General features: G+C 54.1%; 51 protein-coding genes, 1 tRNA gene and 1 pseudogene (2 of these 53 cut by a window edge). 15 read left to right on the top strand and 38 right to left on the bottom strand.

The features are described 5' to 3' along the window. Nucleotides 1-531, bottom strand: partial view of a peptide antibiotic transporter SbmA gene (gene sbmA, locus BH714_RS00535; RefSeq protein ID WP_014168811.1) — the 5' portion only. Its footprint begins 690 nt before the window's first position; the window shows 531 of its 1,221 coding nt (coding positions 1-531); the start codon lies at nucleotides 529-531; its stop codon lies beyond the left edge, outside the window. 111 nt (nucleotides 532-642) lie between these two features. Next, nucleotides 643-1,176, bottom strand: a complete 534-nt coding sequence (locus tag BH714_RS00530; RefSeq protein WP_025205011.1) for an isochorismatase family protein — start codon at nucleotides 1,174-1,176, stop codon at nucleotides 643-645. 204 nt (nucleotides 1,177-1,380) lie between these two features. On the opposite strand from BH714_RS00530, the gene ampH reads away from it, so the two are divergent. Beyond that, nucleotides 1,381-2,547, top strand: coding sequence for a D-alanyl-D-alanine-carboxypeptidase/endopeptidase AmpH (gene ampH, locus BH714_RS00525; RefSeq protein WP_020885249.1), 1,167 nt, complete (start codon nucleotides 1,381-1,383; stop codon nucleotides 2,545-2,547). Here the strand turns inward: ampH and BH714_RS00520 are convergent. After that, nucleotides 2,544-3,167 (bottom strand): helix-turn-helix domain-containing protein, encoded by a 624-nt coding sequence (locus BH714_RS00520; RefSeq protein ID WP_014168808.1) that lies wholly within the window; start codon nucleotides 3,165-3,167, stop codon nucleotides 2,544-2,546. The two genes, ampH and BH714_RS00520, sit on opposite strands and share 4 nt — an antisense overlap. Nucleotides 3,168-3,258: 91 nt before the next feature. Next, nucleotides 3,259-6,039, bottom strand: coding sequence for an autotransporter outer membrane beta-barrel domain-containing protein (locus BH714_RS00515; RefSeq protein ID WP_040016775.1), 2,781 nt, complete (start codon nucleotides 6,037-6,039; stop codon nucleotides 3,259-3,261). Between the two features lie 449 nt (nucleotides 6,040-6,488). Here BH714_RS00515 and hemB point away from each other — a divergent pair, with 449 nt between their 5' ends. Beyond that, nucleotides 6,489-7,463: a porphobilinogen synthase gene (gene hemB / locus BH714_RS00510; RefSeq protein ID WP_020885251.1), complete on the top strand. Its 975-nt coding sequence runs from the start codon at nucleotides 6,489-6,491 to the stop codon at nucleotides 7,461-7,463. Between the two features lie 132 nt (nucleotides 7,464-7,595). Continuing rightward, on the top strand, nucleotides 7,596-9,296 hold the full coding sequence (gene olsF, locus BH714_RS00505) for a bifunctional ornithine lipid synthase OlsF (RefSeq protein WP_020885252.1): 1,701 nt from the start codon (nucleotides 7,596-7,598) through the stop codon (nucleotides 9,294-9,296). 44 nt (nucleotides 9,297-9,340) lie between these two features. Here the strand turns inward: olsF and tauD are convergent, their stop codons facing one another. The 6 genes from tauD to mmuP form a co-directional block, all read right to left on the bottom strand. After that, on the bottom strand, nucleotides 9,341-10,192 hold the full coding sequence (gene tauD, locus BH714_RS00500; protein WP_040016774.1) for a taurine dioxygenase: 852 nt from the start codon (nucleotides 10,190-10,192) through the stop codon (nucleotides 9,341-9,343). After that, nucleotides 10,189-11,016: a taurine ABC transporter permease TauC gene (gene tauC / locus BH714_RS00495; protein ID WP_014168802.1), complete on the bottom strand. Its 828-nt coding sequence runs from the start codon at nucleotides 11,014-11,016 to the stop codon at nucleotides 10,189-10,191. Before tauC ends, tauD begins: the two co-directional genes overlap by 4 nt. Further along, nucleotides 11,013-11,780: a taurine ABC transporter ATP-binding subunit gene (gene tauB, locus BH714_RS00490; RefSeq protein WP_014168801.1), complete on the bottom strand. Its 768-nt coding sequence runs from the start codon at nucleotides 11,778-11,780 to the stop codon at nucleotides 11,013-11,015. The genes tauC and tauB overlap by 4 nt, the downstream gene beginning before the upstream one ends. Before the next feature lie 10 nt (nucleotides 11,781-11,790). After that, a complete protein-coding gene (tauA, locus tag BH714_RS00485; RefSeq protein ID WP_040016773.1) occupies nucleotides 11,791-12,753 on the bottom strand; it encodes a taurine ABC transporter substrate-binding protein in 963 nt (320 codons plus the stop codon). Between the two features lie 196 nt (nucleotides 12,754-12,949). Beyond that, entirely contained in the window at nucleotides 12,950-13,882 is a 933-nt protein-coding gene (mmuM, locus tag BH714_RS00480) for a homocysteine S-methyltransferase (protein ID WP_040016772.1), read from the bottom strand. Next, nucleotides 13,869-15,269, bottom strand: coding sequence for an S-methylmethionine permease (gene mmuP / locus BH714_RS00475; RefSeq protein WP_025205021.1), 1,401 nt, complete (start codon nucleotides 15,267-15,269; stop codon nucleotides 13,869-13,871). Before mmuP ends, mmuM begins: the two co-directional genes overlap by 14 nt. A 336-nt stretch (nucleotides 15,270-15,605) precedes the next feature. Between mmuP and BH714_RS00470 the strand changes: the two genes are divergently transcribed. Continuing rightward, nucleotides 15,606-16,715, top strand: coding sequence for an AI-2E family transporter (locus BH714_RS00470; RefSeq protein WP_020885256.1), 1,110 nt, complete (start codon nucleotides 15,606-15,608; stop codon nucleotides 16,713-16,715). Nucleotides 16,716-16,835: 120 nt separating this feature from the next. Further along, nucleotides 16,836-18,620: a diguanylate cyclase gene (locus BH714_RS00465; RefSeq protein ID WP_040016771.1), complete on the top strand. Its 1,785-nt coding sequence runs from the start codon at nucleotides 16,836-16,838 to the stop codon at nucleotides 18,618-18,620. 33 nt (nucleotides 18,621-18,653) lie between these two features. On the opposite strand, the gene BH714_RS00460 is transcribed toward BH714_RS00465, so the two are convergent. Together BH714_RS00460 and BH714_RS00455 are read right to left on the bottom strand one after the other, a co-directional pair. Next, nucleotides 18,654-19,163 (bottom strand): hypothetical protein, encoded by a 510-nt coding sequence (locus BH714_RS00460; RefSeq protein WP_032677488.1) that lies wholly within the window; start codon nucleotides 19,161-19,163, stop codon nucleotides 18,654-18,656. A gap of 20 nt (nucleotides 19,164-19,183) precedes the next feature. Then, complete coding sequence (locus tag BH714_RS00455; protein WP_014168785.1) at nucleotides 19,184-20,080, bottom strand: LysR family transcriptional regulator; 897 nt, start codon at nucleotides 20,078-20,080, stop codon at nucleotides 19,184-19,186. 97 nt (nucleotides 20,081-20,177) lie between these two features. Here BH714_RS00455 and BH714_RS00450 point away from each other — a divergent pair, with 97 nt between their 5' ends. Together BH714_RS00450 and BH714_RS00445 are read left to right on the top strand one after the other, a co-directional pair. Then, the gene (locus tag BH714_RS00450; protein ID WP_040016770.1) at nucleotides 20,178-20,972 is read left to right on the top strand and encodes an SDR family NAD(P)-dependent oxidoreductase; all 795 of its coding nucleotides are present in this window, start codon (nucleotides 20,178-20,180) and stop codon (nucleotides 20,970-20,972) included. Between the two features lie 68 nt (nucleotides 20,973-21,040). Continuing rightward, complete coding sequence (locus BH714_RS00445; protein ID WP_040016769.1) at nucleotides 21,041-22,255, top strand: L-dopachrome tautomerase-related protein; 1,215 nt, start codon at nucleotides 21,041-21,043, stop codon at nucleotides 22,253-22,255. 402 nt (nucleotides 22,256-22,657) lie between these two features. Here BH714_RS00445 and BH714_RS00440 read toward each other — a convergent pair whose 3' ends face one another. Further along, nucleotides 22,658-23,017, bottom strand: coding sequence for a LecA/PA-IL family lectin (locus BH714_RS00440; protein WP_040016768.1), 360 nt, complete (start codon nucleotides 23,015-23,017; stop codon nucleotides 22,658-22,660). A gap of 779 nt (nucleotides 23,018-23,796) precedes the next feature. Here BH714_RS00440 and BH714_RS00435 point away from each other — a divergent pair. Continuing rightward, nucleotides 23,797-24,561 carry a LecA/PA-IL family lectin gene (locus BH714_RS00435; RefSeq protein ID WP_040016767.1) on the top strand — a complete coding sequence of 255 codons (765 nt, stop codon included), beginning with the start codon at nucleotides 23,797-23,799 and terminating at the stop codon, nucleotides 24,559-24,561. 87 nt (nucleotides 24,562-24,648) lie between these two features. Next, on the top strand, nucleotides 24,649-26,031 hold the full coding sequence (locus tag BH714_RS00430; protein ID WP_236918384.1) for a carbohydrate binding domain-containing protein: 1,383 nt from the start codon (nucleotides 24,649-24,651) through the stop codon (nucleotides 26,029-26,031). 184 nt (nucleotides 26,032-26,215) lie between these two features. Here the strand turns inward: BH714_RS00430 and BH714_RS00425 are convergent, their stop codons facing one another. Then, complete coding sequence (locus tag BH714_RS00425; RefSeq protein ID WP_040016765.1) at nucleotides 26,216-26,908, bottom strand: DAPG hydrolase family protein; 693 nt, start codon at nucleotides 26,906-26,908, stop codon at nucleotides 26,216-26,218. Nucleotides 26,909-27,016: 108 nt separating this feature from the next. Between BH714_RS00425 and BH714_RS00420 the strand changes: the two genes are divergently transcribed. Beyond that, entirely contained in the window at nucleotides 27,017-27,658 is a 642-nt protein-coding gene (locus tag BH714_RS00420) for a TetR/AcrR family transcriptional regulator (protein ID WP_040016764.1), read from the top strand. A gap of 452 nt (nucleotides 27,659-28,110) precedes the next feature. Here the strand turns inward: BH714_RS00420 and BH714_RS00415 are convergent, their stop codons facing one another. The 6 genes and pseudogenes from BH714_RS00415 to proB form a co-directional block, all read right to left on the bottom strand. After that, nucleotides 28,111-29,826 carry an AIPR family protein gene (locus BH714_RS00415; protein WP_040016763.1) on the bottom strand — a complete coding sequence of 572 codons (1,716 nt, stop codon included), beginning with the start codon at nucleotides 29,824-29,826 and terminating at the stop codon, nucleotides 28,111-28,113. A 194-nt stretch (nucleotides 29,827-30,020) separates the two neighbouring features. Then, nucleotides 30,021-30,404 (bottom strand): hypothetical protein, encoded by a 384-nt coding sequence (locus BH714_RS00410; protein WP_236918383.1) that lies wholly within the window; start codon nucleotides 30,402-30,404, stop codon nucleotides 30,021-30,023. 68 nt (nucleotides 30,405-30,472) lie between these two features. After that, a pseudogene (locus BH714_RS24245) lies at nucleotides 30,473-30,565 on the bottom strand (Arm DNA-binding domain-containing protein); the annotation flags it as partial. A gap of 192 nt (nucleotides 30,566-30,757) precedes the next feature. Then, nucleotides 30,758-30,833 (bottom strand) — tRNA-Thr (locus BH714_RS00405). 111 nt (nucleotides 30,834-30,944) lie between these two features. Beyond that, the gene (gene proA, locus BH714_RS00400) at nucleotides 30,945-32,198 is read right to left on the bottom strand and encodes a glutamate-5-semialdehyde dehydrogenase (protein ID WP_040016762.1); all 1,254 of its coding nucleotides are present in this window, start codon (nucleotides 32,196-32,198) and stop codon (nucleotides 30,945-30,947) included. A gap of 11 nt (nucleotides 32,199-32,209) precedes the next feature. Next, nucleotides 32,210-33,313, bottom strand: a complete 1,104-nt coding sequence (proB, locus tag BH714_RS00395; RefSeq protein ID WP_020882782.1) for a glutamate 5-kinase — start codon at nucleotides 33,311-33,313, stop codon at nucleotides 32,210-32,212. A 305-nt stretch (nucleotides 33,314-33,618) separates the two neighbouring features. Between proB and phoE the strand changes: the two genes are divergently transcribed. Beyond that, nucleotides 33,619-34,671 (top strand): phosphoporin PhoE, encoded by a 1,053-nt coding sequence (gene phoE / locus BH714_RS00390; RefSeq protein WP_014168769.1) that lies wholly within the window; start codon nucleotides 33,619-33,621, stop codon nucleotides 34,669-34,671. A gap of 112 nt (nucleotides 34,672-34,783) precedes the next feature. Here phoE and crl read toward each other — a convergent pair whose 3' ends face one another. The 3 genes from crl to gpt form a co-directional block, all read right to left on the bottom strand. Then, on the bottom strand, nucleotides 34,784-35,185 hold the full coding sequence (gene crl, locus BH714_RS00385; RefSeq protein ID WP_020882784.1) for a sigma factor-binding protein Crl: 402 nt from the start codon (nucleotides 35,183-35,185) through the stop codon (nucleotides 34,784-34,786). A gap of 57 nt (nucleotides 35,186-35,242) precedes the next feature. Next, the gene (gene frsA / locus BH714_RS00380) at nucleotides 35,243-36,487 is read right to left on the bottom strand and encodes an esterase FrsA (RefSeq protein ID WP_014168767.1); all 1,245 of its coding nucleotides are present in this window, start codon (nucleotides 36,485-36,487) and stop codon (nucleotides 35,243-35,245) included. A 105-nt stretch (nucleotides 36,488-36,592) separates the two neighbouring features. Beyond that, entirely contained in the window at nucleotides 36,593-37,051 is a 459-nt protein-coding gene (gpt, locus tag BH714_RS00375; protein WP_010427903.1) for a xanthine phosphoribosyltransferase, read from the bottom strand. 260 nt (nucleotides 37,052-37,311) lie between these two features. Between gpt and pepD the strand changes: the two genes are divergently transcribed. Further along, nucleotides 37,312-38,769, top strand: coding sequence for a cytosol nonspecific dipeptidase (gene pepD / locus BH714_RS00370; protein WP_025205094.1), 1,458 nt, complete (start codon nucleotides 37,312-37,314; stop codon nucleotides 38,767-38,769). Nucleotides 38,770-38,823: 54 nt separating this feature from the next. On the opposite strand, the gene dinB is transcribed toward pepD, so the two are convergent. From dinB to BH714_RS00330, 8 genes are all read right to left on the bottom strand, one after another. Next, nucleotides 38,824-39,882 carry a DNA polymerase IV gene (gene dinB / locus BH714_RS00365; protein WP_014168765.1) on the bottom strand — a complete coding sequence of 353 codons (1,059 nt, stop codon included), beginning with the start codon at nucleotides 39,880-39,882 and terminating at the stop codon, nucleotides 38,824-38,826. Nucleotides 39,883-39,983: 101 nt separating this feature from the next. Beyond that, nucleotides 39,984-40,187, bottom strand: coding sequence for a (Na+)-NQR maturation NqrM (gene nqrM / locus BH714_RS00360; protein WP_020882787.1), 204 nt, complete (start codon nucleotides 40,185-40,187; stop codon nucleotides 39,984-39,986). Beyond that, entirely contained in the window at nucleotides 40,187-41,410 is a 1,224-nt protein-coding gene (nqrF, locus tag BH714_RS00355; RefSeq protein ID WP_025205098.1) for an NADH:ubiquinone reductase (Na(+)-transporting) subunit F, read from the bottom strand. The genes nqrM and nqrF overlap by 1 nt, the downstream gene beginning before the upstream one ends. 10 nt (nucleotides 41,411-41,420) lie before the next feature. Beyond that, the gene (gene nqrE, locus BH714_RS00350; RefSeq protein WP_014168762.1) at nucleotides 41,421-42,017 is read right to left on the bottom strand and encodes an NADH:ubiquinone reductase (Na(+)-transporting) subunit E; all 597 of its coding nucleotides are present in this window, start codon (nucleotides 42,015-42,017) and stop codon (nucleotides 41,421-41,423) included. A 6-nt stretch (nucleotides 42,018-42,023) separates the two neighbouring features. Further along, the gene (locus tag BH714_RS00345; RefSeq protein ID WP_025205100.1) at nucleotides 42,024-42,662 is read right to left on the bottom strand and encodes an NADH:ubiquinone reductase (Na(+)-transporting) subunit D; all 639 of its coding nucleotides are present in this window, start codon (nucleotides 42,660-42,662) and stop codon (nucleotides 42,024-42,026) included. Then, nucleotides 42,655-43,449, bottom strand: a complete 795-nt coding sequence (locus tag BH714_RS00340; protein WP_020882789.1) for a Na(+)-translocating NADH-quinone reductase subunit C — start codon at nucleotides 43,447-43,449, stop codon at nucleotides 42,655-42,657. The genes BH714_RS00345 and BH714_RS00340 overlap by 8 nt, the downstream gene beginning before the upstream one ends. Then, nucleotides 43,442-44,677 carry an NADH:ubiquinone reductase (Na(+)-transporting) subunit B gene (locus tag BH714_RS00335; protein WP_020882790.1) on the bottom strand — a complete coding sequence of 412 codons (1,236 nt, stop codon included), beginning with the start codon at nucleotides 44,675-44,677 and terminating at the stop codon, nucleotides 43,442-43,444. Before BH714_RS00335 ends, BH714_RS00340 begins: the two co-directional genes overlap by 8 nt. A 3-nt stretch (nucleotides 44,678-44,680) precedes the next feature. Beyond that, on the bottom strand, nucleotides 44,681-46,024 hold the full coding sequence (locus BH714_RS00330) for a Na(+)-translocating NADH-quinone reductase subunit A (protein WP_040016761.1): 1,344 nt from the start codon (nucleotides 46,022-46,024) through the stop codon (nucleotides 44,681-44,683). Between the two features lie 298 nt (nucleotides 46,025-46,322). Here BH714_RS00330 and dpaA point away from each other — a divergent pair, with 298 nt between their 5' ends. Continuing rightward, the gene (dpaA, locus tag BH714_RS00325) at nucleotides 46,323-47,063 is read left to right on the top strand and encodes a peptidoglycan meso-diaminopimelic acid protein amidase (protein ID WP_014168757.1); all 741 of its coding nucleotides are present in this window, start codon (nucleotides 46,323-46,325) and stop codon (nucleotides 47,061-47,063) included. On the opposite strand, the gene BH714_RS00320 is transcribed toward dpaA, so the two are convergent. After that, nucleotides 47,034-47,801 carry a class II glutamine amidotransferase gene (locus BH714_RS00320; RefSeq protein ID WP_014168756.1) on the bottom strand — a complete coding sequence of 256 codons (768 nt, stop codon included), beginning with the start codon at nucleotides 47,799-47,801 and terminating at the stop codon, nucleotides 47,034-47,036. The genes dpaA and BH714_RS00320 overlap by 30 nt on opposite strands. A 46-nt stretch (nucleotides 47,802-47,847) precedes the next feature. After that, a complete protein-coding gene (gene lpcA / locus BH714_RS00315; protein WP_014168755.1) occupies nucleotides 47,848-48,426 on the bottom strand; it encodes a D-sedoheptulose 7-phosphate isomerase in 579 nt (192 codons plus the stop codon). 239 nt (nucleotides 48,427-48,665) lie between these two features. Here lpcA and fadE point away from each other — a divergent pair, with 239 nt between their 5' ends. Beyond that, nucleotides 48,666-51,110: an acyl-CoA dehydrogenase FadE gene (gene fadE / locus BH714_RS00310; RefSeq protein WP_040016760.1), complete on the top strand. Its 2,445-nt coding sequence runs from the start codon at nucleotides 48,666-48,668 to the stop codon at nucleotides 51,108-51,110. Between the two features lie 108 nt (nucleotides 51,111-51,218). After that, nucleotides 51,219-51,989 (top strand): amidohydrolase, encoded by a 771-nt coding sequence (locus BH714_RS00305; protein WP_014168753.1) that lies wholly within the window; start codon nucleotides 51,219-51,221, stop codon nucleotides 51,987-51,989. A gap of 41 nt (nucleotides 51,990-52,030) precedes the next feature. On the opposite strand, the gene BH714_RS00300 is transcribed toward BH714_RS00305, so the two are convergent. The 5 genes in view from BH714_RS00300 to BH714_RS00280 are tightly spaced (at most 18 nt apart) and all read right to left on the bottom strand, a layout consistent with a single transcriptional unit that may run on beyond the window. Beyond that, nucleotides 52,031-53,632, bottom strand: coding sequence for a gamma-glutamyltransferase family protein (locus BH714_RS00300; protein ID WP_020882793.1), 1,602 nt, complete (start codon nucleotides 53,630-53,632; stop codon nucleotides 52,031-52,033). A gap of 9 nt (nucleotides 53,633-53,641) precedes the next feature. Beyond that, nucleotides 53,642-54,517: an ABC transporter permease gene (locus BH714_RS00295; RefSeq protein ID WP_014168751.1), complete on the bottom strand. Its 876-nt coding sequence runs from the start codon at nucleotides 54,515-54,517 to the stop codon at nucleotides 53,642-53,644. A 2-nt stretch (nucleotides 54,518-54,519) separates the two neighbouring features. Further along, nucleotides 54,520-55,461, bottom strand: coding sequence for an ABC transporter permease (locus BH714_RS00290; RefSeq protein ID WP_020882795.1), 942 nt, complete (start codon nucleotides 55,459-55,461; stop codon nucleotides 54,520-54,522). A gap of 18 nt (nucleotides 55,462-55,479) precedes the next feature. Further along, nucleotides 55,480-56,994, bottom strand: a complete 1,515-nt coding sequence (locus BH714_RS00285) for an ABC transporter substrate-binding protein (protein WP_025205116.1) — start codon at nucleotides 56,992-56,994, stop codon at nucleotides 55,480-55,482. A 2-nt stretch (nucleotides 56,995-56,996) separates the two neighbouring features. Beyond that, nucleotides 56,997-57,671, bottom strand: partial view of an ABC transporter ATP-binding protein gene (locus BH714_RS00280; RefSeq protein ID WP_040016759.1) — the 3' portion only. 408 nt of this gene lie beyond the right edge of the window; only the last 675 of its 1,083 coding nucleotides appear in the window; its start codon lies beyond the right edge, outside the window — the gene reads right to left on this strand; the stop codon is at nucleotides 56,997-56,999.

Genomic DNA, 57,671 nt, shown 5'->3' with positions numbered 1-57,671 from the left:
GTGCGCCATATAGTGTTCGTTCATCGCGGTACGCCAGCGGAAAACGTAGTGGCTTACGAAGAAGTTGTTCATCACCCCGATCACCACCGCAATCAACGCGATACCGAGGAAAATGCCCACCTCATGGTAAAACTGGTTAATGGTTACCTTATGCGGCGAACTCAGCGCGGTCTGGATAAGGTCGTAGAACGGGGCATACCAGGCGTTTACTGCCACCCCCACTTCCACCAGGAACCAGGTCACAAAGATAATCAGCGAGGTTCCCAGAATCGACCAGTATTGCCAGCGGTGCGGCGCATAGACAAACCAGAACAGGGCAAACAGGCCAACGCATACCATGTAGTAGGCGTAAAACAGCAAATAGCTAAGCGACCAGAAGCGAGCGGCGCTGATCGGGACGTCACCCGTTGCGCCCGTAATGCGGGCCAGCCACGCCCCGCCGCCAGCCTGCCAGAAAATGACAGCGATCAGTGCCCAAATAAATGCCGACAGGAAAAAAGGCCCCGGCTTTGGGAAAAAAGACTTAAACATAATGCATCCTTCTTGTTGTTATGGCTGTTGCTGTGCTCAACACATCACCACACGAAAATCTCGCCTGAGCCAGACGGCGCAGGCAAAAAGGTCAGACCCGAGGGTTAATTATTAGTTCGCTTTCCAGTTTTCGAGAATTGTTTCGGTGCGTTTCACCGCGAGAGGATTGGCCGGCGCAATAAAGTCACGCCAGACGTCGTTGTAATGGTTAATCAGAATGGGCGCGTCGGCTGCCGGACGATTAGCCGTGGTATGGGCATCTTCCGCCACGGTAATGTGATAGCCACGGCTGACCCCATTCTTGATGGTCGCGTCGACACAGTAATCGGTGGCACAGCCGCAGATGACAAACTCGCGAATACCTTGCTCGCGCAACACCGCTTCAAGTGCGGTGTTATAAAATGCATCGCAGGCAGTCTTGGTGACGTAAAGCGCGTCAGCGGGCTGATGGAGTTCAGGCAGCAGCGCAAACCCTTCGCTCCCCTCTTCCAGACCGCCTTCACCGGTATGCTGAATAAAAATCACCCGTTCGGCGGCCTGCGTGAGCTGATTGATAAGCGAAACACATTTTTCGCGTTGGTAACGCGGCGTTGCAAACACCCCTTGCTGCATATCGACAACCATAACTACACGCTTCACTGACATATCGTTCTCCGCAAGATTGAGTGACACTGGCCTCTATCATACGGCCGATGTCACAAAATGGGAGACTGGTCGCCAGGAAATTATGCTTATTTACCCATGGTTACGTTTTTCTCGCTATCGTTATGCAATTCGGGGCATTGCACCGTGCGGTTTAGTAGTATAAATACCCATTACTTTTCTCATTCAATTCATGGATGCTTTTCGTTGAAACGTTGTCTGCTCTCTTTTGCCGCGCTGTGTGCGGTGAGCTTCTCCACCGCCCAGGCAGCTCAGCCGCTGACGGCCCCCGTTTTGGCTTCAGATATTGCCGATCGCTACGCGAACCTTATCTATTACGGCAGTGGCGCGACCGGGATGGCGATGGTGGTCATCGACGGCAACCAGCGCGTGTTTCGCAGCTTTGGCGAAACGCGACCGGGAAATAACGTTCACCCGCAGCTGGATTCCGTGATCCGCATTGCGTCCTTAACCAAGCTGATGACCAGCGAAATGCTGGTGAAATTACTCGATCAGGGCGTGGTCAAGCTCGACGATCCGCTCAGCAAATATGCGCCGCCAGGCGCACGCGTTCCAACCTATCAGGGCACGCCCATCACGCTGGTAAACCTTGCCACCCATACCAGCGCGCTGCCTCGCGAACAACCCGGCGGCGCGGCGCACCGTGACGTTTTTGTCTGGCCAACGCGCGAACAGCGCTGGAACTACCTGAGCACCGCCACGCTGAAATCGGCCCCGGGTTCACAGGCATCTTACTCAAACCTGGCGTTTGACCTGCTGGCAGATGCGCTCTCGACGGCAGCAGGCAAACCTTACCCGCAGCTCTTTGAAGAGCAGATAACGCGCCCGCTCGGCATGAAGGACACCACCTTTACCCCTTCTCCGGATCAGTGCCGACGCCTGATGGTGGCAGAGAAAGGCGCTAGTCCGTGTAATAACACCCTGGCAGCCATCGGCAGTGGCGGGGTCTATTCAACGCCAGGCGACATGATGCGCTGGATGCAGCAGTTCCTCTCATCAGATTTCTATGCGCGCAGTCACCAGGCCGATCGCATGCAGACCCTGATTTACCAGCGTAGCCAGTTGCACCGCGTGATCGGCATGGACGTACCGGGTAAAGCCGACGCGCTGGGCATGGGCTGGGTCTATATGGCACCCAAAAATGGCCGACCGGGCATTATTCAGAAAACCGGTGGCGGCGGTGGATTCATCACCTATATGGCGATGATCCCGCAGTCCAACGTGGGCGCGTTTGTGGTCGTCACCCGCTCTCCAAATACGCGTTTCGTCAATATGAGCGATGGCATCAATAACTTAGTGGCTGAGCTGAGCGCCAATAAAGCCCAGGTGCTCACCGCCTCCATCCAGCCTTAATATTCCGTGGGCAAACGGTTGATGCTGACCAGTTTGCCCCGGCTCATATTGATGTAGTTGCCTTGTCGCAAAGCAGCGAGCACTTCGGCAACGACAGAGCGTGAAATACGCGTGCTTTGTTGTATATGATTCATCACACCAATTTTTGAACGCAGCGTTTCATCCCACTCGGCCATATTCAGCAGCATTGCGCGGATCTGGTGATAGGAGTTATTTCCCACCAGCTGCCTGTCGCGTTTGCCCAGAATGTAATTTATCCAGGATAACCAGCAAAACGCGTCTTTCCAGAGCGAATGCTGTTGAATGAGTTGACGGGTGGTCGCCGCGGGCAAATAAAAACCGGTACAGGCCGTTTTGGCAGTGACTCTGTATTCCTGGCTGTGATTGATCACTACGGCAGACAGGCCAAAAATAAAAGGGGCTGACGCAATGCCAACCAGCAGATCGTCTGAATGACGATAAACTTCAATAACGCCGGTCTGGAATACGTAGGTACAAGGCTCACTCCCCTTGCCCGAGGTAATTAATTGCTGTGGAGCAGATTTAAACGGGGTACTGGCTGCTATCAAACATGCTTCGAGCCGGCTTAATTCAGAAAGTGGTTTCGCATTAACGTTCATGCAGACCTCAAGACATCCGTATTTGTCGGTTCACTATTATTTTTTATTGTCATCTATAAAAAAGCGGGGGCTTATCCCCCGCTTTTATTCATTACCAGGTATATTTCACACCCAGATTTGCGCCCCAGTTCTGGTCAACGTCACCGCCGCCCAGATAAGTGGCATCAGTGTAAGCACTGAAGTTCTTCGTAAAGCTAAACTGGGTACCCAGACCAACCCGCACTGCGGAGCCTTTCACACCATTATCAATGCTGTCACCGTTAACATCGGCATCGTTACCAGCGTCGTCATAGACATAAGCGAGTTTGAAGTAAGGCGTAAGCGCCTGGTCACCGCCGTAGTTAAAGGTGTAACCGGCATCCACACCCGCTTCGTAACGCAGGCTGTCATAGGATTGACTATCCATGCGCATGTCGTTGCTGAGGCGATAGTCATCACCGGACTGGAACAGACCCGACACGGCTGCGTATGGCGTCACATAACCAGAGAGGTTTGGTTTCCAGTCATAGCCCAGTTTCAACCCAAAACCAACGGCGTCGGTGGTGGTGTTACCGTCAACATACTGACCATTGCTCATGGTCGCGGAGAGATCGTTGTTGAATCGGGTGTAGCTCAGGGAACTGTCGATGAACAGATCGTTCGCAAATTTCGCGGACGCGTACATCATTGCCGTCTGGCTGTCCTGATCCACCTGACCGGTGCGATCGCTGATATCGCCTTTGGCGAAACCTGCCGCACCACCGACGATCCACTTCGCATTATTACCGTCAATCAGGGTATCCAGACCAACCATGATACCGCTCACGTCCTGATCGTAGCTGATAACGCCATTATCGCCGTCGAAGTTGCCGCCAACGTAGCTTACCCATGCCCCGCCGTTATCCGCCAGGCCATGACGGCTGTTGGTCAGACGCGCGCTAACTGCATCCTGCTGCAGATTCCAGATGTTGGTGTTAGCAGACGGGATGCTCAGCGCCATGTTGGCATAATCGGTCAGCGCTTGCTGTTGCAGAACAACAGTGTCGCCTTTCTGCTGCGCCTGATAAGTATATGCCCCTAAATCGGCTTTATTTGCCGCAGTGAAGCTAGCGCGGGTCTCCGTGTTGTTGTCATAAACACGGATAATCTCCTGGCCTTTATAGTCAGCAACAGAGCCGGCGCCGGTGGCGTTGTCGATACGCACGGCGTAATTCCCTGCCACGTCACCATTCACGGCCAAATGGCCGTCAGCGTTAAGTGCCACAACGCCGTAATCGTAATCGGCGTTGCTCATATCATTGGTGATATAGCGGGCGTTGTTCAGATCGCTGTTCAACACGTAATCACGGCTGGCCACGTTCAGCACGCCGCCATCCGTTAACACCATATTGTGCGTATCCACCTGGCCGAGGCCGAGAGACAGCTCCGCACCGTTGTCCACGGTAATGGTATTGGCATACAGCTCCGCGGTTTCCTCTGTCAGGGCCGCACGGCTGTCGCTGTCCAGATAGAGGCTGTCGGTTGCCACGGCACCCTTGTCACCGATGTTCAGAGATGAAGCATTGGACAGGGTGATGGAATCAGCCAGCAGGCCCGAGTTTTCAACATTGACCTGCGAATGATTATTCACCGTCAGCGTGTCGATGTTAGAGAGCTTACGGGTATCCCACTCAGAGCCGTTATCCAGCGTGACGTTGAACAGACCGCTCTGATAGACCGCTTCACCCGCGACATGTCCATTATTGTCGAACGTGGAATCCGGCCAGATGCTATCTGGAGAGAGGGTGCGCCAGTCAACGTCACTGTAGCCCTGGCCATACATCTGCGCGGTGCCGATAGCCTCAACGCTGGACTGCGCTGCGCCGACCCATTTGCTGCCATTGGTCAGCGTGACGTCCAGCTTATCGGTGTCATCCCAGCCGTTGGTGGTTGGGTTGTATATACCGTCAGCCGTCGTATCGGTTGCCGGATCGCCGTTCGGGTAGAAGTTGTTATCGAAGGTACTGGAGAACAGGATATCGCCGGTGATCGTGGAGTGATCAAACGTGGCGGTGGTCTGCATCGCGTTGTCAGACGCACTGGCAGCAACAATCAGCGCCGCGTCGTCAGCCGCAGTGGCATTGGCATTGGTTTCACCGTAATCACTCGGCTTCGCGGTTTGACCATAGAACCCGCTGGTGCCCAGGTCACTGTATGCGCCAGAGGTCAGCACCGAGTCTTTCACCAGCAGCGTGTCGGTAAAGACATTGCTGCTGTTCGCCACACCTTCCACACCGTCATACGGGGTATTATCCCGTTCCTGATACCCCTGAGTCAGGGTAATGCCGGCGATGTGAGAGTTATTCTGAATAACAATATCCGATTCCACATCCAGGGTAATTGCATTGCCCAGCGCATAGGTGTCCAGATAGTGCGTTTCCGTATTTTCCCCGTTCACAACGTCATACGCATAATGCTCGTAAGTATCATTGATCGTGGAGTTATCGACGGTCAGGCTAAAACGGTCGTATTGAGAATGGGTTGTGCCGTCTGTATCCACGCCATCAGCACATGACGCGGTCATGCATTCTGAGGTGATCATGCCATTAATGGTGCTGTTGGAAATGCTCAGCGCATTCGCCCGCCCATTGATACCATCATCCAAATAATAGGTTGATATAACACCATTCACGGTGGATTTATTAATCACCGGATAAATATCACCATCGTGCGTCGCATCAGAGTAATCCCAGTCAGCGTAACCATAATACCAGGGTGCAGCTGCCGTATTATCATATCCGAAGGTATTATATGTCGTACCAGAAATATCCTTCGCATTGGCCTGAGAAGCGATAGCCAGGGTGCAGGCTAATGCAAGTTGTGATACAACCAGTTTCTTTTTCCATGTTTGCATTGGGTCATCCCTCCTCAGGGACGTAAGCAAGTTTGTCCATCTAACGATTTTGCAATACTTAATTGCGGAGGGAATTATGCATTTTCAATCTGAAAAGGTTCAATGAATCATTCCATTAAGTCCGCATTCAGACAAACAACATGAAAATAATGAAGAAGCGATGCAATGCCATCAATAATCATTATAAAACAGGCAGTTAAAACACCCTCTTATAAAGATAAAAAATATAATAAAAATAAATAGATCATTTTCAATGATATATTTACTTCATCATAGAAATAAAACCAATATTTCGAGAACAATTAACGCCAGTGGAAAGGCGTATATTATTGATCGCGTGACGCGTTGGCATCGGGATTCCCCCTCGACAAAATGCCCACTTTGGTAAAACACCTTCTTTCACTTTGAGGTACACTAACCCTCTTTGTTCCACAAACCTCAGGCATACCATGACCGATTTAATTGCTCGTCCCCGTCGCCTGCGCAAGTCACCCGCACTACGCGCTATGTTTGAAGAGACAACACTGACCTTAAACGATCTGGTGTTGCCGATTTTTGTTGAAGAAGAGATTGACGACTACAAGGCCATCGAAGCCATGCCTGGCGTGATGCGCATTCCTGAAAAGCATCTGGCGCGTGAAATCGAACGTATCGCCAATGCAGGGATCCGCTCGGTGATGACCTTCGGCATCTCCCATCATACTGACGCCACCGGCAGCGATGCCTGGAAAGAGGACGGTCTGGTCGCCCGTATGTCGCGCATTTGCAAAGAGACCGTGCCGGAAATGGTCGTGATGTCCGACACCTGTTTCTGCGAATACACCTCTCACGGCCACTGCGGCGTGCTGTGCGATCACGGTGTGGATAACGATGCTACCCTGCTGAATTTAGGTAAGCAGGCGGTGGTTGCTGCCGCAGCGGGTGCTGATTTCATCGCGCCATCAGCTGCGATGGACGGGCAGGTGCAGGCTATCCGCCAGGCGCTGGATGCTGCCGGTTTTACCGACACGGCCATCATGTCCTACTCCACCAAATTTGCCTCCTCTTTCTACGGCCCGTTCCGTGAAGCAGCCGGTACGGCGCTGAAAGGCGATCGTAAAACGTATCAGATGAACCCGCTCAACCGTCGGGAAGCTATCCGTGAATCCCTGCTCGATGAAGCCCAGGGCGCAGACGCCCTGATGGTGAAACCGGCGGGAGCCTATCTCGATATCCTGCGTGATATTCGCGAACGCACCTCGCTGCCGCTGGGCGCGTACCAGGTCAGCGGCGAGTACGCGATGATCAAATTCGCCGCCATGGCGGGTGCGATCGATGAAGAGAAAGTGATCCTGGAAAGCCTGGGTGCGATCAAACGCGCGGGTGCGGATCTGATCTTCAGCTACTTTGCGCTGGATCTGGCTGAGAAGAAAATTCTGCGCTAAGGCGCAACGGTGCCGGGGGGCGGTTTCGCCTGACCCGGCCTGCTCTCCCTGCCTCACGAAACTTCACCAAACTGCAATACAACCGACATCTCCCCCTTCTACTGTCATCGCAAGACGGCAGGAGGAGTGATCATGTTTAGTCTCGATAGCGTTCTCGATGACCTTTGGCCTCAGGCGAGGCCGGCACCCTGGCAAAAAAGTCTGTTAAAAAGGCTGTTTTACGAAGAAGAATTCCAGCAATTTGCCGCAGCACACCGCCACCTGAAAGGACTGGATATGGTGGAGCAAGTTCTGGAGCACCTTGATATTCTCTGCACCGTTTCCGCCCGCGATCTCGAACAAATCCCCGAACATGGCCCTCTGGTTATCATTGCCAACCACCCGACAGGTACTCTGGACGGGCTGGCGCTGATGTACGCCGTCTCGCGCGTGCGACGCGATGTCAAAGTCGTGACCAACCGGATGCTGACCCACCTGGAGCCGCTAAGCTCGCTGTTTATCCCGGTCGATAATATGGGCGGCAGGACGGCAAAAACGTCGCTGGTACAGATGGAACAACATCTGCAAAACGCGGGCGTGCTGATCTTCTTCCCGGCGGGTGAAGTTTCCCGGCCGACGCGAAAAGGCATTCGCGATAAAAAATGGCACTCGGGATTTATCAAACTCGCCACCAAACTGCGCGCCCCGCTGCTGCCGGTACATATTCAGGCGCACAACAGCCTCCTCTTTTATGCCAGCACGCTGGTATCGCCGACGTTATCCATGCTGCTGCTGATGCAGCAGATGTTCCGCCGTCGCCATAGCCAGCTGCCGATTACAATCGGTCAGCAGATTGCCTGGAGTGACTGGTATAGCGCCACCCTTTCGTCGCGTGAAATGGCCGAAAAGTGCCGTCAGCACGTGATACGTCTTGGCAAGGGAGTGCCTGGCGTCTTTAAAACCCAGTGCGCCATTGCCCGTCCGGAAGACCGGGCTACGCTAAAACGCGAGCTGGCGCAGGCTGAATGTCTGGGCAAAACCGGCGATGGAAAATCCATCTATCTCTGGCAGCGTAACGGCCAGGAAGAGGCGCCACTGCTACGCGAACTGGGCCGCCTGCGTGAGATTGCGTTTCGCGCGGTGGAAGAAGGGAGCGGTAAGCGCCGGGACACTGACAGCTACGATGATGATTATCTGCATCTGATCTTATGGGACGATGAGGATCTGGAGATTGTCGGTGCGTATCGCTTTATGCCCACCGCCAGACAAGTGGAGCGTCGGGGGCCGGAAGGACTGTACAGCTACAGCCTGTTCCACTACGACGACAAAATGCAGGATGTGCTGGAGCACGGCATTGAGCTCGGGCGCAGCTTTATTCAGCCGCGCTACTGGGGACGCCGCGGTCTGGACTATCTGTGGTCAGGCATTGGTGCCTATCTGGCGCGTTATCCCCACTACCGCTATCTGTTTGGTCCGGTCTCGATATCCGGCGGCTTACCGCCTGCCGCGCGGGATCTGCTGGTGGCGTTCTACCGCCTCTGGTTCCCGGCAAGCCATCCGCTCGCGGCGTCACGCCAGCCCTACCCGGCATCGCTTCCGGACGTGCTGGCGCAGTTTGGCGGCGTGGATTATGTCGACGATCTGACGAAGCTGAAATCCCTGCTCGGCAATCTGGGCTGCGGCATTCCGCCGCTCTACAAGCAGTATTCCGAGCTGTGCGAACCGGGTGGCGTACAGTTTATTGATTTCGGAAGCGACCCGGCATTCAACAACTGCGTTGACGGCCTGGTGCTGGTGGATTTGTGTTATCTGAAGGCGAACCGCTATCAGCGCTATATTGAGGCGCATTTGTAACCCTGCTTTCCCCTCTCCCGTCGGGAGAGGGTCAGGTGAAGGCATCAGCCCGCACGGTAAAACGGTTTATCCCCTAAAATCGTCGCCCGCTGCATAATCCGACGCTGCGGCAGATAATCCGCGTTCGCATAGTGTTGCGTCACGCGATTGTCCCAGATCGCCAGATCGTTCTCCTGCCAGCGCCAGCGCACCTGAAATTCCGGCCTGGTGATATGGGCAAACAGGAAGCTTAACAGCGCATCGCTCTCTTTTTCCGTCACGTCTACGATCCGCGTCGTAAAGCCTTCGTTCACAAATAACGCCTGCTTACCGGTCACCGGGTGCGTACGCACCACCGGATGCAGCAGCGGCGGATGTTTCGCGACCGCGTCCTGCCAGCGCAGATGTTCCTCTTCGCTTTTCCGGTACTTGTACTCCTGGAAGGATTTTTTGAAGTCATGTTCGGCCCGCAACCCGCTCAGCAGTGTCTGGAACGGTACGGACAGCGCCTCGAAGGCGGCGATACCGCTGGCCCACAGCGTATCTCCACCGGTGTCCGGCAACAGTTTCGCCGCCAGTATCGCCCCGGCAGGTGGCGTTTCGATAAACGTCACGTCGGTATGCCAGTTGTCGTTGTCCGGCGGATTATCGTTATGGGTATCCAGCACGATGATCTCCTCCACGCCTTCCGCATGGGGATAGACCGGGTGAATATGCAGATCGCCGAAGCGCAGGGCCAGCGCACGCTGCTGCTGCGGGGTGATCGCCTGTTCGCGCAGGAACACCACCTGATGGCGCAGCACCGCGTGGTACAACTGCTCGAACTGGTTATCGCTCAGTGGACGGGTCACGTCCAGGCCGGAGACCTGCGCACCAATATATGGCCCCAGCGGGGTGATGGTCAGACGTTCACTCATTGTATTTCTCCATGCCAGGGCGTCAGACGTCGCTGTAGCGCGCGCAGCCCCAGTTCTAATCCAAAGGCGATCACGGCGATCACCGCGATCCCTGCCAGCACGACGTCAGTCGCCAGAAACTCTCCCGCCGACTGCACCATAAACCCTAATCCGCGCGTGGCGGCGATCAGCTCAGCCGCCACCAGCGTTGACCAGCCCACCCCGAGGCCAATGCGCAATCCGGTTAAAATCTCCGGCAGTGCGCCCGGTAAAATCACAAACAGCAGCACCTGAAGACGGCTGGCACCCAGCGACTGCGCCGCGCGGATCCGCACCTGCTGCGCACTCTTCACCCCAGCTAATGCCGACATAGCAACCGGGGCAAAAATCGCCAGATATATCAGCAAGATTTTCGAGGTTTCCCCGATGCCAAACCAGATAACCATCAGCGGCAGGTAGGCCAGCGGTGGGACCGGACGGTATAGCTCAATCAGCGGATCGAGAATGCCGCGCACCGTCGGGCTCAGCCCCATCGCGATACCCACCGGGATGCCAATCACTACCGCCGCCAGCAGCGCCACCAGAATACGCGCCAGACTGGCACCTAAATGCTGCCAGAGCGTGGCATCCATAAAACCCTGCGGCCCGGCGATGGTGATGAGTTTCGCCAGCACCTGTCCCGGTGGCGGAAGGAACAACGGGCTAACCCACTGTTGCGCTGCCACCGCCCACCAGACCGCGAGCAATACCAGCAACGTGCCCGCACTCAGCGTGATCTGGCGAGAGAACGGCCAGCGTAACGCGAGACGAGGACGGCGCGTTTTTTCACTGAAGACAATGCTCATGAGAATGCCTCCCGTTGTTCAAATACGCGGCTTAAAACATATTCGCGCTGTTCAATAAACAGCGGATCGGATTTGATACTGCGGACCGGTTCACCGGCCACATAGCGACGGGCAAAGCTGAGCGGCAACCGCTCCAGCACACGACCCGGCCCCGGCGAAAGCAACACCAGTTCGGTCGCCATAAACACCGCCTCTTCGATATCGTGGGTAATCAGCAGTACCTGCTTGCCCGTTTCGTGCCACAGGCGCAAAAGCAGCGTTTGCATCTGCTCACGGGTGAAGGCGTCCAGCGCACCAAACGGCTCATCCAGCAGCAACAGCTGTGGGTTTGCCGCCAGCGCGCGGGCAATCCCGACCCGTTGACGCTGGCCACCGGAAAGCTGCCAGATAAAACGTTTTTCAGCGCCCTCCAGCCCCACCTTTTTTAGCATCTCACGCGCGGTCGCCAGCCGTTGTTCACGGTGAATCCCCGCAAGCTGCAGGCCGAAGGCGACGTTTTCCTGCACGTTGCGCCACGGAAGCAGCCCTTCACTCTGAAAGACCACGCCGCGCTCTGCACCCGGGCCCTCGACCCGTTTCCCTTCCAGCTGGATGGAACCATGCTGATACGGTACAAACCCGGCGATCAGATTCAGCAGCGTGGTTTTGCCGCACCCGGACGGACCCAGCACGACCAGCAATTCACCGCTGTCCAGCGTCAGGTTGATCTCCTCCAGCACAGGTTTACCGCCGTAATCAGCAGACAGATTTGTAATATTCAGCATCGCTTCCCCCTTATTTCACAAAGCGATCGGTCACGTACTGGCTGTAATCTGTCGCCACCGCAGGCACTTTGCCCTGCTCTTTCAGAAACGTAGCGGTATCGACAATCGCTTTATTGACCGGTCCATTGAGCTGCTGGACCTGTTGTGCAGGCGTGAGATAGGTATTGCCTTTCACCAGCCCCGGCACGTCCGCTTCCGGAACGCCGCTCAGGCGCGACAGTTTTTCCAGATTGCCCGTCTCTTTCAGCCACGCATCGGGGTTGCTGAGATAAGGCTGCTGGGCGTCAATGGCGCTTTTAGCAAACGCCTTCACCACGTCAGGGTGTTTCTCCGCGAAGTCTTTACGCACGACCCATACGTCGAGCGTCGGCGAGCCCCACTGCCCCACCTGTTCGGAATCGGTCAGCACGGTGCCGTCTTTTTCCAGCTCATTCACGGCAGGTGCCCAGACGTAAGCGCCGTCGATATCCCCACGCTGCCAGGCGGCAATAATTGCGGGTGGCTGCAGGTTGATGATCTGCACCTGACCCGGCTTGATGCCCCAGTGTTTGAGCGCCGCCAGCAGGCTGTAATGGGTGGTGGAGATAAACGGCACGGCGATGCGTTTGCCAATCAGATCTTCCGGCCGGGTGATGTTTTTCTTCACGACCAGGGCTTCAGAGTTCCCGAGCTGTGACGCCAGCAGGAAAACCTCAACAGGCACCTGCTGGCTGGCAGCCACTGCCAGCGGGCTGGAACCAATATTGCCAATCTGCACATCGCCGGACGCTAATGCGCGCACGACGGCTGCCCCGCTGTCGAATTTACGCCAGTCCACCTTCGCGCCGCTTTCTTTGGCGAAGGTGTTATCCGCCTGCGCAACTTTTGCCGGTTCCGCAGAGGTTTGATACGCGACGGTAACGTCTACCGCCTGTGCCTGAAATGCCCACAGCGCCAGCGCGCCGAGAAGTGTAATTCGCGATGAAATTGCCATTGTGACTGCTCCCCTTGTTGTTATGAGGGCAGTATTTCCGGCGCAGGAATTTTGATAAAGGAATAAAAAAGAATCGTTAATTCCGATTCGTTTTTAGAAAAAAAGTGGCAAAGGATAGTGAATTTTGTGGGGTTTATTCTGGCTCCCTCTCCCGACGGGAGAGGGATGAAGTGAATGCATCAGACGACACACAGCATCAGCGCTGCGCCTTTAGCTCCGCAATGTCTTTGGGCGTGGTCCGGCAACATCCTCCAATCAACTTCGCCCCGGCCGCCAGCCACTGGGGTAAATAGCCCGCCAGCGTTTCGCAGGCTTCGCCATGGTGATGCCAGGTTTTGGTCACGGCGTCATAATGCTCCCCCGAATTCGGGTAGACCACCAGCGGCAGTGCGGTGAGGCTGTGAAGATGTTTCAGTGCCGCGGTGGTATTTTCCAGCGCGATACAGTTGATCCCCAGCGCCACAATTTGCGGATAGCGTTCCAGCGCAGAAATCACATCGCGCAGCGGCGTGCCGTCGCTGAGGTGCTCGCTGTCACGCAGGGTAAACGAGAACCATCCCCGGGCCCGGGGATACTCGGCCAGAAGCGCCGCCAGCGCCTTGATTTCAGCAAAGGATGGCAGCGTTTCGCAGGCCAGCAGATCTGCCCCGGCATCCAGCAGCGCTTCCACGCGCGGGCGATGGAAATCGGTAAACGCTTCTGCGCTTCGCACGTAGTCACCGCGATACTCAGATCCATCCGCCAGGTATGCACCATAGGGCCCAACCGATCCCGCGACCAGCAGCGTGCCTGCACGAGGGTTTTCCGCGAGATACGCTTCGCGCGCCTTACGCGCCAGCTCCACGCTTTTGCCAATCAGCGCACGGGATTGCGCCTCATCCAGGCCTCGTGCGGCAAACCCTGCAGGCGTGGCCTGATAGCTGGCGGTGATCGCCACCTGCGCTCCCGCCCGGTAGTAGTCCAGATGAACGTCGCGGATAAGATCCGGGTTTTCAACCAGCACTTTGGCAGACCACAGGCTGTCTGCAAGATTACAACCGCGCGCTTCCAGTTCCGTCGCCATCGCGCCATCCAGCACCACAAATGGCTGTTTTTCAAGGATGGCGGTAAGCGGATTATTCTGCGACATGTTCAGGCTCCTGCGATGTCATGTTTCGGGTCAGGTAGTAGGCACCATAACACAGGGCAACAAACGGAAGCCCGCAATAAAGGGCAATACGCTGACTCGGGTCAAATGCCAGACCAACACAGGCCACCACGCAGAGGATAAAGCCAAGCACCGGCACCAGCGGATACCACGGCGCGCGATACTGCAGAGCGGAAAGCGGCTGACCAGACTGAAGATGGCGACGACGGAAGACAAAATGCGACGCGCAGATGCTGATCCAGACCGCCACCACAGCAAAGCCTGAGATGGCGGACAGTGCGACAAACACCGTGTCCGGTGCCACCACGCTTGAGAACAGCGCCAGTACGCCGCCAAGCATTGAAACAGAAATCGCCGTCATGGGTACGCCGTTTTTATTAACGCGCGCAAAGCAACGCGGCAGCGTTTTTTCATTCGAGAGCGACCAGAGCATGCGGCCAGAAGCGTACAGGCCCGAGTTCGCCGCCGACAGGATGGCCGTCAGGATCACGAAGTTAAAAATATCAGCCGCGTACGGAATACCGACCTTTTCGAACACCAGTACAAACGGACTTTTTTCCACGCCCGCCTGATGCATCGGGATCAGCGCGGCCAGCACAAACACGGTACCAATAAAGAAGATGATCAGCCGGGCAATGGTGGTACGAATGGCAACCGGAATCACCTTGTGCGGGTTTTCCGTCTCACCCGCCGCGATACCGATAAGCTCTGTCCCGGAGAAGGCGAAGTTCACCGCGACCATGGTCATCAGAATGGGCAGGCCGCCGTGCGGGAACCAGCCTTCGGCGGTAAGGTTGGTTAAGCCCGGCGCGGGAGAACCGTCCTGCATCGGGATAAAGCCAAACACCGCAGCACCGCCAAGAATAATAAAGGCAATAATGGTGATGACTTTCACCAGCGAGAACCAGAACTCGCCTTCGGCAAAGAAGCGCGTGGAGATGACGTTAAGGCCGAAGATCACCACGCAGAACACCACGCACCACGTCCAGACGGGCACCTGCGGGAACCAGTACTGCATACAGAACCCGGCGGCGGTAAAGCTCGACCCGAGCGCCACCGTCCAGGTAAGCCAGTAAAGCCACGCCACGGTATAGCCTGTTGCCGGGCCAAGATAGCGGGCGGCATAGACGTGAAACGCGCCGGTTTCCGGCATCGCAACGGAAAGTTCGCCCAGACACTGCATCACCAGCCAGACCACCAGCGCGCCAATCAGGTACGCCAGCAGCGTTCCCGCCGCCCCGGTCGTTGAAATGATATAACCAGTATTGAAGAATAGCCCTGTCCCAATGACCCCACCCAGCGAGAGCATAATCAGGTGGCGTGTTTTCATGGTGCGCTTAAGCTGCCCATTTTCTTGTTGTGTTTGCATATTACCTTCTATACGTATGGACATCTAAACATCCAAAGAAGGTGTGTTATACCGCGATTGTTAAGAAAAAGCTAGACGACCAGACGTAATCGGGCGCGCCGCGCGCTGAGTCTGGGGTGGGTTGTGAGGATCACATACAGGAACGGACGCCAGGCCATAAGCACCTCCGCAAGCAGATACTTACAGCATGGCGCGGACCCTGGCGTTCTTCGGTCAGTCGAAAGTGGTATCCGTAAGGAGCGGGTTCATACGCGGGATTTTACAGCGGCGCAATTCTTGGTAAATCCCTCAATCAGTTCTATAGTCGACACAGTTTCATCGTTACAGGATCAACTGATGCGCTTTAACGGACTGACCAAAGGTTTCTTTATCTTCATACTCGCCCTTGTCACCTGGGCTTTCTTCGACGTGCTCTCCCCCTACTTCTCCGCGATTTTATGGGCCGCCATTCTTACCGTTATCTTTAACCCGGTAAAAAACAAGCTGCGCGCGGCGATGGGCGATCGCAACGGACTGGCTTCGCTGTTAACCATCGGCATTATCTGCCTCATCGTCTTTATCCCGTTGATGGTGATCTTTTCATCGCTCGCCATTGAACTGAACGTGGTGTACACCAAGCTGCAAGCGAACAACACCCAATTCCCGGAAGTGGTGGCGAGCATCTTTAACCACCTGCCAGGCTGGGCCAGCGGCTTCCTTGCGGACCACAACCTGACGAACGCGGCACAGATCCAGAAAAAACTCTCCGATGTAGCACTACAGGGCGGACAGTATCTGGCCGGCAGCGCGTTTCTGATTGGTAAAGGGACGTTTGGCTTTGCGATCAGCTTCGGCATCATGCTTTATCTGCTGTTCTTCCTGCTGAAAGATGGTCCGTATCTGGTACGCCAGATCCTTGATTCGCTTCCTCTGTCTGATTTTGCCAAACAGCATCTGTTCGCCAAATTCGTCGGCGTCTCGCGGGCAACGGTAAAAGGTACGGCGGTAGTGGCGGTGGTTCAGGGCACGCTCGGCGGGATTGCATTTGCCATCGCTGGCATTGACGGTAGCGTACTCTGGGGCGCGCTGATGGCGTTCCTTTCGCTGGTTCCGGCCGTCGGCTCGGCCATTGTCTGGGTGCCGGCCGCCATCTTCCTGTTCGCCACGCATCAGCTCTGGCAGGGTCTCTTTATCGTTGGCTTCTTCGTCATCATTGTCGGGCTGGTGGACAACATCCTGCGTCCATTGCTGGTGGGGAAAGACACCAAAATGCCGGACTACCTGATCCTCATCTCAACCCTTGGCGGGATGGAGCTGTACGGCATTAATGGCTTTGTTATTGGGCCGCTGATCGCCGCGCTGTTCATCGCCTGCTGGAACCTGTTCTCCGGTCGCGATCACGCGGGTAACGCCGAAGAGCTGGATGCGGATTTCATCGAGGAAGGAAAAAACCCTCCAGATTTGTGATGATATGACGATAAAGACCACACCAGGCGGCACTGTGCCGCCTTTTTTTTCGCCTTAAATCAAACGTTTTCTATAATTTGAAAGAACGCCATCCTTCTCATGTCGTAAAAGGATCCACAGGTGCGAATCGCAACGATAACTAACTGGGCCTATGGTGCCACGGTCTGCCTGACCCTTGTCTCAGGCATCATCATGCTGATGGCATCCAATGCCGACACCGTGGAACGTCATGCCGTGGAACAGCGGCAGCGCTTTGATGAGCTGACGGAGGATATTGAAACCGACGCCTGGGCGCAGTCCGATTTAGCCCGCCTGTACGTAATAAAAAAAGATCCGCAAACCCTCAGACAATACAGCCAGTCAGAGAACAACCTGAAAAATGTCGAGCTGAGGCTGGATAAACTGCGCGATAACGGCGCGTCCGATGAGGAGCTGGCCCTGCTGCGGGAAGGTCTCAAGATTATCGATGAGCTACAGGATGAACAGCAGACGGCCCTCACCAGTACAGAACGGGGAGAAGATGCCCAGGCCATTGCCCTGCTTTATGGTGCCCCCTATGAGCAGGCGCTGGAACGCGCACAAAACCAGATTGATCACTTTCGCCAGATCCTCGACAAGCGGGTGATTGCGTCCGTGCAGGATGCCACCAAAAAATCGAAAGCGCTGCGTACGGCCTCTGAACTGATGGTTGGCCTGACCGCCCTGCTGTTTCTGTTTGTCCTGGGCTTTATCCTGAAACGTCGCGTGCTGCGCCCCGTGGTGCGTCTGAGCGACGTGGTACACCGTCTGGCGTCGCAGGATTACGCCGTCGAAACGCCGAATTTTAATCAGATTGATGAGATTGGCGATATGGCGCAGGCGATCCGTATTTTTCGTGAAAACGGCCTTGCCCGGCAACGGCTGGAAAAAGAGCGCGACGCCGACTGGGCTGTCCGCGAACTGCTGGCCCGCATGACGCAGCGGCTGCAAGGGTGTGAGAACTTTACCGATGTTATCAACGTGGCGGAGCTGTTTGCCCCCAATATCGCCCCGGGGGTCCCTGGCCGGCTCTATGTCCTTGACCGCGATCCCTGGCAGATGCGCTGCGTTGCCCAGTGGCTCTCCCCCACGGGAGAGGAGATGATGTTTCATCCTGACGAATGCTGGGCAGTAAGGCGTGGTCAGAGCCATCCCCCGTTCAGCGGTAAGCCGGATATCGCCTGCTATCATCTGCCGGAATCACTGGTGTATCGTTCGCTGTGCGTGCCGCTTATTGCCCAGGGCGAGGCCATTGGTCTACTCTCATTCCAGAATATCACCGCGGAAAATGCCCCTGCCCGTGCTTATCTCGAACTGATGGCCGAAGCGCTCGGTCTGGCGCTGGCAAACCAGCGGCTACGCGATGCGTTGCTGGAAAAAGCATTGTTCGACCCGCTGACCGGCTTGCGTAATCGCCATCATCTGGAAGATACGCTTCATACCCAAATGACACAGGCCATTCGTAACGGCGAACCACTGAGTTGCATGATGATCGATATCGATCACTTCAAGAGCATTAATGACCGGTTTGGCCATGAAGCGGGTGATCAGGTTATTAAAAGCGTAGCGACGATTGTTCAGCGGGCTACCCATGACAACGGAATGGCTTTCCGCTACGGCGGGGAGGAGTTTTTAGTACTGCTTTCCGGTGCTGATGAAGAAGAAGCGCATGACTGTGCTCAACAGATTTACAACGGCGTACAAGGGTTGTCGCTACGTTATGGACTCACGGAGATTGGGCCAGTCGATGTTTCGATTGGTATCGCCAGCTATCCGCAGCACGCCCAGAGTGACAACCTGCTGCGTGCAGCCGATGTGGCGTTGTACCGGGCTAAAGAACTGGGTCGATCGCGGATTGTAAGTTTTGGGATGCTGGAGGCGGGCTAGACGTCATGTTGCGCCACTGAGGCTTTCCCCTGTTCATGAGCGCGTGATAGCCCAAAGCACCACGATACCCAGCGCATTACTGCGTTTTTCAACATATAAGGTATTATCGAGTTGATAGTCGCCCATTGGGTGACAAATACGTATCTTCTCTTTCAGTTCAGGTTCATATACTTCAGCCCCTTCACAATTATATCTGCCTACAGATTTATATTTGTAAGGAGCACTCCAGGACGACACTTTCCCATCCAGTAAATAAACCGCCGTAAAGACGACGAAAATGGCGAGAGGCATGCTGATAATAAAGGTGCCAATGAACACTTTTAGACGCTCAGAAAACGGCCAACCTTTCAACCGTCCCTTCCAGATAAAAATGACCATCAAAACCAGCGACAAGAGCAATGAGCCGGTCGCGATGTATTGCATTGCGAGAGCGTTAATAAATGTCACACGGTAAATTTCTACGCGCCAGGTAATAAAACAAATTACCAGCGTCAATACCCCAACAATCGCTGGAATCAAAAACGAATAAGACGTTTTTTTCATATTGCACCCTTCCCTTGTCGTTATTGCGTGGTCAGGAGATCAATCATCGCGCGGGTGGCAGCGGACTGGCGCCGGTGTGGCGCGAAGATCACCGAGAACGGCCGCGAGCGTCCGCGAAGGTGAGGAAGCACCTCCACCAGTTGACCGCGCTGTATCCTGTCCTGGACGATAAATTCATAGCTCTGGCAAATCCCCATACCGTGTTCAGCCAGGGAGACGACACCCAGCACATCATCCGATGTTTCGATAGGTGAAGCGGGTAGCCAGTCCACATCGCGTTCGTCTTCCCGAAACACCCACGGAGCGATGCGACCGGTGCGCGGCAAAATAAACGGCAGACACATGTGTCGGTGCAAATCATCCAGCGTTTGCGGAGTCCCCATCCTGTGAAGGTACGCGGGTGATGCGACCAGCAGCAAAGCGGCATCCTCCAGTTTACGCGCGACTAAACCACTGTCGGGCATCTGACCCAAACGAATCGCCAGATCGAACCCTTCAGCAATCAGGTCGACGTTGCGGTTGGTGATGTTCAGATCCACCTGAACGCGCGGGTAGTGTTGGGAGAATCGCGCCAGCAAGGGCGGCAGGCGATAGTGACCGTAGGTCGTCGGTACACTCATGCGCACGCGTCCGGTCAGGTCGCCTTCCTGGCCCTGCCCATCACGTTCGGCTTCATCCAGCAGGGAAAAAGCAGAGCGCGCCTGCTCCAGATAGACTCGCCCTGCCTCGGTCAGGCCTACCCGACGGGTGGTTCTCTGTAAAAGCTGTCGTCCCAGACGCGTCTCGAGGCGAGAAACCGCACGACTCAACACCGAGGGTGTGGTGGACAGGGCGACGGCAGCAGCAGTAAATGAGCCGTGTTCAACGACAGCGATGAAGACCTCAACATCGCCAAGATAATCGAATTTTCTGCTCATTATGCTCTTTCAGGAACAAATGTTTTTCAATTCCGCTAATTTATCTCCAGTTGGGTGATGAGTAAAGTGTGCGCATTCATCACCAGAGGGTAAAATCATGGATCTTCAACTCACCGGTAAGACAGCACTCGTTACTGGCGCAACCGCGGGGATTGGTCTGGCCATCGCCCGCACGCTGGCGCGCGAAGGCGTGGCCGTCACCATTACTGGTCGTGACCACGCGAAATTGCAAAACGCCGTGGCAGACATTACCGCCGCTCAGCCTCAGGCGCAGGTCACCGCCATCGTTGCCGACCTGGGAAACGCTGAGGGGGCAAAAGCCCTGATCGCGGCCTGCCCTGACACCGATATTCTCATCAACAACCTGGGCTTTTATGAAGCCCGAGACTTCGCCGACATCACCGATGATGAGTGGCTGAACATGTTCAACATCAATGTCATGTCCGGCGTTCGCCTGTCACGGCATTACTTCCCGCGCATGCTGGAACGCAACTGGGGCCGGGTGATTTTTATGTCGAGCGAAGTCGGCGCGTTCACGCCGCCAGACATGGTGCATTACGGCGTCAGCAAGTCGGCGCAACTCGCCGTTTCGCGCGGAATGGCCGAACTCACGAAGGGGACGGGCGTTACGGTCAACAGCGTACTGCCTTCAGCGACCCGCTCCGACGGCATTATCGAATACCTGCGCCAGACCGCACCTGCACCGGGTATGACCGACCAGGAGATCGAAGCGAATTTCTTCCAGACCTACCGTCCCAGCTCTCTTATCGCGCGAATGATCGATGCTGATGAGATAGCCGCGATGGTCGCGCTGCTGGCAAGCCCGTTGGGCGCTGCCTCTAACGGCGCCGCGGTGCGCGTCGAAGGCGGCACCTTCCGCTCCATTCTTTAATGCAGCAGCCGTAATGACCTGAGGGGAATCAGTGTCCCCTGCTTTCCCCTATTTACCGGAGCATAGAAATGTTCAAACGTACCCGTAATATGTCCGCCATCGCGATGGCAATGTTGTTCTCTTTTGCGAGCGTAGCCAGCGCAGCGAACCAGGCCCCTCTTGAGCGCTGGCGCAGCTATACCGGCGTAACCTGGAATACGCCTGAGAAGGGGGAAACGCCGACGCCGTTTTCCGGCTCGGTTAACGCGCCCATCGCAGGCATCCACTTTGATGCAATGGGAAGAGCCTTTGTCAGTACCCCCCGACTGGTTTCAGCCGGTGCACCCGCGACGTTAAGTATTCTTGATACGACCGTTCAGACCGGACCGGCGCGCCTCACGGCATTTCCGTCCCGCGAGGGGAATGCGGTGGAAACCGCTCCCGATCAGAACCTGCGTAACGTGCTTGGCTTCTATATTGACCGTAAGAATGGCTGGCTGTGGGCCCTGGATATGGGGTTCGTCGCGGGAGAAGCGGAATCCCCCGTGGGTTCGCAGAAACTGATGGTGCTGGATCTGAATACCGGCCGCACGATCAAACGCATTCCACTGGATAGTGTGGCAGACCGCAAGGCGAGCTTCCTCAATGATGTGGTTGTTGATGAGACGCGTCGTGTCGCTTACATCTCCGACAGCGGCTCGCGCAGTGCGCCTGAGAACCGCGTCGGTCTTATCATCGCCGATTTCGCAACCGGCACTGCCCGACGCGTGCTCGACCGTCATCCAGACCTGCAGATTGAGCCGGGTGTGAAAGTCGTCTCGCACGGGGCTGAAGTCTGGCCAGGTCATCCATTACTGATTGGCATCAACGGTATTGCGCTGTCTCCGGATACCGGCACGCTCTACTGGACGGTGACGACAGGGACCCATGCGTTTGCGGTACCGACTGACATTCTGCGAAAGCCTGGTGCTGACGATACGCAGATTGCGGCACAGATCCGGGATCTTGGTTCGGTGGGAGGCAATACCGACGGTATCGTGACCGATGCCAAAGGCAACCTCTATATCACCGATGTGACACACAACGGTATTGTCAGGTATGAACCGAAGCGCGGCTCAATGACCCTGATGGCGTCAAACGACGGCGTACACTGGCCGGACACGCCGGCCATCAATCCGGACGGGGATCTGATCTTTACCTCCAGCAGCCTGAACGACCATTTTGCTGGCGCGGTCAAACCTGGCCAGGAGCGCTATGACGTATGGCGTTTACCCCTGAAGGCGTTGCAGGATAAGCGCCAGTAACGCGACTGCGCATGCTCAGCACTGGACACTACACGCTCACAGGGACACTCCTTGTGGGCGTGTACATTACTGACGCCGGTGTATGCGAGATAACCGGTGCAGCCAGAAGCAAACGGGCAATGACAGCAACAGAAAAAGGCAAAATGCGGCCAGGAATGCATCCGTTGTAGTAAAATGCAGGACTGAAGCCGCCAGTCCCCCTGCGATTCCACTGAGCACTATCAGGCCAAAAAACACCCACCCGGTAGAGTACCAGAGAATATTGTTGATTAGTCTTCTTATCATCTGCTGACTTCTGCGAATAATATTGGAATGAATAAGATATCGGTTTGAGAACGCCGGACATAATCCCTGCCGCCATATCAATGAGGCTGAAATCGCTGTATCCGAAACGACCCGTTCTTACCGATATACATTGACGCTGAAACTGCCGGTATTATCAGAGTATCCAGCCTCTGTATCGGCAATATACAGATGCAGGGTACCGCTTTGGGGAGCCGCCCATTTATAAACTCCACCGCCTATATCATAACCTTTTCCAGAGGTATCAAATCTCGCCTTCAGCACCTTATCATTGCAGGTAATGAGCCCTTCTTTCACCCTGCCATCCGGCACCGCCAGCGCAAATTCTTCTTTACCGTATTTAATCCAGCCAGAGGCCATTATCGTTATCTCATCACCGGCATTCAGTTGCAGGCCTGTATTAATACCGGCAGGAATATTTGCAGGAACTTCTCCGGACCAATCTGGCTTAGCCGTCATGCTATTCTCCTTTATCAAATTTCATTAACATTACATTTGATGCGTGCTTTGCATCAATCAAAGACAAAACTCCCCGGCATGTGACAGACATCACATTTAGTATTCATAACGTTTCATCATGGATGCATATGAATATATTTACCTTTTCCAGACTTATGTCGAAAGAATAATGCGATTTCTTTTTTTACGCTGCGATTTATATAAATCCACCAACACAACCAACCACTAACTCACTGATTTATAATTGATCTTAATGTTAACTATAGGAGTAATCGCACTTTAAATCATGACTGTAATTATACCTTTAGTAAATTAATTACCATACCCGAATGGCGGTAATAATAGGTACGCAAAGCAGTGAGAGGGCGCATTACAGCACCGCCTGTCGTGATATCCGTCCAATAAAAAACCTCTACCTCTCCACTTAATTTCTCGCCTCCCCGACGGAAAAGGAATGGGTTAACAAGTATCCACTTAGTTACCCTGTGTATTACTCTTTTGGTTTCAACATATACCTCTCACTCACACACATTACCGCTCTGGATTAACAAAACACAGCATGAGATTAATCCTAATGTTTAATTCGCAGAACTGCAGCAGACGGGAGACGAACGGAAATCATCAGCATCATTTCCAGAATATTATTTGCTGAGTGGCGTATCTGTTTATATTCTAATTGTGAATGCCATACCCCTGAGTAACAAAAATCATTATCTGTAGACTATTTATTACCTCATACCACTGACAAGCTGGACGCTGTCACGATTACGGAGAATTATATGACTGTTTCACCTGCATGGTCGGGCAATATCGACGCAACTGCTGACACGGGCATTAATACCGGACTTAAACTAAAAGCCGGGCAAAAAATCAGTATTATTGCGGAAGGATGGATTAAATACGGTAAGGAAGACTACGCCCTGGCATCGCCATACGGCAGGCTAAAAGAGGGCTTTGTCTTACGGAACGATAAGGTGCTGAAAGCCCGATTCAGTGCATCCGGAAAAAGCTATGACGTTGGCAGTGGTGTTTACCAGTGGTCGGTACCGGAAGACGGCGAGCTGATTCTCGTGGTCAGTGACTCTTCACATCGCGACAACAGCGGCGCTTTCAGCGCGGTTGTGTATATCGCTGAAGACGAAAAGAAAGCGGCGGCTCAAAAGGCGGACTGGAAAGGTCATGTTCCCGCAACACGCAGTGACTGGACCCACACCGGCGTATCCGTGAGCAAAGGGGACAAGGTGATGCTGATTGCTGCCGGTACCGCTCAGTATGACAGCCGCGGTCGCAGCTTTGGACCTGACGGCGACAGCCAGCATCCGTCAGCGCAAAAACCGGATCCCACTTTTGTCCTGCCAGAAGCACTGGCGGGGAAATTACTGATCAAAGCGGGTGAGCATATTTACGGTATCGGAAGCGGTGGTAGCGACTGGGAAGTCCCTGCTGATGGCGAAATTTCATTCATTTTTAACGATACAAATGTTGCGTCTGAATACGCCAATAATACGGGAGGCTATGACGTCAGGTTTGTTGTGCTCGGTTGAAATGCCCGCAGGGAGGCAACATGCCATCCACTGCCTTCCCTGCCGGTTCACTGGAAAACAAAAATGAACGTTAATGGAGCCCCTGATATGAGCATTATGGACAATAAAAAAGTTGATTTGGTTTTCATCATCGACAGCAGTCTTTCAATGAAGGATGAAGCGGAAGCGCTCTGTGCAAAACTTGAGAGCGCCATTGAGGAGGCCAGAAAAGCCTGCCCTTCGGATTTACGAACTGATTTTCTGGGTATCGAAGGCGTTTTTGCCGGCACCAAATTTAATAAAACGGTCCGTCAGTTCCTGACGAGCGAGGCTGGTGCTAACCCGTCCGCCCTGAAAGGCAGAGAGTATGTCAAAGAGGGGAACCCCGCTCAGGAAGATGTGGCGCCTGCTGCGGAGGACGTTATCCGTCATTACAACTGGCGTGACGGCGCTGAAAAGAATGTTTTTGTGCTGGGAGACGAAAGTCTGAAAGGCGGGGAGATGACCCTGGATGCGGGCCGCATCAAAGCCTGCGATGATGCCATTGCCACCGCCCTGGAGTACGGTGTCAAAATCCACTCCTATCTGGGCACGCCTCATGTCTCATTACCTTATCCCACCCCGGATGATGAGAAAGCCATGGTTCGGGAATACAAGCGCCTGGCGCTTCGTACGGGTGGTGAGCATTATATCTACACCTCCGGCATTGCCGATTTTGCCTCGGTTTTAAAAAGCACCATTTGCGCCAGTAAGGCCACGCAACACGACAGCGTGGCGAACAAAAAAGAAGAAGCAGATGCGCTGGAAGGCAAAACGCCAGCGAAGACGCCCGGTAATGGCAGCGATCTGTGCGCACAGGCCCCTGAGATTGTCCGGGCGGTGAATACGCTTGCTGATGTACTTAAGAACCTGATTGACGCTTGCGCCAGCGACTGTCGTTGCAAAGAGAATACGCCCCCTTGCCCGTGTCAGGAACATCACAACAAACCGGTGACCCCCTCCTCACCCCCCGCTGCGCCGGACACTGCCCCTGTCAGTCCCGAACCAACACCTTTCCTGGATGAGAGTAAGTTTACGAATAATCATCTGAATAACTGGCAATTTGGACCGGCAACGCCTGAGCATGAGTTTTACTCAGAAGGTGGCGCGACCATGATTCGTTTTCCGACCACCAATGTTAAAGGTCGGACACACAATGGTGTGCTGCTTTATAAACATTATTCGGAACTCCAGCCGGGGAAACGCTATCGCTTCAGCCTTCAGGCTCGCAGGGACAATGACTACAAGGTGATACCCGAACTGTCACTGCGGGTGGCAGGCCAGGATATTACCTCGGTTACAGCACTTGCCGTGAAAGGCGAGTGGGTCACGCTGTCAGGAGAGTTTACGGCGGCACAGGGCGATAATGTGCTGGAAATTTTCAGCCATAAAGCCAGCGGCGATGGTAACGATTTCAGCATTACTGGAATCACAGTAAAATCCGTCGATTGATTTTGTTACGCTGACTTCATTTCAGATATGAAGTGATGCCGGTTTGGCTACGCGTTGGTTAAACCAGGCATCACTGCTTAGCCAGTGTGCGTCACGCTTGAGATAACGTTGGTCTGGCCCGGTAATACACGGTGGGCATGATTACCCTCGTCGACAGGTTTACCTGAGCAGTTAAACCTGCGTGTTACCAGGGAAGCGCAATTTTCTCATCATTCGCTTTCTCGCCGTAATACAGAGAAGGCAGGAAACGAGACAAGAACGTGAACTCTGTATAACAGTGTCGCATAAGCGCTAATCCGACGTCATCGGCAGGTTCAGCGTGGTCGTCATTACTCATACCCAGAATAAACCGGCTACGCAGCACACAACCAAAAGGCGTATCCCGGACAACATGTAGCATTTGTCCGTCCAGCGGGTCGCCCTGGCTATCCAGTTCAGTTTTTTCACCGAAGCCTATCCTTGCGGCAATGATTGCCGAGACACTCCCATCCCCCATTGCCTTGTCGACAGCCATTTCGCCAAATACCGATGCAGGGTGATGGAATTTAAGACGCGCGGGAATGGGAGGGATTTCAGCTAATGATTCAACGGCATGGATGCTTGCGCCGTAAAAACTTTCCCCACGCTTCCAGTTGGCGTCCCATCCACGATGTTCAACATGATCAACGGGATGCCACCATTTTATATGCTGCGTCGTTTCAAAGAAGGTAAACCACCAGTTAATCATACGTCCTTTGCAGCCATGTAAATCGGTGCGTACGGCGACCAGCAGACTCCCGTCATCCAGACGTTTAATACCTGTCTCCAGCGGCATGGGAGAAGGATCAAGCAATGCCGAATAATCCAGCCAGGGCCTGGCAATATCGTGTTGTCGCATTTTTTTCTCCATTAGCATTGGGAAGTTCGAACCATTTAGGAAACGAAGTGCGTTTCCTAAACATTACCGATAGAATGGTCGTATGACAAGCGAAAAGGAATCTCAAGGGTGACCCAACCAACCAAACCACGCGGACGCCCCTCAGTCCCTGAGGAAGAGGTGAAGAAACAAATCATTGGTAGCGCGATGGCCTTGCTCTTTGACAAAGGCTATGACGCCACAACAATTGAGGCGGTTGCATCGCATGCAGGCGTTGCCAAAAAGACCGTCTATCGCTTTGCGAAAAACAGGGAGGAATTGCTTGGCCTTTCGGTTCGAAACTGGACGGATAACTATGCCCCACTCCTGCAGAGCGATCCGACAGATAAGAATGACGTTTTACCGGCGTTAAGAAAATTACTGGCTGCGATTTGTGGTCAGGCGCTATCAGTAACCGCCGTGAAAATGTTTCGTCTTCTCAATACTGAATTTCCTGGTAAAGATGATCTCCTCAAGAAATACACTGAAAATGGCATAGCGCGCGGCCAACAATTACTCACAGAGTGGATTACACGACAGCAAAAACAGGGCTGGTTGCCGATGTTACCTGCAGATACCAGTGCCAAAGTCATACTCGCCATGTGTGTCGCCGAACCTCTTCGGCAGGCAGCGATTGGTTTAACTGATCCCATTGAGAAAGCAGATATTGAGGCACATTTGGATTCTTGTATGCCTTTTATTTTACTTATATTCAGGCATGGTGATGAATAACATAGTACGTGGCGATTCGTGTGGAGTGTCACGCTTAGTATCTGTTCGAGCTATACAACTACGGGTCGCTACGTACTTACATCTCTGATAGCAACTGTTAACCATAGCGGTAACTGTTGGTTATAGAATATGAAAAAGATCGTAACCTGGGACTGACAAACTATTTAATTTGTTGTTTTTAATTGATTTTTGTCGCGATAATATGAATAAAACAACACCTATTATTTAATTAATTCATGAGTAATTTTATTCATTTCAATTTCTAAGATACCCCCAAAAATCCCCCCGCACTGCCGACTATGAACATGGACAAACAATCATCACTTTTATTTATTCTTTAAGTACTGAGCAAATGATAACCAAGGTGTAAAATTTACCGCACGAAATGAAGATAAGTTATAAATTAAAAAAGAGGGTTCAAAATAGAACCCTCTAATATTTAAAAGCACAAACTAAAGCTCATTATCGGACAACATTTCGTACACTGATTCCCTGAATCGTACCTGAATCATTTTTCGTGCATCAGTGAGGCTAACATCGCTGAGCGGATAATAAGAATATAAAGCTTCTTCAAGCATATTGATGCATTTTTCATAGCTCCAATCTTCTCTGACTTTATGCATATAAATTATATAGAAAATCTTCTGTTCTATTTTCTGTATGCTATCGGTTGAAGATGAATAAGCCTTTTTGATTTCGTAATAACTTTCCACTAACTGTGGTGCATTTGAAATATTAAAATTATCCTCGCTGAAAATACTATCGTAGTATTTTCCAAAAATATGTTGCTTTTGGTTTGAAGATTTTTCAGGAAAACCTTGATAAGCGAAAAGTATCTGACCGAATTGCTCCATACTAATTTTGTATCGGTATTCTTTTTCATCATGAATCCCGGTATCGCCATTTTTTCTAGAATAAATAATACCATGCTCATCCAGTAGTTGTTCTAGTTGTATTTGCAATGTGCTTAATGATTTCAAGTCTACATTAGAAATAGAGTTTTGACTGTTTGTGTATTCCGCTATTTTATTTGCAGTTTCATTATTGGACGCATTGAATATCCGAACAAGAAGTTCGCCTTTTGAAATATATTCTGTAATATTTGATTTATCCACCGCGTTAAAATCATGAAGTGTTCTAAGCGTTTGCCCACCATTTAAGACTTGGATTCCTGATAAACTAATTCTAACCTTCCTGTGACCATTTACTGGGTGAGCTTTAATATCATTAGATACTATCGTTAACCCATTGTTATACATGAATAATTTATTTGGTTCTTCACGCAAGGTTTTGGCTATACCTGCATTATAGCGCGAGCGTTGAACAAACCCCCTGACGTTATCGAAAAGAACCCCAAAATCTATTTTTTCGTTTGCCAGTAATTCAAAGTTCTCACAATTGTGATCTCCGCGCAAATCAGCATTGCGACAAGTAATTCTTATTACATCGGCAGCATTTAGTCTGATAACATACGATTTTGATGTCGAAATTGAACTCTCTGAATAAGACATGAGAGAATCATTGTCGATAATCAATTCCGCATTAATTGGAGCGGGACGTATTGACATAATACTTGTTATATGTGGAAGGCATATAGATATTACTTCCATGTCATATACATTTTTCAATTGTTGGATAGCACTTTCATCATGTTCTATAGGCAAAGCTTCATTGCTCACCATATATAAAGAAAGTTTCCATACTTCATTCCCATTGAGTAATTCATTGATTTTTGTCACATACAACGCCAACTTGCCTTCTAATCCATCGACACTTTCATTCATAATACAATTCACAAGTTTTGTTGATACAAAAGCCTCATTGAAACTTTGCTTCTGGTCAACTTTGAATCGTTCTCTGAACTTAAAATTAAATAACTTGATTTCCTTATCTTCACTATCTATAAATATTGCATCAATACCATGATCATCATTTCGGTTACCATATAAATACGAGTTGTATTCAGTATCTGTAATGTAATCACTAATTCGATCTATATCTTTTTCATTACATAATGATTCAAGCATGAAGAGATAAAAACCAAACCTTTGTTGTAACTTAAGTTCATTCACTTCTTGAACAAATTGATTAGTTTTACTGAATAAATCAAAGTATTTTTGGCATTTAATATTAAGCAACTTAAAATCATTGATACTTACATGCGACATCGTATAGTCCTTTTAAACAGATGATTTTTATCCATTATGCCTTACAGGACTGATTTCTGCTTGTGATCTCCCGCTCTTTAAATCAAATATTGTAGGTTATATTGGTACAGTTTTAAGCAACAGTAACTTAGAGCGCGTGTAGCCAAAAATCCCCGCTGGCGGTGCTGTTTGAGGGGCTGGGTTAGGCTGGGGGTTTACAGTTTTTCGCCGTCCAGCAGGCAGAGCGCCATTAAACCTGTTTTGTTCCAGTCATCCGGCGTATCGGGGTGCATTGTGGTAACGTAGGCCAGCTCAGAACGAAGAAACCGTAAAGCGCCTGCTGCACGGTCTTTGCCATAGAAGCTGTGGGTTTCTTCATCCGGCCGGAAGAGAATCAGCAATTGTTCATCGGGCTCGTGCTGAACATCAAAACCCAGCTCAGCGGCTGCTGCCTCTATACGCTGGCCAGCATCAATATCAGCCGGCAACTCTTTCCCGCCGTCATGCTTCCATACCCATGCGGCGGCCTGCGCCCATGTCATTTCAGTCTGGTGTTCGCGCACCAGCAGAATTTTGTTTAGCCTGCGATGCTTCGACATCCACTTTATCGCCTGAAATTACAATTTCACCGCGGGCTATCCAGCCGTAAACCTTCTGCCGACTAACCCAGCTTCTCTATACCGGCTACATGATATTTTAAGCGCCAGTATTTGCCGCCATAAGGTTTGATCAAGAAATACAGACCATCACCATCGGACAACTTGTAAGCCTTCTCTTAGTGGCATTAAGTTTCACCTGGAGATACCTACTTAAGACCGAAATACAAATACCCTTGCACCTACTGACCATTGATTTCAGGAGATTTTTGTAGACGTGGAGGTACTAAAAGGTTTCAGAGCGCAGGATATAAGGGATTTTGGTGAAATTTAGTCGACTTTGGGAGACGTTAGGATGGTGCCGATAATAGGAGTCGAACCTACGACCTTCGCATTACGAATGCGCTGCTCTACCAACTGAGCTATATCGGCCCTGAAAGGCCGGTTACGAGCGTAACCACGGGGCAAAAGGTTAGATCTAACCGGGTGATGCGTCAATGCCCTTTTGAATCAAACGGCTATTTTTGCATCACCCGTGATTATTTACGCACGAATCGTATCATCACCGAAGCCGATCCACTTGTAGGTGGTCAGTGCTTCCAGGCCCATCGGGCCTCTTGCATGCAGTTTTTGCGTGCTGACAGCAACTTCTGCGCCCAGGCCGAACTGGCCACCGTCGGTGAAGCGGGTTGAGGCATTCACGTACACGGCGGAGGAGTCCACCTCATTCACAAAGCGATCGGCATTGCGCAGGGTGCGCGTCAGAATCGCATCCGAGTGCTGGGTACCATGTTCACGGATGTGAGCAATGGCATCGTCAAGGCTCGCAACCACCTTCACGTTCAAATCCAGCGACAGAAATTCGTCGTCGTACTGTTCCGCTTTGACCGGTACCACCGTCGCCGGGCCGTCTTTCAGCAGTGCCAGCGCGTTGGCATCCGCGTGCAGCGTCACGCCGCTTTCGGCCATCTGTTTGCTCAGAGCAGGCAGGAAGGTATTGGCGATGCCCTGATGCACCAGCAGCGTTTCAACCGTATTACAGGTGCTTGGACGCTGGGTTTTGGCATTGACGATAATCTTGAGCGCCGGTTCAATCTCGGCACTGTCATCAACCACGATATGGCACACGCCGATACCGCCCGTGATCACAGGAATGGTCGACTGCTCACGGCACAGCTTGTGCAGGCCCGCGCCACCGCGTGGGATCAGCATGTCGATGTATTTATCCATGCGCAGCATCTCGTTCACCAGCGCACGGTCCGGGCTCTCGATTGCCTGTACGGCACCTGCCGGCAGGCCGCACTCTTCCAGCGCCAGCTGGATAACGTTTACGGTCGCGGCGTTGGTACGCCAGGTCTCTTTCCCGCCACGCAGAATGGCAGCGTTGCCGGTCTTCAGGCACAGGGAAGCGACATCAACCGTAACGTTGGGACGGGCTTCATAGATCACGCCAATAACGCCCAGCGGCACGCGACGACGCTCAAGGCGCAGCCCGCTGTCGAGCAGCCCACCGTCAATGACCTGACCTACCGGATCGGCAAGATTGCAGACCTGGCGGACATCGTCAGCGATGCCTTTCAGACGTGCCGGGGTCAGCGCCAGGCGGTCAAGCATTGCTTCGCTCAGGCCATTGCGACGCGCTTCCAGCAGATCCTGCTCGTTGGCGAGCAGAATCTCCTGCGACTGCGATTCCAGATAATCAGCGATTTTTTCCAGCACGCGGTTTTTCTCGCGGCTGGAAAGGAGCGCCAGTTTGTAAGAGGCGGCCTTCGCGGCTACGCCCATTTGTTCCAGCATTTTCTGGCTCCTTAACGAATAATCATGTCATCACGATGCACGGCAACCGGGCCATATTCATAACCCAGAATGGCGTCGATCTGCTGTGAATGGTGACCCGCAATACGGCGCAGGGCATCGCTGTTGTAGCGGCTTACGCCGTGGGCGATGTCACGACCTTCGAGATTACGGATACGGATCACTTCACCACGTGAGAAGTTGCCTGTCACGCTTTTAATTCCTTTAGGAAGTAATGAGCTCCCTCTTTCCAGAATTGCGGCGGTCGCCCCTTCATCAACGGTGAGTTCGCCTGCCGGCGGTGCGCCAAAGATCCAGCGTTTGCGGTTCTCCAGCGGGGAGGCTTGCGCATGGAAGCGGGTTCCCACGGAGATGCCTTCCATCACGTCGCCAATCACGCCAGGACGGCTGCCCGCGGCAATGATGGTGTCGATACCGGCACGGCATGCCACGTCGGCAGCCTGCAGTTTGGTCCCCATCCCGCCGGTCCCGAGGCCTGAAACGCTGTCACCTGCGATGGCGCGTAGCGCATCGTCGATACCGTGTACATCGGTAATCAGTTCAGCATCTGGATTTGAACGCGGGTCGGCGGTGAAGAGCCCCTGCTGGTCGGTCAGGAGCAGTAATTTATCAGCGCCTGCCAGAATCGCGGCCAGTGCCGAGAGGTTATCGTTATCACCCACTTTGATTTCAGCGGTGGCAACGGCATCGTTTTCGTTAATGACGGGAACGATGTTGTTATCCAGCAGCGCACGCAGCGTATCGCGCGCGTTCAGGAAACGCTCCCGGTCTTCCATATCCGCACGCGTCAGCAGCATCTGCCCGACGTGGATGCCATAGATAGAAAACAGCTGTTCCCAGAGTTGAATGAGTCGGCTTTGTCCCACGGCGGCCAGCAGCTGTTTCGAGGCGATCGTCGCGGGGAGTTCGGGGTAACCCAGGTGTTCACGCCCGGCGGCAATCGCCCCGGAGGTCACAATCACAATACGATGCCCTGCGGCATGCAACTGAGCGCACTGACGTACAAGCTCAACAATGTGGGCGCGATTAAGGCGGCGCGATCCGCCTGTTAAAACACTGGTACCGAGTTTTACCACCAGCGTCTGGCTGTCACTCATGATTCTCTGCCGTTCAACGATAAGGGAAAATGATGTCAAACGAACGTTTTAACAGGTGTCAGCCCCGTTGCCAACTGCCTTAGCACATCGCGAAACACTTTGTTGCGCGGGATCAGGAAGCGTAGCGGCAAAATTTGACAGTTTTATTACCGAAATAATAAATCACAGTTTTTTAAAATTATTCTTAATTTGTCATAAAAGTTTCATTGCGTAACGTTAAAACCCTTTCTGTTTTTTCACGGGACTTAAGCATGAGCTTATCGTCCAGCGAATTTTTTTAGCGCGTTTATAAGACAGGATCGAAAATGAAAAAGAGCACACTGGCATTAGTGGTAATGGGCGTTGTGGCTTCCGCATCTGTACACGCAGCCGAAGTTTATAATAAAAACGGTAATAAACTGGACGTATACGGCAAAGTTAAAGCAATGCACTACATCAGCGATGATGACACTAAAGATGGTGACCAGACTTACGTCCGTTTCGGTTTTAAAGGCGAAACACAGATTAACGATCAGCTGACGGGCTATGGCCGTTGGGAAGCTGAATTTGCCGGTAACAAAGCAGAAAGCGACTCTACACAGAAAACGCGTCTGGCGTTTGCTGGTCTGAAACTGAAAGACATTGGCTCTCTGGATTACGGTCGTAACCTGGGCGCACTGTACGACGTTGAAGCCTGGACCGATATGTTCCCTGAGTTCGGTGGTGACTCTTCAGCCCAGACTGATAACTTCATGACCAAACGTGCGAGCGGTCTTGCCACCTACCGTAACACCGACTTCTTCGGTGCGGTTGATGGCCTGGATATGACCCTGCAGTATCAGGGCAAAAACGAAAACCGCGACGTCAAAAAACAGAACGGTGACGGTTTCGGTACCTCTCTGACCTATGACTTCGGTGGCAGCGACTTCGCCGTCAGCGGTGCCTACACCAACTCTGACCGTACTAACGCACAAAACCTGCTGACGCGCGGTGAAGGTAAAAAAGCGGAAGCATGGGCAACCGGTCTGAAATATGACGCTAACGATATTTATCTGGCAGCGATGTACTCTGAAACTCGTAATATGACCCCAATTTCGGGTGGTTTTGCGAATAAGGCTCAGAACTTTGAAGTTGTTGCACAATACCAGTTCGATTTCGGTCTGCGTCCGTCCCTGGGTTATGTCCAGTCTAAAGGCAAGGATATCGAAGGTGTGGGTGACGAAGATCTGGTGAAATACATCGACGTGGGCGCGACCTATTATTTCAACAAGAATATGTCCGCGTTTGTTGATTATAAAATCAACCAGATTGATGACGACAATAAACTGGGCGTGAGCAGCGATGACATCGTTGCTCTGGGTATGACCTACCAGTTCTGATATTGTTGAAATAAAAAATCCCGGCGCAGATGCCGGGATTTTTTTTGCCTGGAGGGGGTCGGGTTTACTGCCCTCACCCCATCCCTCGCGAAGAGAGAGAGAAATATCGCGATTACGCCGTCAGCTTAACCGCTTCGCTGGAAAAGTTATCCGCGGGTTCAAGCTTCAGATCCAGGGTGGCCAGCAGTGCTCTTGCCTTTTCGAGGTACTCTTTCAAAGTATGCTCCAGGCGGTCGATCACTTCCTGGTCTTTGATTGGGGCTGTTTGCCAGTAGCCGTCTTTATTAAACAGGCCGAACTGGTAGCTATACGTAAAACGTTTTTCTTCCGCTTCCATTTCCATCCACCAGCCCCAGAATTCACGTTTTTCGGGTGCAGGCTTCACGTTGACGCATACAGCCAGGCAGTCGAAAAAAAAGCGATTTTCTTCACACTGCTCTTCTCGAATATACGGGCCGAGAGCCATAAACTTCTTGATCAGTCTACTTTTCGGGTGTCCACTCGGTAACGTCATTGCGATCTCCTTTTGTGAAGCCACTGTTTTACCAAACCAGCAAAATTTAGCAATCTATTAACACAATCTCTGCGCGATCCAGCGTGTGATCTCTCTCAATGCTTTGTCAAAATTCTGGTACACCGGGCTGAACGGTACCTCAAGCAATTTGCCATCCGCTGATGACGAAGTGATTAAGCGTGACTCCTCTTCGGGACTGAAGGGATCGTTTTTCCAGTAACCTGACATCATCGGCGTAGGGCAACGCCGTCCCAGCAACCCCTGCGTTTTTAGCGAGTAACGATTGAGTTCAACGCGCAGCGCTTCGTCTGATGCATCATGCATGCCAAGGCGGCTGGCCAACACATCAAGGTACATTTCCGGCACGCGGCCCTGCCGGGTCGGATCGCTGAGCAGAGCGTGCACCACCGGGCCGAGACAGGCGACGGCCTTCAGGCGTGAAGCTTCAAGGTAAGCCAGACGCACGGCGACGTTGGCGCCAAAACGGAAGCCAAATGCAGCAACACGCGTGTGGTCAACCCATGGAATGTTTTCCAGCGCTTTTAATGCATGCTGGTGCAGAAGACTCGAGTCCTGAGTCAGTTTCCATTTGGATGAAAAGCCAATTGAGGGCATATCCAGCGTCAGCATCGCGATCCCTTTTGGTGCGAAGTAACGCTCATACAGGCTGTAATAGTCGATTTGCAGTGAATCCAGCCCACCGCACATCAGAACGGTCGGGAACGGACCTTCGCCTTCTGGCATATGCAGGAACCCGGTGACGGGCGCGCCACCCGGGATGGTAAACTCCAGCTCACGCATCCGGCCCGGTAAGCGTTGAGCGGCCTCTTCGTAGGCGCGATTCGCCAGCGCCTGAGCCTGCTCGGCCAGCTCATCACCTTTCAAATGCGGGTATGCGGCAATAGCATAGAGGTTGGCCGCATGCAGCCAGTGTTTGCCGCTGAGCGTGGCATCCTCTTCCTGGCTGGCTTTTTGCTGCCAGAGCATCGCCTGTTTAGACCATTCGTAGATCCAGTTTCCCCCGCGATAACCCACGACCGTATCGTAGAGTTCACTGTCGGTGCGCTCGGCTTCGCTCATCACGATACGCGCCTGCACATCAAGGATTTCACGGGGATCAATACCGCGCCAGATCCACATCAGACGGTTAATCATGCGGTACCAGTGGGGCACGTTTTTACCGTCTAATGCAGACTGGACGGCAGGCATGGTCCCCGGATTAAACCGGCGCACCAGCGTCGACGTTTCAGGATGTTTGAAACGGGGTTTGAAGAGAGTCTCGGTGAGATTCGCCTGCGTCATTACGTTGCCTCCATGAATACGTCATATAGAGACTATTGTAACGCGCGTCAGACTAAAAAAAACAACGCCCGGTATCACCGGGCGTTAAATAAGTGCGTAAGAGAATTAACGACCAGAGATTGGTGGTACAAATACCACGCCCATATCCCATGGCTGTTCAATCCAGGTATCCTGAGGGATATCAATCACGTAATCGTCAACCAGAGGGCGGCCTGCTGGCTTCGCGAAAATGGTGACGAAGTGGGCTTTTGGATACATTTCGCGGATAGCCACCGCGGTACCGCCGGTATCAACCAGGTCGTCGATAACGATGAAGCCTTCACCGTCGCCTTCCGCACGTTTCAGCACGGTCAGCTCACGCTGGTTGTCATGGTCATAGCTGGAGATGCATACGGTATCGACATGACGAATACCCAGCTCACGTGCCAGCAACGCCCCCGGTACCAGACCGCCACGGCTGACGGCAATAATGCCTTTCCACTGTTCGGAAGGCATCAGACGCGCAGCCAGTTTGCGTGCGTGAATCTGCAACATGTCCCAGGTGACGACGTATTTTTCGCTCATGTGAAGTGTCCCAGCCTGTTTGTATACGGCTTAAAAAGTGTTCGAGGGGGAAATAGGTTGCGCGAGATTATAGAGATCTGGCGCACTAAAAACCAGTGTTTAGCGCCCGGAGCCTGAGTTTTTACATGCTTTATGCTACCAGCCACCGGAGAAAGTGGTATTCTCAGTTGCATCTCGCAAGCCTGTCTTGTGGTAACTATTAACCTGCTAACCCTGTGACCTGCAACTCGCTTTGCAAGGCATCGACAAGGAGACTTATCGTGTCTGAACTGTCTCAATTATCTCCACAGCCACTGTGGGATATTTTTGCCAAAATCTGTTCCATTCCCCACCCTTCCTACCATGAAGAACAGCTTGCCGAACATATTATGGGCTGGGCGAAGGAAAAAGGTCTGCATGCTGAACGCGACCAGGTTGGCAACATTCTGATCCGCAAACCGGCGACCGCAGGCATGGAAAACCGTAAACCGGTTGTGCTGCAGGCGCACCTGGACATGGTTCCACAGAAAAACAACGACACCGTTCACGACTTCACCAAAGACCCTATCCAGCCTTACATCGATGGCGACTGGGTGAAAGCGCGCGGCACGACCCTTGGTGCAGATAACGGCATTGGCATGGCGTCTGCTCTGGCGGTCCTGGCGGACGACAGCGTTGAACACGGCCCGCTGGAAGTGCTGCTGACCATGACGGAAGAAGCAGGCATGGACGGCGCGTTCGGTCTGCAGGCGAACTGGCTGCAGGCGGACATTCTGATCAACACCGACTCTGAAGAAGAGGGTGAGATCTACATGGGCTGCGCCGGCGGGATTGATTTCATCACGACCCTGCCACTGTCCCGCGAAGCGATCCCTGCTGGTTTCCAGACCTTCAAGCTGACGCTGAAAGGGCTGAAAGGCGGCCACTCCGGTGGTGATATTCACCTGGGTCTGGGCAACGCCAACAAACTGCTGGCACGCTTCCTGGCTGGCCACGCGGCTGAGCTGGATCTGCGTCTGGTGGATTTCAACGGTGGCACACTGCGCAATGCCATTCCGCGTGAAGCCTTCACGACCGTGGCAGTACCCGCAGCTAAAGCTGACGAGCTGAAAAAGCTTTCCAGCGTATACCTGGATATCCTGAAAAACGAACTGTCAGCGAAAGAGAAGAACCTGACCGTGGTGCTGGAGTCCGTGACTACCGACAAAGCGGCACTGACCTCCCCGTCTCGTGACGCCTTCGTTCAGCTGCTGAACGCGACGCCAAACGGCGTAATTCGTAACTCAGACGTCGCGAAAGGCGTGGTCGAAACCTCCCTGAACGTGGGCGTGGTCACCATGAGCGATGACAGCGCGGAGATCATCTGCCTGATCCGCTCGCTTATCGACAGCGGTAAAGAGTATGTGGTGAGCATGCTGGAGTCTCTGGGTAAACTGGCGGGTGCACGCACATCCGCAAAAGGTAGCTACCCAGGCTGGCAGCCGGATGCAAGTTCCCCGGTGATGGCGCTGGTGCGTGAAACTTACCAGCGTCTGTTCAACAGTACCCCGAACATTCAGGTGATCCACGCCGGTCTGGAGTGTGGTCTGTTCAAGAAACCGTATCCGAACATGGACATGGTGTCTATCGGGCCAACCATTACCGGCCCGCACTCGCCGGATGAGCAGGTTCATATTGAAAGCGTGGGTCATTACTGGACTCTGCTGACTGAACTGCTGAAAGCGATCCCTGCTAAGTAATTCGCCGTATGATGCCCGGTAGCACGTTGCCTGCCGGGCTGACGAATCCGTCAGCTATAACCCCAATACCAGCTGCCGCTCCAGTTGCGGGTCCAGCAGCGTCACATGTAACCCCACCAGCCTCACTCCCCGCCCTGCCCGCCGCTCTTCCCAGGCTTTTCTCGCGGTGGCGATAAGATCGTCTTTATTCAGTCGCGGCCAGACATGCTCCTGCGTCGTCTGCTGGAAATCATTAAACTTCAGCTTAACGCCCTGACGGGCAATCAGCAGATCGGGTTTTACTTTCGCTAACCGCCGCTCCAGTTCGGGATAAAGTTGGTCAGTGATAATGACTTCACACTCGGACCAGTCATGGATGTCTTCCATCAGCGTGCGTTCAACCCCGACCGATTTACGCAGCCGCTCACTGCTCACGCTGCGCTCATCAATTCCCTGACTGCGCTCCCACAGCACGCGACCAAACTTACCGAAACGCTTAAGCAGCATGGCCAGATCGCTTCGCTGTACATCTTCACAGGTCCGTAATCCCATACTTTCCAGCTTTGCAGCAGACACTTTCCCCACGCCGGGGATTTTGCCGAGCGGCAGCGTTTTTAAAAACGCCGGAACCTCTTCCGGAGTGATGACGTACTGACCATCGGGTTTATTCAAATCAGACGCTATTTTGGCGAGGAATTTCACCGGTGCGACGCCTGCGGAAGCGGTCAGATTGAGCTCGTTGAAGATAGTCCGGCGGATCTCCTGCGCCATTAACGTTGCGGAGCCGTGGCAGTGCAGGCTGTCAGTGACATCCAGGTAGGCTTCGTCCAGCGACAGAGGTTCAATCAGCGAGGTATAGCGAGAGAAGATCTCGCGGATATGCAGGGAGGCTTCTTTGTAGGCTTCAAATCGGCCGGGCAATAACGTGAGATGAGGGCACAGCTTTAGCGCCATGGCAGTTGGCATAGCGCTGCGCACGCCAAATTTGCGCGCAGGGTAGTTGGCGGTGCTGATCACACCGCGCTGGACACGGCTACCGCCAATCGCAATAGGTATATCCCGCAGCGCCGGATTGTCACGCATTTCCACTGCGGCAAAAAAGCAGTCCATATCGACATGGATAATTTTGCGCATAGTAAGCCCTCACTCATTACTGGATAAGTATACAGTAAAGAAATGAGGATTGAGAAGTGTGTTTCCCCTCTCCTCCTGGAAGAGGGGAAACATCGGACTCACTAAAGGATCCGCCGGGCCTCGCGCGCCATGCGTTTTTTACGGGCGTCGCAGGGTTCGGGGCAGTCGCACACTTTTTCCATCCCGAGCGCGGAGATACCACCACAGCTGCCCTGAATGCTTTTACGCTTTATGATCCAGCCCAGAGACATGCCGAGTACAACAAGCAAAAAAACCGCGAAAGTTGCCAGAAACGTCAGCATCATCACCCCCCGAAGTCATCCAGCAGGATGTTCTCATCTTCCACACCCAGATCTTTTAGCATCTTAATGACTGCAGCGTTCATCACTGGCGGCCCACACATGTAAAATTCGCAATCCTCTGGCGCAGGATGCTGCTTGAGGTAGTTTTCATAAAGCACGTTGTGGATGAACCCCGTGTGACCGGTCCAGTTATCTTCCGGTTGCGGATCGGAGAGGGCCACATGGAAGGTGAAGTTTGGGTTTTCACGCGCCAGTTGCTCAAACTCATCATCATAGAACATCTCTCGCAGCGAGCGTGCCCCGTACCAGAAGCTGATTTTGCGCTTGCTCCCGAGGCGCTTGAGCTGGTCAAAAATGTGCGAACGCATCGGTGCCATGCCCGCGCCACCACCGATAAAGACCATTTCAGCCTCGGTCTCTTTAGCAAAGAACTCGCCAAACGGACCGGAGATGGTCACCTTATCTCCCGGTTTCAGGGACCAGATATACGACGACATCACGCCCGGGGGTGCATCAGGCACATTCGGCGGCGGCGTGGCGATACGCACGTTGAGCATAATGATGCCCTTCTCGTCCGGGTAGTTGGCCATTGAGTAGGCGCGAAGCGTCGGTTCTTTAACGTCAGACACAAAACGGAAAAGATTGAATTTGTCCCAGTCGGCACGGTACTCATCCGGAACGTCGAAGTCCGTATACGCCACGGTGTGCTCCGGGCACTCAATCTGGATGTATCCCCCGGCCCGGAACGGAACATCTTCCCCTTCCGGCACGCGCAGCTTCAGCTCTTTAATGAAAGTCGCTTTGTTATCGTTAGAGATAACTTCACACTCCCATTTTTTGACCCCGAAGATCTCTTCCGGCAGCTCAATTTTCATGTCCTGGCGCACCGCGACCTGGCAGGCCAGACGGCAACCCTCTTTTGCCTCACGCTTCGTGATATGCGCCAGCTCAGTGGGCAGAATATCCCCTCCCCCCTCTTTCACCGTGACGCGGCACTGACCGCAGGAGCCACCGCCACCGCAGGCTGAGGAGACAAAGATTCCGTTACCGGAGAGCGTATTGAGCAGTTTATCCCCCGCCGGCGTGCGGATCTGGTTTTGCGGCTCACCGTTGATATCAATCACCACGTCGCCGGAATTCACCAGCTTCGCGCGTGCCGCCAGAATCAGCCCTGACAACACCAGTACAATCAGCGTGAACATCACCACGCCAAGAATAATTTCCATCTGTTAGCCCTTATAGCTGCACACCGGAGAAGGACATAAAGCCCAGCGCCATCAGCCCGGTGGTAATAAAGGTGATCCCTAAGCCACGTAAACCCGCAGGCACATTGGCATATTTCATTTTTTCGCGGATCCCCGCCATGGTGACGATAGCCAGCATCCAGCCGATGCCGGAGCCGAAACCATACACAACGGATTCACTGAAGTTGTAATCACGCTGAACCATAAACGATACGCCACCAAAGATGGCGCAGTTCACCGCGATCAACGGCAGAAAAATCCCCAGCGCGTTGTATAGCGACGGGAAATACCTGTCGAGGATCATCTCCAGGATTTGTACCAGCGCCGCAATCACACCGATAAAGGTGATGAAGTTCAGGAAGCTGAGATCGACACCGTCTACCAGCGCACCGTCGCGCAGCACAAAGTTGTACACCAGGTTGTTAATCGGTACAGATAAGCCGAGCACCACCGTGACCGCAACACCCAGACCAAACGCCGTCGATACCTTTTTGGAAACGGCAAGAAACGTACACATGCCCAGGAAAAACGCGAGTGCCATGTTTTCAACAAACACCGCGCGCACAAATAAACTCAGGTAATGAGCCATCGTCGGTTACTCCTTTTCCTGCTGTTCTGGCTTCAGGGTACGAATCAGCCAGATCAGCAAACCGATAATGAAAAATGCGCTTGGGGCCAGCAGGAAGAGTCCGTTTGGCAGATACCAGCCGCCGTTTTGTACCGTGTCCAGCACCGTGACGCCAAACAGCTTACCGCTGCCAATCAGCTCGCGCAGGAACCCAACGGTCAGCAGGATAACGCCGTAACCGAGACCGTTACCGATCCCGTCCATAAAGCTCGCCAGCGGAGGCATTTTCATCGCATAAGCTTCGGCACGCCCCATCACGATGCAGTTGGTGATAATCAGGCCGACAAACACCGAGAGCTGTTTTGACGTTTCATACGCGAAAGCGCGCAATAGCTGATCGACCACGATCACCAGCGACGCGATGATCGCCATCTGCACAATGATCCTCACGCTATTCGGGATGTGGTGGCGGATCATGGAGATAAACATGCTGGAAAATGCCGTCACCAGCGTGACCGCGACGGTCATAACCAGCGCGGTTTCCAGTTTTGTCGTGACCGCCAGCGCCGAACAGACGCCCAGTACCTGTAAGGTAATAGGGTTATTCGCCAGCAGCGGACCGATGAGCACCTTTTTGACTTCTTTCAGTTCACCCGTATCAGCCATTGTTCAGCGCTCCTTCACGTACGTTTTTCAGGAAAGGACCAAAGCCCAGCTCGCCCATCCAGAAATCAAAACTGTGCTGCACCCCTTTTGACGTGAGCGTTGCCCCGGAAAGCCCATCTACGGCATATTCGTCACCCGGACGCGCAGCCCCTTTCATCACCTTCAGGGCAGGCAGGCCGTTATCGTCGAGCACTTTCTTGCCGACAAACTGCGCGCGCCAGTTAGGGTTTTCAACCTCACCGCCGAGCCCCGGCGTTTCGCCCTGGTCATAATAGGTAATCCCTTTCACCGTGCGACCATCCGTATCGAGTGCCACAAAGGCGTACATCATCGACCATAGCCCGTTGCCGTATATCGGCAGCACGACCTCCTGCACCCGCTTCTGCTCATCGCGCACAAGGTAAATTTCGGCGAGGTTACTGCGACGCTTGATGCCAGCGGGATCTTGCGATGCCTCCAGCGTCAGGCTCATCTCAGGGTCTTTCAGTGCCAGCGCCTGGTTAAATTTCGTCGGGTCTTTATCCAGCAACTGGCCGGTTTTTAAATCCACCAGACGCGCCGAAATGCGCTCCGCGAAGAGTTCAGCCACGTCGTCTGTACTCATCCCTTCCTGCATCAACCCGGCCACAGCCAGGATGTTGCGTTGTTTATCCAGCGCACGCTGCTCCTGTTGCCGTGGTTTTAATCCCACGGCAGAGCCAGCCACGACAATGGAACAGACCAGGCAAAGGACCAGCACCACCAGCAGCGTTTTGCCGATGCTGTCGTTATTCTTGCTTTCAGCCACGCGCTTTCCTCCGCTTAATGTTGGCGCGCACGACCAGATAGTCAAAGAGCGGCGCAAACAGATTGGCAAACAGAATGGCCAACATCATCCCTTCCGGATAAGCCGGGTTGACCACACGAATCAGGACACACATCGCACCAATGAGCACGCCATAGCTCCATTTACCTTTGTCGGTAAAGGACGCAGAGACAGGATCGGTGGCCATGAACATCATGCCGAAAGCGAACCCACCCAGCACCAGATGCCAGTACCAGGGCATGGAGAACATCGGGTTGGTGGCGGAACCGATGAAATTAAACATCGTGGCTGTTAACACCATGCCAATCATTACCCCTGCGACAATGCGCCACGACGCGACGCGTCCGAAAAGAATGATGGCGCCACCGAGTAAAATCATCAGCGTGGAAACTTCCCCAACAGAGCCGGGAATGTTGCCAATAAAGGCATCCAGCCAGGTCACGGGTTGACCCGTGGCGTTGTTAACCAGCGTTTCGCCCCCGTGCGCGGCCCACTGCGAAAGCGGCGTCGCACCCGAGAACCCATCCGCGGCCGTCCACACCAGGTCGCCCGAGATTTGCGCCGGATACGCAAAGAACAGGAAAGCTCGCCCGGCCAGCGCCGGGTTGAGGAAGTTGCGCCCGGTGCCACCGAAGATCTCCTTGGCAATCACCACGCCAAAACTGATCCCCAGTGCCGCCTGCCAGAGCGGCAACGTCGGTGGAACAATCAGGGCAAACAGAATCGACGTCACGAAGAAGCCTTCGTTGATCTCATGTTTGCGAATGATGGCGAACAGCACTTCCCAGAAGCCCCCCACGATAAACACCGTGATGTAGATTGGCAGGAAGAATACGGCTCCCAGCGTCATCATGCTTATCCAGCCGGCATCGGCTGCAAAGCTGACCCCCAACGTCTGAGCCAGTCGGTAGTGCCAGTCCGACTGGATAACCTGAGCCAGCTGTGGGGCATCATATAAATGATGCAGCGCCGGAATGGTCTGCAGGCCAACGTTGTACATACCCCAGAACATGGCCGGGAAGACCGCAAACCAGACCAGAATCATCATTCGTTTGAGGTCGATAGCATCGCGGACGTGTGCCGCCCCTTTTGTGACCAGCCCCGGCGTGTAGAAAATGGTCGCCGTTGCTTCATACAGCGGGTAGTACTTCCTGAGCTTCCCGTGCGTAAAGTGCGGCTCTATTTTTTCAAAGAGGTGTTTTAAGCCCATCAGTTATCCTTCCTGCTCAATGCGGGTTAACACCTCGCGCAATACCGGTCCATATTCGTATTTTCCCGGACAGACATAGGTACAGAGCGCCAGATCTTCTTCGTCAAGCTCGAGGCACCCCAGCGCCTGGGCACTGTCGGTGTCGCCGGCCAGCAGATCGCGCAGCAGCAGAGTTGGCAGAATATCCAGCGGCATAACGCGCTCGTAGTTGCCAATCGGAACCATGGCGCGCTCTCCGCCGTGGGTGCTGGTCGAGAAATTAAAGAGTTTGCGACGCAGGAAGTGCCCAAGGGTGGTGCGGGTCACGGAATACTTCTCAGCGCCCGGCAGAACCCAGCCGAACAGCTCTTTCTCGCGACCTTCCAGAACCACACTGACCTGCAGGTGGAAGCGCCCAAGATACGCCTGCGCGCCAGCCGCATGACGGCCACTGAGCACCGAGCCAGAAATCAGGCGGTTTTCACCCTCTTTCGTTTCACCGGCAAGCAGTTCATTAATGTCCGCACCCAGCAGCGTTTTCACCAGGCGTGGATTTGCTGCCTGTGGCCCGCCGAGGGCGATCACCCGTTCAGAGCACAGTTCACCGGTAGTAAATAGCTTACCTATGGCAATCACGTCCTGATAATTCAGATGCCAGACCTGTTTCGTCAGGCTCACCGGCTCCAGGAAGTGGATATGCGTTCCGACTAACCCCGCCGGGTGCGGACCTGCAAACGTATTAAACGTAACTTGCCCCTGCGGATGCCCCCCGAGTTTGCCGCCGCCCGCCTGACAGACGTGGACCTTCCCCGAGGTCAGACGGGTTAACACGGTTAGCCCGGCATCAAACGCGTTACGCTGCGCCAGAATAATGGGCTCCGGGTCCGCGCTGAGCGGGTTGGTATCAATGGCGGTGACGAAAATAGCGGCCGGAAGCGTATCCGGAACAGGCGATTTGCTGAAAGGTCGCGTGCGAAACGCCGTCCACAAGCCGGACGCCAGCAGTTGTGCCTGAACGGCTTCCCGGCTCAGGGCGGCGAGGTCTGCTGCGTCGAAATGGGAAAACTCACGTTGTTCGTCGCCTTCAATACGGATAACCACCGACTGCAGGACGCGACGTTCACCGCGATTGATTGCCACCACGGTACCGCTCGCGGGGGCCGTAAACATAACGCCAGGATTTTTTTTGTCCTCGAAGAGCGCCTGTCCTTTAATGACGCGATCGCCTTCCTGCACCAGCATTGAGGGACGCATTCCCAGGTAGTCATCGCCCAAAATGGCGACATGGCGGACACTTGCGCCAGGCGAAACGTGCGGCTCGGGCACGCCTGCAATCGGCAGTTCAAGTCCTTTTCTGATTTTAAACATGTGGTTAGCAAGCTTCCATGAACTTCAATCCAGAGGGGGCGAAGTGTACCATTTTCGCTGTTTTTCGGGCACCAAAACCTCGGTTGCAGGCGCTAAAGTGCGAGGTATTACGCAAAGTTCCTGGAGCCAACGCGATTTTGATGGTTTATAAAGTAAAACTAATTTGTAAACTCACCGTCCGGCTCTTGCGAAAATCTATGGCGGTGCTAATGTGAGCGCACCTAACAGAATAATCTGATTTCGGGTCTCTTTTGCCGTCCTGGCAATTTGGTCTTAGTTTTATCAAGGAACTAGTAGTATGCGTAAAATCGCATTGTTCATTGCGATGCTCCTGATTCCGTGCGTATCGTTTGCCGGGCTGCTCAGCAGCAATAGCTCAACCACGCCGGTCAGCAAAGAATATAAACAGCAGTTAATGGGATCACCGGTTTATATTCAAATCTTCAAGGAAGAACGCACACTCGATCTGTTTGTAAAAATGGGCGAGACATATCAGCTGCTTGATAGTTACAAGATTTGTAACTACTCCGGTGGTCTGGGGCCAAAACAGCGTCAGGGCGATTTCAAAAGTCCGGAAGGGTTTTACAACGTTCAGCGTAGCCAGCTAAAACCTGACAGCCGCTTCTATAAAGCCATTAACATTGGCTTCCCGAACGCCTATGACCGTGCCCACGGTTATGAAGGCAAATACCTGATGATCCACGGTGCATGCGTGTCTATCGGCTGTTATGCGATGACCGATACCGGCATTGATGAGATTTTCCAGTTTGTCACCGGCGCACTGGTCTTTGGTCAGCCGAACGTTCAGGTCAGCATCTACCCGTTCCGCATGACCGATGCCAACATGGCACGTCACAAGTACTCCTACTACGCGGATTTCTGGAAACAGCTGAAACCGGGTTACGACTACTTTGAGCAGACGCACAAGCCGCCGGTTGTCTCGGTTGTCGATGGCCGCTATGTGGTCAGCAAGCCGCTGAGCCACGAAGTCGTCCAGCCACAGCTGGCATCAAACTACTCGGTCCCCGAGACAAAATAAGACCCACTCGCCTGGCATAATCTTTTGCCAGGTTTCGTTGCCCGTCAGCGGCTGGGTCGCGATCACTGTGACCACATCATTCGGTGTGGTCTCTCGTTGAAAATCAATTTCCACATCCTGATCGAGCAGCTTGGCGACGCCAAACGGCGCGCGGCGCGTGATCCAGAACAGATTGGTCGAACAGAACGCCATCACATAACGCCCGTCAGACAGCAGCATGTTGAACACGCCCTTCTCACGCAGTTCTGATGCCAGCGACGCAATGTATTTGAAGACGGCGGTCATGTTGCCGGGCGTGCGCGGATAACGCTGCGTCAGCTTGTGCAGCAGCCAGCAAAACGCTTTTTCGCTGTCGGTCTCACCGACCGGACGGAAATTGCCCGTCTCCAGCGACTTATAGCCGGAGAGCTGGCCATTGTGCGCGTAGGTCCAGTGACGGCCCCACAGCTCGCGGGTGAACGGGTGGGTATTTTCCAGCGCCACTTCCCCACGGTTTGCCTGACGGATGTGGGCAATCACCGAGCGGGACTTAATGGGATAGTCCTGCACCAGTCTGGCAATCGGGGAATTAAAGCTGGGCTGGGGATCTTTGAATGTGCGACATCCTTTGCCTTCGTAGAAGGTAATGCCCCAGCCGTCTTTATGCGGCCCGGTGCCCCCGCCGCGCTGAACGAGCCCGGTGAAGCTAAAGCAGATATCGGTTGGCACATTGGCGCTCATCCCGAGCAATTCGCACATACATCACCTCCACAACAGCGGGGGCAATCATGCCCCCAGCGAAGTCTTACTTAACCATCTCTTTTTCGATCAGCTGGATCAGGATGTGGATCACTTTGATGTGAATTTCCTGAATGCGGTCAGCATAACCGAAGTGTGGAACACGGATTTCGATATCCGCCGTACCGTCCATCTTACCGCCATCTTTACCGGTCAGGGTGATGACTTTCATCCCTTTTTCACGCGCTGCGGCAATCGCTTTGATCACGTTAGCCGAGTTTCCGGACGTCGAAATACCCAGCAGCACGTCACCTTCACGGCCCACGGCTTCAACGTAGCGAGAGAAAATATAGTCATAACCAAAATCGTTACTGACGCAGGAAATGTGGCTCACATCGGAAATCGCAATCGCCGGGTAGCCCGGACGGTTTTCACGATAACGCCCGGTCAGCTCTTCTGCAAAGTGCATCGCATCACAGTGGGAACCACCGTTACCACAGGAGAGCACTTTACCGCCGGCCTTGAAACTGTCGGCCAGCAGGACCGCTGCGCGCTGAATAGCGTGAATATTGGCATCATCTTTCAGAAAGTTAGCCAGCGTTTCCGCCGCTTCGTTCAGTTCGTTACGAATAAGATCCTGGTACATGAGGATAATCCTTCAGTATTGATGAAATAACACAGTGGAGTGTACCGGATAGCGGGAAAAGCGAGAAGCTAAAGCCATGCGAATCGTCTGGCGTTTTGCGTTTTCGTGCCGGCTTAAACCTGAACAATGTGAACCAGGTTGTAATTATTTTGTAAACACATTGCTAAAGGAAATAACATCAACTACAACCATATCATCACAAGTGGTCAGACCTCCTACAAGCAAGGGAGCTTTTCTTTATGATGATTTTGAGCATTCTCGCAACCGTTGTTCTGCTCGGTGTGCTGTTCTATCACCGGGTGAGTTTATTCCTGAGCAGTCTGATTCTGCTGGCCTGGACGGCTGCGCTTGGCGTCGCTGGCCTGTGGAATATCTGGCTTTTAGTCCCGCTGGCTATCATTCTTCTGCCGTTTAACTTTACGCCGATGCGTAAATCGATGATCTCCGCGCCGGTGTTCAAAGGCTTCCGCAAAGTGATGCCGCCCATGTCGCGTACGGAGAAAGAAGCGATTGATGCCGGTACCACCTGGTGGGAAGGCGACCTGTTCCAGGGCAACCCGGACTGGAAAAAGCTGCACAACTATCCGCAACCGCGTCTGACCGCTGAAGAACAGGCCTTTATTGATGGTCCGGTGGAAGAAGCGTGCCGCATGGCAAATGACTTCGCGATTACCCATGAAATGGCGGACCTGCCGCCAGAACTGTGGGCGTATCTGAAAGAACACCGCTTCTTCGCGATGATCATTAAGAAAGAGTACGGCGGTCTGGAGTTTTCCGCTTACGCTCAGGCCCGCGTCCTGCAAAAACTGGCAGGCGTTTCCGGGATCCTGGCGATCACCGTTGGCGTGCCGAACTCGTTAGGCCCGGGTGAACTGCTGCAACACTACGGTACCGAAGAGCAGAAAGATCACTACCTGCCGCGTCTGGCACGTGGCCAGGAAATTCCGTGCTTCGCGCTGACCAGCCCGGAAGCGGGCTCCGATGCGGGTGCGATCCCGGATACCGGCGTCGTCTGCATGGGTGAATGGCAGGGCCAACAGGTGCTGGGTATGCGCCTGACCTGGAACAAACGTTATATTACGCTCGCCCCTATCGCGACCGTGCTGGGCCTGGCCTTTAAGCTCTCCGATCCGGAAAAACTGCTGGGCGGTGAAGAAGATCTGGGCATTACCTGTGCGCTGATCCCAACCTCCACCCCAGGCGTTGAAATTGGTCGTCGCCACTTCCCGCTGAACGTACCGTTCCAGAACGGCCCAACCCGCGGCAAGGATATCTTTGTACCGATTGATTACATCATCGGTGGTCCAAAAATGGCCGGTCAGGGCTGGCGCATGCTGGTGGAATGTCTGTCGGTTGGCCGTGGTATTACCCTGCCGTCCAACTCGACCGGTGGTTTGAAATCTGTCGCGATGGGGATTGGTGCATACGCCCATATCCGCCGTCAGTTCAAAATCTCTATCGGCAAGATGGAAGGGATCGAAGAGCCGCTGGCACGTATCGCAGGCAACGCTTACGTGATGGATGCTGCCGCCTCCCTGATTACCTACGGCATTATGCTGGGCGAAAAACCGGCCGTGCTGTCAGCTATCGTGAAGTATCACTGTACCCACCGCGCACAGCAGTCAATCATTGATGCAATGGATATCGCGGGCGGTAAAGGCATTATGCTCGGCGAGGGCAACTTCCTGGCGCGCGGCTACCAGGGCGCACCGATTGCCATCACCGTTGAAGGGGCAAACATTCTGACCCGCAGCATGATGATCTTCGGCCAGGGGGCAATCCGTTGCCATCCTTATGTGCTGGAAGAGATGGCCGCCGCGCAGAATAACGACGTGGATGCTTTCGACAAGCTGCTGTTCAAACATATCGGTCATGTGGGCAGTAATAAAGTGCGCAGCTTCTGGCTGGGTCTGACACGCGGTCTTACCAGCGCCACGCCAACCGGTGATGCGACCAAGCGTTATTACCAGCATCTTAACCGCCTGAGTGCCAACCTCGCTCTGCTGTCAGATGTTTCTATGGCGGTGCTGGGCGGTAGCCTGAAGCGTCGCGAGCGTATCTCTGCCCGTCTGGGTGATGTGCTGAGCCAAATCTTCCTGGCCTCTGCGGTCCTGAAACGCTACGACGATGAAGGCCGTCAGGAAGCCGATCTGCCGCTGGTTCACTGGGGCGTTCAGGATGCGATGTATCAGGCGGAACAGGCCATTGACGATCTGCTGGCGAACTTCCCGAACCGCTTTGTTGCAGGTGCCCTTCGCGTGGTGATCTTCCCGACCGGTCGTCATCATCTGGCGCCGTCTGACAAACTGGATCACAAAGTGGCGAAGATCCTGCAGGTACCGAGCGCAACCCGTTCCCGTATCGGCCGCGGTCAGTATCTGGCTCCCACACCGCATAACCCGGTTGGTCTGCTGGAAGAAGCGCTGCTGGACGTGATGGCTGCCGATCCCATCCATCAGAAGATCTGCAAACAGCTGGGCAAAAACCTTCCGTTCACCCGCCTGGATGAACTGGCGAAACAGGCCCTGACGGGCGGGATCATCAACAATGATGAAGCCGCTCTGCTGGTGAAAGCCGAAGAGAGCCGTCTGCGCAGCATTAACGTGGATGATTTCGACCCGGATGAGCTGGCAACACAGCCGGTAAAGCTCCCGGAGAAGGCCCGCAAACCTGAAGCTGCATAACGCGTTTCGCTTCTACAAACCCCGCCACGCGCGGGGTTTTTTATTGCCACATTTTCTCTTTATGTCGTGCTACAGTGTCAAAAAGTGGTCGTTTGAGGAGTCTGAATTGTGCCTGGTCTGAAGATTTCGATTTTGCAGCAACCTTTAGTGTGGATGGACGGCCCTGCCAACCTGCGCCACTTTGATCGTCAACTGGAAGGTATTACCGGGCGTGATGTGATTGTCCTGCCGGAGATGTTCACTACCGGCTTCGCCATGGAAGCGGCGCAACAGTCAATGCCACAGCAAGAGGTGGTCGCCTGGATGCACGCCAAAGCGCAGCAAACCAATGCGCTGATTGCCGGCAGCGCTGCGCTGCAAACCGAACGCGGGCCGGTCAACCGCTTCCTGCTGGTCGAGCCGGAAGGGAAAGTGCATTTTTATGATAAACGCCACCTGTTCCGCATGGCAGATGAACATCATCACTATGAAGCGGGTGATGCGCGCGTGGTGTTCGAATGGCGCGGCTGGCGTATTCTGCCGCTGGTTTGCTACGACCTGCGCTTCCCGGTGTGGTCACGCAACCGCAACGATTACGACCTGGCGCTGTATGTCGCCAACTGGCCTGCCCCGCGCTCACTGCACTGGCAGTCGCTGCTGGTCGCACGCGCCATTGAAAACCAGGCGTATGTGGTCGGCTGTAACCGCGTGGGGACCGATGGCAACGGGCATCATTATCGGGGGGATAGCCGGGTGGTGAACCCGCAGGGTGAAATTATTGCCACCGCCGAGCCGCATCAGGCAACGCGCATTGATGCTGAGTTGTCACTGACGGCCCTGAAGGAATATCGCGAGAAGTTTCCGGCCTGGCAGGATGCGGATCCCTTTAGCATTGGATAACGGTTTCCCCTCCCTCTCACAGGTAGAGGGAGGGGACATCATTAACTCACCAGCGCCTGCCCGTCTTTGCGGCTCTCTGTCGCCGCCACATAATGCCCTTCCGGCATACGATAAATCACCTGCGCGCCGCCGAAGTTGTAATCCTGGAGCGGATCTTCCACCACGATCTGGTGCCCGCGCTCACGCAGTGCGGCGATAGTATTGCGATCGAACGTCGATTCGACGATCACTTCCCTGCCCTGCACCACGCGCCAGCGAGGCGCATCAATTGCCGCCTGCGGGTTTTGCCCGTGCAGCATGATGCGCAGGGCCATCTGCATATGCCCCTGCGCCTGCATTGGCCCGCCCATGACGCCAAAGGACATCAGCGGTTTACCGTTGCCGTCCATCGCAAAGCCCGGAATGATGGTGTGGAACGGACGCTTACTGCCCGCCAGCGCATTCGGATGGTTTGGATCCAGCACAAAGCCACAGCCGCGGTTTTGCAGACTGATCCCGGTCTCCGGCACCACAATCCCGGATCCAAAGCCCATATAGTTGGACTGAATAAAGGAGATCATCATACCGCTGGAATCTGCAGCGCTCAGGTAGACCGTGCCGCTCTGCGTCGGCGAACCGTAGACGAAATCGGAGGCGTTATCGGGGTCGATAAGCGCCGCGCGCGACGCCAGGTAACGATCGCTCAGCAACGCCTGGGCCGCGAACTCCATGTGTTCTTCATCAGCGACGTAGCGATCGAGATCCGCCAGCGCCAGTTTCATCGCTTCAATAGACAGATGAAGCGACTGCACGGAATCCGGATGATGTTTTTCAATTCCACACTGCTCCAGAATACCGAGCGCAATCAGCGTGGCGATGCCCTGCCCGTTTGGCGGCAGCTCCTGCACCGAACCACCGGCAAAATCACGCGACAGCAGTTCTACCCAGTCCACACGATGATTGGCCAAATCCTCTGCCGTCAGGTGCGCGCCATGCTCTTTCGCGAAAGCGGCAATTTTCTGCGCCAGCTCGCCGCGGTAAAACGCTTCACCGTTGGTTCTGGCAATCAGCTCCAGCGAATGAGCCTGCGCCGGGTTACGGAAGATCTCGCCGACCCGGGGAGCACGCCCTTCCGGTGCAAAGCAGGCGCTAAAGCCTGGCTGATCTTTCAGCTTGTTATAACCCCGCTGCCAGAGATGTCCAATCAACGGGGAGACCGGAAAACCGTTACGCGCATACTCGATGGCCGGTTGCGCCAGCGTAGTGAGCGGCAGCGTGCCAAAACGTTCTGCCAGCGCCACCCAGCCCGAAACCGCACCCGGCACGGTGACAGCGTCCCAGCCAATTTCTGGCACCGCGGTTTTACCGGCAAACAGATCCGCGTGCCAGCTGGCAGGCGAGCGGCCTGAGGCGTTCAGGCCGTGGAGTTTTTCACCATCCCAGACGATGGCAAAGGCATCGCTGCCAATACCGTTGCCGGTGGGTTCAACCACCGTCAACGCCATGGCGGTTGCAACCGCCGCATCAACCGCGTTCCCGCCGAGCTGCAGCATTTTCATTCCCGCCTGGGCCGCCAGCGGCTGAGATGTCGCCACGGCGTTGTGGCCCATCATCGGCGGGCGTCGTGAATCGTAACCGGAAGTGAAATCAAGCGCTTTGGTCATCATGACTCCTTAGTCATGGCGCGGATCGAGCGCATCGCGCAGCCCGTCGCCGAGTAAATTAAAGCCCTGCACGGCAAGAAAAATCGCCACACCTGGGAATACAGACATCCATGGAGCCTGCTCAAGGAAACCTTTCGCGGTATTAAGCATTGAGCCCCATGACGGGTTCGGCGGCTGCTGGCCTAACCCCAGAAATGACAGGCTGGCTTCAGCAATGATTGCCGAGGCAATGGCCAGCGTGGCCTGCACCAGAATCGGAGACATCACATTGGGGAGCACATACTTAATGATGATCCAGCGATCCGGCAGGCCAATCGCCCTCGCGCCGTCGATATACTCTTCGTTGCGAATGGCGATCACCTGGCCGCGCGTCAGGCGGGCGAAGATCGGCATTGCGGAGAGGCCAATGGCGATCATGGCGTTGGTCAGGCTTGGGCCCAGGAACGCCCCAAGCGCGATCGCCATGATCAGGAACGGGCAGGCCAGCAGCGCTTCAATAAAACGCGAGATCACGCCGTCCCACATCTTCTGGAAGTAACCCGCCACCAGCCCCAGCGGAACGCCAATGACCACGGCGATCACCACCGACATACAGCCAGCCATCAACGACGTTCTCGCCCCCCAGATAATGCGGGACAAAATATCGCGGCCCAGTTCATCGGTCCCAAACCAGTACATCGCCGAAGGCGCTTTACGCACCGCCAGGAAATTGGCTTTCACCGGATCAAAGGGCGCGATCCACGGCGCCAGCAGTGCCACCAGCACAAAAAAGCCCACCACTACGGCACCCATCACCGCGCTTTTATTGGCGAGAAATTTCTTCAGTACCCGGTTCTGCGCTCGGGGCTGAACCGCGGCAATGGTTTGAGTTGTCAGTTCCGCCATGCTTAACCTCGCATTTTCGGGTTGATAAGAACGTAAAGCACGTCGGCCAGCAGGTTCAGCAGCAGGAATCCGATCGCCACGATAAGCACCACCCCCTGCACCACCGCATAGTCACGGTTAAAGACCGAATCGACGATCATCTTGCCGAACCCTGGAATGGTGAAGACCTGTTCGGTCAGTACCGCGCCACCCAGCAGTTCGCCGAACAGCAGCGTGGTCAGGGTGATCACCGGAACCAGCGCATTGCGAAACGCATGCTTTAAAATCACCGCCTTTGGCAACAGCCCTTTAGCCCGTGCGGTGCGGATGTAATCGGCCTTCATTACCGCGATCATGGAGGCGCGGGTATGGCGCATCAGCGTGGCCGCCAGCCCCGTTCCCAGTACCGACGCAGGCAACAACAGCGTACGCAGGTTCTGGATCGGATCTTCACTAAACGGCACGAACCCCGACGCTGGCAGCCATTGCAGATTGACCGAGAAGACCAGAATCAACAGGATCCCGAGCCAGAAATGCGGTATCGAGATCCCCGAGATCGCCACAAAGTTGGCACCGTGATCAACCCAGCTGTTTTTGTTGACCGCCGCGAGGATCCCCATGCTGATGCCAAACACCAGCGCGATGATCATCGCCAGCAGCGACAGCTCCAGCGTCACCGGCAGTTTGCTGGCAATGAGCTGGGTGACCGGCTCGTGAGTGCGTAAGGAGACACCAAGATCGCCCTGCAGCGCGCGCGTCAGCCAGTTGAAGTACTGCACAGGGATGGGCGCATCGAGATTGAGCTCAGCACGCAGTTGGGCGATCACCGCCGGATCGCGCTCCTCCCCGGCCATGGCGATCAGCGGATCGCCGGGCAGCAGTTTTTGCAGGCCGAACACCATCATGCTCACCAGCAGTAAGGTCGGGATGGCCAGCAGCAGACGTTTGCAAATCAGTTCCAGCATGGGTTCTCCTCAGGCCAGTTATTTCGCCAGCGTCAGGCCAGCCAGACGCACAATGCCGTCCGGATACGGTTTAAAGCCCTGCACGCTCTTGTTCAGACCAAAAATACGCGGTTCAAAATAGAGGTAGGCAATGGGCATATCCGTCTGCAGCTGTTTCACCACCTTGTCGTACAGCGGCTGACGGACGGCTTTGTCGTTGCTCAGGCGCGCCTGCGTCAGCCATTCATCCACCTGCGCGTTACTGTAACGGCCGTCGTTAAGGGTGCCTTTGCTGTTAATGAAGCCGTAGATGCTGCCATCCGGATCCGGACGACCCGACCAGCCAGAGAAGCTCAGCTGATAATCACCGCTTTGCTGGCGGTCGAGCAGCGTGGCGAACTCGGTCATTTGCAGGTTCAGGTTAAAGCCAGCCTCTGCGACCATCGCCTGCAGTACCTGACCGACCTGCTGTGAAGTTGGGTTGTTGGGCACCAGCAGATTGACATTCAGCGGCGTAGTGATGCCTGCCGCTTTCAACAGCGCTTTGGCTTTGTCGACATCGCGTGGTGGCACCGGCAGGTTAACGTGATACGGACTTACGGTAGAAAACGCCTGGTTTGCCGGGGTGTACAGCCCCTCGAAGACCACCTGATTTAACGCATCGCGATCGATTGCCTGTGAAAATGCCTCACGCACGCGGGCATCCTTAAACGGATCGTTCGCCGGGACCTTGCCGTTATTGATATTGAAGGTAATGCCCTGATAACCCAGACCGGTCACCTTCGCCAGCGCCAGTTTGCTGTCGGCTTCTACGGTTTTCACGTCGCTTGCGGCAATGCCTTCCGTCAGATCAAGATCCCCTGCACGCAGGTTAGCCAGACGCACGGAAGCATCCGGGATCGGCAGATAAATAATTTTGTCGAAGTGGTAAGCGCCTTTGTTCCAGTAGTTGTCAAAACGCGTCAAAACGATACGGTCCTGCGAGACGCGGCTGTCGAACTTATAGGGGCCAGAGCAGACCGGATGGGCGGCAAAGTCAGGTTTTTTTGCGGCGTCGGGTGCCATCATCGCCCCGGCGCGATCGGTAAGCTGCATCAGCAGTGCGGCATCAGGTGTTTTCAGATGCAGGGCAATCTGCATCGGGCCTGTCACCTCAACGGACTCAACGGACGAGATTTCACTTTTACGCAGTGAACCTTTTAACGTCAGCGCGCGGTCGAGGTTGTATTTTGCCGCGGCAGCGTCAAATTTTTCACCGTCATGGAAGGTCACACCTTCACGCAGATCCATGGTCAGCGTTTTGCCGTCGTCACTCCAGGCCCACGATTTCGCCAGGCCGGGAACCACTTTCAGATGCTCATCCACGTCCACCAGCCGGTCGCACAGAGAGGCAAAGACGAAACGGCCATAATAGGTGCGCGCAAGATGCGGATCGAGCATGTCCGGATCCGCCCCCAGACCAATTCGCAGTACGCTTTCAGAATGGGCGGGCAGCGCCGCGCCAAGCAACATAACACTTCCCAGTACGGTCAAAAGAGAATTACGCATTGTCATTATCATGAGTTCCTTGAAGGAAGGGAGGAGTGAGTGGCCGCGTGTTCAAACAGCGCGCGGCGGCGCAGAAAGGCTGCGGATGGCGGTGCTATCTGGATAACACTGCGATCGCGGTTAATCTCCTGCCAGCGATGGCAGGCAATCTGGCGTCCCCCGTCCAGCACCTGATTGATCGGCTCGACCTGGCGACATTCATCCGTGGCATACGGACAACGGGTATGGAAACGGCAGCCTGACGGTGGGCTGGCCGGGTTCGGTAAATCCCCCTGCAGCAGAGGTGCCACGCGCGGCGCGCCTGGCTGCATCTGGGGGGCGGAGGCGATTAACGCCTGCGTATAGGGGTGTAGCGGGGCATCAAAGATTTCGTCGACTGTCGCAAGCTCAACAATTTGACCGAGATACATCACCGCCACGCGGTCACTCATATGGCGGATAACCGCCAGGCAATGGGCAACAATCACCATTGTCAGCCCCAGCTGATGCTTCAGACTTTCCAGCAGGTTGACCACCTGCGCCTGAACCGAGACATCCAGCGCGGAGACCGGCTCGTCCCCCAGCAACAGCTTTGGCCCGGAGGCCAGCGCACGCGCAATACCGATTCGCTGACGCTGCCCTCCGGAAAATTCGTGCGGATAACGTTGCGCCCAGGCCGCTGGCAGCCCTACGGTTTTAAGCAG

This window comes from Enterobacter ludwigii (assembly GCF_001750725.1).
Classification (GTDB): Bacteria; Pseudomonadota; Gammaproteobacteria; order Enterobacterales; family Enterobacteriaceae; genus Enterobacter; species Enterobacter ludwigii.
This window is presented reverse-complemented; position numbering and strand designations above follow the sequence as displayed.

What these genes read in the sequence shown, in the direction of transcription:
- tauD (WP_040016774.1), bottom strand. Translation starts at nt 10,192, where the DNA reads ATGAGTGAACGTCTGACCATCACCCCGCTGGGGCCATATATTGGTGCG.
- phoE (WP_014168769.1), top strand. Translation starts at nt 33,619, where the DNA reads ATGAAAAAGAGCACACTGGCATTAGTGGTAATGGGCGTTGTGGCTTCC.
- BH714_RS00530 (WP_025205011.1), bottom strand. Translation starts at nt 1,176, where the DNA reads ATGTCAGTGAAGCGTGTAGTTATGGTTGTCGATATGCAGCAAGGGGTG.
- BH714_RS00460 (WP_032677488.1), bottom strand. Translation starts at nt 19,163, where the DNA reads ATGAAAAAAACGTCTTATTCGTTTTTGATTCCAGCGATTGTTGGGGTA.
- BH714_RS00435 (WP_040016767.1), top strand. Translation starts at nt 23,797, where the DNA reads ATGACTGTTTCACCTGCATGGTCGGGCAATATCGACGCAACTGCTGAC.
- BH714_RS00445 (WP_040016769.1), top strand. Translation starts at nt 21,041, where the DNA reads ATGTTCAAACGTACCCGTAATATGTCCGCCATCGCGATGGCAATGTTG.
- BH714_RS00450 (WP_040016770.1), top strand. Translation starts at nt 20,178, where the DNA reads ATGGATCTTCAACTCACCGGTAAGACAGCACTCGTTACTGGCGCAACC.
- nqrM (WP_020882787.1), bottom strand. Translation starts at nt 40,187, where the DNA reads ATGATGCTGACGTTTCTGGCAACTTTCGCGGTTTTTTTGCTTGTTGTA.
- dinB (WP_014168765.1), bottom strand. Translation starts at nt 39,882, where the DNA reads ATGCGCAAAATTATCCATGTCGATATGGACTGCTTTTTTGCCGCAGTG.
- tauA (WP_040016773.1), bottom strand. Translation starts at nt 12,753, where the DNA reads ATGGCAATTTCATCGCGAATTACACTTCTCGGCGCGCTGGCGCTGTGG.
- BH714_RS00455 (WP_014168785.1), bottom strand. Translation starts at nt 20,080, where the DNA reads ATGAGCAGAAAATTCGATTATCTTGGCGATGTTGAGGTCTTCATCGCT.
- tauC (WP_014168802.1), bottom strand. Translation starts at nt 11,016, where the DNA reads ATGAGCATTGTCTTCAGTGAAAAAACGCGCCGTCCTCGTCTCGCGTTA.
- BH714_RS00330 (WP_040016761.1), bottom strand. Translation starts at nt 46,024, where the DNA reads ATGTTTAAAATCAGAAAAGGACTTGAACTGCCGATTGCAGGCGTGCCC.
- BH714_RS00285 (WP_025205116.1), bottom strand. Translation starts at nt 56,994, where the DNA reads ATGACAATGCGTAATTCTCTTTTGACCGTACTGGGAAGTGTTATGTTG.
- lpcA (WP_014168755.1), bottom strand. Translation starts at nt 48,426, where the DNA reads ATGTACCAGGATCTTATTCGTAACGAACTGAACGAAGCGGCGGAAACG.
- BH714_RS00345 (WP_025205100.1), bottom strand. Translation starts at nt 42,662, where the DNA reads ATGGCTGATACGGGTGAACTGAAAGAAGTCAAAAAGGTGCTCATCGGT.
- BH714_RS00335 (WP_020882790.1), bottom strand. Translation starts at nt 44,677, where the DNA reads ATGGGCTTAAAACACCTCTTTGAAAAAATAGAGCCGCACTTTACGCAC.
- BH714_RS00520 (WP_014168808.1), bottom strand. Translation starts at nt 3,167, where the DNA reads ATGAACGTTAATGCGAAACCACTTTCTGAATTAAGCCGGCTCGAAGCA.
- proB (WP_020882782.1), bottom strand. Translation starts at nt 33,313, where the DNA reads ATGAGTGACAGCCAGACGCTGGTGGTAAAACTCGGTACCAGTGTTTTA.
- BH714_RS00415 (WP_040016763.1), bottom strand. Translation starts at nt 29,826, where the DNA reads ATGTCGCATGTAAGTATCAATGATTTTAAGTTGCTTAATATTAAATGC.
- gpt (WP_010427903.1), bottom strand. Translation starts at nt 37,051, where the DNA reads ATGAGCGAAAAATACGTCGTCACCTGGGACATGTTGCAGATTCACGCA.
- BH714_RS00440 (WP_040016768.1), bottom strand. Translation starts at nt 23,017, where the DNA reads ATGACGGCTAAGCCAGATTGGTCCGGAGAAGTTCCTGCAAATATTCCT.
- proA (WP_040016762.1), bottom strand. Translation starts at nt 32,198, where the DNA reads ATGCTGGAACAAATGGGCGTAGCCGCGAAGGCCGCCTCTTACAAACTG.
- olsF (WP_020885252.1), top strand. Translation starts at nt 7,596, where the DNA reads ATGTTTAGTCTCGATAGCGTTCTCGATGACCTTTGGCCTCAGGCGAGG.
- nqrF (WP_025205098.1), bottom strand. Translation starts at nt 41,410, where the DNA reads ATGGAAATTATTCTTGGCGTGGTGATGTTCACGCTGATTGTACTGGTG.
- BH714_RS00410 (WP_236918383.1), bottom strand. Translation starts at nt 30,404, where the DNA reads ATGTCGAAGCATCGCAGGCTAAACAAAATTCTGCTGGTGCGCGAACAC.
- BH714_RS00290 (WP_020882795.1), bottom strand. Translation starts at nt 55,461, where the DNA reads ATGCTGGAACTGATTTGCAAACGTCTGCTGCTGGCCATCCCGACCTTA.
- nqrE (WP_014168762.1), bottom strand. Translation starts at nt 42,017, where the DNA reads ATGGCTCATTACCTGAGTTTATTTGTGCGCGCGGTGTTTGTTGAAAAC.
- dpaA (WP_014168757.1), top strand. Translation starts at nt 46,323, where the DNA reads ATGCGTAAAATCGCATTGTTCATTGCGATGCTCCTGATTCCGTGCGTA.
- BH714_RS00430 (WP_236918384.1), top strand. Translation starts at nt 24,649, where the DNA reads ATGAGCATTATGGACAATAAAAAAGTTGATTTGGTTTTCATCATCGAC.
- frsA (WP_014168767.1), bottom strand. Translation starts at nt 36,487, where the DNA reads ATGACGCAGGCGAATCTCACCGAGACTCTCTTCAAACCCCGTTTCAAA.
- mmuM (WP_040016772.1), bottom strand. Translation starts at nt 13,882, where the DNA reads ATGTCGCAGAATAATCCGCTTACCGCCATCCTTGAAAAACAGCCATTT.
- hemB (WP_020885251.1), top strand. Translation starts at nt 6,489, where the DNA reads ATGACCGATTTAATTGCTCGTCCCCGTCGCCTGCGCAAGTCACCCGCA.
- BH714_RS00425 (WP_040016765.1), bottom strand. Translation starts at nt 26,908, where the DNA reads ATGCGACAACACGATATTGCCAGGCCCTGGCTGGATTATTCGGCATTG.
- BH714_RS00515 (WP_040016775.1), bottom strand. Translation starts at nt 6,039, where the DNA reads ATGCAAACATGGAAAAAGAAACTGGTTGTATCACAACTTGCATTAGCC.
- BH714_RS00320 (WP_014168756.1), bottom strand. Translation starts at nt 47,801, where the DNA reads ATGTGCGAATTGCTCGGGATGAGCGCCAATGTGCCAACCGATATCTGC.
- mmuP (WP_025205021.1), bottom strand. Translation starts at nt 15,269, where the DNA reads ATGCAAACACAACAAGAAAATGGGCAGCTTAAGCGCACCATGAAAACA.
- fadE (WP_040016760.1), top strand. Translation starts at nt 48,666, where the DNA reads ATGATGATTTTGAGCATTCTCGCAACCGTTGTTCTGCTCGGTGTGCTG.
- BH714_RS00295 (WP_014168751.1), bottom strand. Translation starts at nt 54,517, where the DNA reads ATGGCGGAACTGACAACTCAAACCATTGCCGCGGTTCAGCCCCGAGCG.
- crl (WP_020882784.1), bottom strand. Translation starts at nt 35,185, where the DNA reads ATGACGTTACCGAGTGGACACCCGAAAAGTAGACTGATCAAGAAGTTT.
- tauB (WP_014168801.1), bottom strand. Translation starts at nt 11,780, where the DNA reads ATGCTGAATATTACAAATCTGTCTGCTGATTACGGCGGTAAACCTGTG.
- BH714_RS00470 (WP_020885256.1), top strand. Translation starts at nt 15,606, where the DNA reads ATGCGCTTTAACGGACTGACCAAAGGTTTCTTTATCTTCATACTCGCC.
- BH714_RS00300 (WP_020882793.1), bottom strand. Translation starts at nt 53,632, where the DNA reads ATGACCAAAGCGCTTGATTTCACTTCCGGTTACGATTCACGACGCCCG.